This window comes from Dictyobacter formicarum, assembly GCF_016587435.1.
Window position 1 is genome coordinate 57,672 of sequence record NZ_BNJJ01000008.1, and the last position, 57,671, is coordinate 115,342.

Consider the following 57,671-nt stretch of genomic DNA (forward strand, 5'->3'; position numbering starts at 1 on the left):
CAAAAATACATCGGCGTGGGTGGATACGCAGAACAAGGTACTGACCCAGGTGTGGGCGGGACAACTCAGTCTGGATACTGGTGCAAAAAAGCTGGCATCGCAAATGAACCAGGAACTCGCCAAAGAGTAGTAAGTTGATAGTGTATAGCTCTGCTCACTGGTACCGTTGCCAGTGAGCGAGCTTATCAATTTATGGAGGTAGCATTTGGAGATGACAAAAATTGGACTGGCAGAGGAGAGGCCAGCGGCCATTGTACCAGAGAAAAGGAAGAGGTTCTCACACAGGATGCAGTGGCGAGATGTGCTCTGGGCCTATGCGATGATCGCCCCGATGATGATCGGTTTGCTGATCTTTTATATCTGGCCAGTTTTTCAGACCATCTTTTTTAGCTTTACTCGATGGGGTGCCTTCGGTAAATATACCGTGACGGGCCTGTCCAATTACCAGGGTATGCTGAGTGATCCAGAGCTAGGTGGTGCATTGCGCAATACACTGATCTATACAGTGTTATCAGTGACCGGAGGCATCATTGTCTCGCTATTTTTTGCAACCCTGCTAAACCAGAAAATCCGTGGCGTCGGCGTCTACCGAACACTCTACTTCCTGCCCGTTGTGACAATTCCGGCCGCGATCGCTATCATCTGGCAATGGCTCTACAACGGCGACTATGGTCTGGTCAACTATCTATTGAGTTTTGCTCATATTCATGGCCTGAGCTGGCTGACAAATCCAGCCACCGCTCTGTACGCCATCATTATTGTAGCCATCTGGGGCGCGGTCGGTAACAATATGGTGCTCTTTCTCGCAGGACTGCAAGGTATTTCCAGTACCTATATAGAAGCCGCAGCTATAGATGGTGCTGGCCCCATCAAAAAGTTCTTCCATATTACCCTGCCACTGCTGTCTCCAACCATTTTCTTTGTGACCGTTACGTCATTGATCAATGCATTTCAGGTCTTTGACTTGATCTTTCTGATGCTGGGACCCAATAGCCCCGCTCTACAGTCTGGTGAGACGGTTGTGTACCTCTATTACCAGCATGCTTTTATCGACAATGACAAGGGGTATGCATCAGCGATCGCGGTATTCTTGTTCGTCATCATTCTGGTGGTGACCCTGATACAGTTCAGATTGCAGAAACGCTGGGTGCATTACGGTTAGTTTCTTCTCCGGAAGGGAGCTCATACGAGGAGTAGTGCAATGATTGGACGTATAAAGCTAGAAAAGAGTGGCAGGAGAGGAAAACCTTTCTGGATTATTCACGTCATTCTGATTGCTGGTGTTTTATTTTTTGTGGTGCCATTTCTCTGGATGGCGTTGACCTCATTAAAGACGCTGGCAGAAGCAACGCACGTGCCATTGATCTTTTTTCCTGCGCAAGCACAATGGAGCAATTATTCTGATGTACTCTCCACGCTGCCCTTTGTGACATTTTACAAAAACACATTTCTGATGGCGCTTGGGCGTACGCTGGGTCAGTTACTCTTCTGTTCCCTGGCGGCCTATGCGTTTGCACGCATTAAGTTCCCCGGTCGCACAGTACTATTTGTATTCATGCTCTCAGTCCTGATGGTGCCCAGCTATGTCTTTCTGGTCCCACAATATCTGATCATGAAAGATTTACACTGGCTGAACTCATTGCAGGCACTGATCGTACCTGGTCTGTTCAGCTCTTTTGGCACATTCTTGTTGCGCCAATTTTTTATGAGCCTGCCCACAGAGCTTGATGAATCCGCCCGTTTAGATGGAGCTAATCATTTGCAGATTTACTGGCATATTATCCTTCCACTAGCGAAGTCGGCTCTCATCGCGCTGGCGATCCTGACCGTTTTATGGTCCTGGAACGACCTGATCTGGCCACTGGTCGTAAATGATTCAACGGATAAGATGACGTTGACCGTTGGTCTGGCCTCGCTGCAAGGAGAACATGGCACGAACTTCCCGGTGATGATGGCCGGAGCGGTGCTGGCATCCTGGCCTATGCTGGTCATGTTTATTATCTTCCAAAAGAGCTTTATTGAGGGAATCGCTATTACTGGTACAAAAGGATAAAATTATAGCATTGGGATATTGCTATTTATAGGAAAGGAAATCTTAATGAAACCGGTCACCTTGCTGATTATTGGCGCTGGTAGTAGAGGAAAGACGTACGCTGGCTATGCCAAAAAACATCCTGACCAGGCGCAGGTTGTGGGTGTGGCGGACCCACGCGATTATTTCCGCACGCACCTGGCCGCCGAGCATCATATCGCGGAGGAAAATGTGGTCGCCGACTGGCAGCAACTGGCTGAACGGCCTAAATTTGCTGACGCGGTCGTGATTGCTACACCGGATGTGCTGCATAAAGATCCTGCCGTTGCCTTCGCCAATAAGGGCTATGACATCCTGCTGGAGAAGCCGCTGGCACCGGACGCAGAGAGTTGTCGCCGCATCGTCGAGGCGGTACAGGTAAACAAGAATATCTTTGCCGTCGGTCACGTGATGCGCTACACAGCCTACACGCAACGTCTGAAAGCCCTGCTATCGTCGGATTTGATTGGCGATATCGTAAGCGTGCAGCACCTGGAACCGGTTGGCTACTGGCACCATGCGCATTCATTTGTGCGTGGTAACTGGGGCAATGAGGCCAGGTCTTCATTCATGCTGCTAGCGAAATCCTGCCACGACATCGATTGGCTGCGCTATATCATCGGCCAGCGCTGTGTGCATGTTTCCTCGTTTGGCTCATTGCTGCACTTTAGGAAAGAGCAGAAGCCAGCCGCCGCAGGCGACGCGAAACGCTGCCTCGACTGCGCCTACGAGAATCAGTGTTCCTATTCCGCGAAGCGCTTTTATCTCAAGCGGTTGCACAAAGGAAGTACGGGCTGGCCATTGGATGTGATCACAACCGATTTTTCTGAAGAGGGTGTGCTAGAAGTGCTACGCAACGGTCCTTATGGGCGCTGCGTCTACGAGTGCGATAACGATGTGGTCGATCACCAGGTGGTCAATTTAGAGTATGAGAATGGCGCGACCGCATCATTTACCATGATTGCCACCAGTGAGACCCGCGATCGTGAGACGATCATCTTCGGCACGCGGGGTGAAATACGCGGTAATGGGCACAAGATCGTGCACTATGATTTCTTGACAGAAGAGACCCGTGAATACGACATCGAACGTGTAGAGGAGGCGAGCGGGCATGGTGGTGGAGACTACATGCTGATGCAGAGCTTTGTGGCGGCCGTTGCCCAGCGTGATCCCAGCAAGATCCTTTCTGGATCAGAAGAATCGTTAGAGACGCACCTGACCGTTTTCGCCGCCGAACAGGCGCGCCGCGCAAAGCGTGGCATCGAGGTCTAGTCGTATCGAGGAAGATATATGCAGCAAGTACAATCTGGCAATGAGCCGCGCGATCCTGAAACAGTGATCGTTGGCGTTGATGTGGGGGGAACCAAGATCGCGGCTGGCATCGTTGATGCGCATGGCCAGGTCGCGGGACGTATCCAGATGCCGACCGATATCCGTGATCCCGAGCATACCTTGCAATCAATTGCCAGCGCGATCAAGACCAGCATCGAGGCGTCCGGGATTACGCCATCGCGCGTCAAAGCTGTCGGCCTGGGCATTCCGGGTATGGTTGATCCAGAGCAGGGGATATGCCTGCTCGCGGTCAACCTGAACTGGCAAAACGTGGCGGTGCAGCGCTGGCTCGAACAGGAGCTTGGCCTGCCGTGTGCGATCGATAACGATGTGAGCGCCGCAACATTGGGAGAGAGCATTTATGGTGCCGGGCAAGGCATGCAGGACATGGTGTATCTCAGTCTGGGCACAGGCGTTGCCGCCAGAGCAATCATTCATGGTCAGCTCTATCGTGGCGCGCACGGTATGGCTGGCGAGATTGGACATCTTGTCGTTATGCCAGATGGTCCGCTGTGCCGTTGCGGTGCTCGTGGTTGCCTGGAAGCGCTAGCCGCCGGACCCGCCCTGGCGCTGGCCGCTCAAACCGCGATCGCGGCAGGGAAAGAGACACAGTTACAAGTCTATCAGCAGCGACATGGGACCATTCGCTCCGAGCATATCTTCGCGGCCGCCGCCGATAATGATGCGTTGGCACTACACATTTTGCGCCAGGCAGGCGAGCACATCGCGTATGGCATCTACCTGCTTACGATGACCTTTGATCCACAACTTGTCGTCATTGGTGGTGGATTAGCCAGTGACCAGAGCCCATTGCTGATCGCAATACGTACCAGGGCTGCGCACCTGCTCGCGCAATCTTCAGCCAGTCGGGCAATGCTCAGTACCGAGGCGATTCAAGTTACCAGCATGCAGCGTGACGCCGCCATTATCGGTGCAGCAGCGCTGGTCGCACGCGCAAATTCGCAACACAAAAGGGAGAAACAATGAGCCTACTTGCACTTATCAATGGTCGCATCGTCTCTGGCGAGCGCCTGATTGATGAGCACATGATGCTAATAGAGAACGACCGGATTGTCGAAATTCGATCCGACCAGACGCCACCCACGGGGGCAACCGTTCTGGACGTACAGGGCCATATCATCGCTCCTGGCTTTATTGATATTCATGTCCATGGCGGTGGAGGCTATGACACGATGGACGCAACGCCAGAGGCATTGCAGGGCATCGCTACCTTTGTCGCCAGTCATGGAGTTACCAGCTTTCTACCGACCACGATAGCCTCCAGTCAGCAGCAGGTGCAAGCTGCCGTAGAGAATGTTGCCAGCTATCAGCAGCGACATCGCGATGTTGATGGCGCGCATATTCTTGGGATGCATCTGGAAGGGCCATATCTCAATACCGCCTATCCAGGTGCGCAGCCGCCCCACCATATTCGTCCTGCTGATCCAGGCGAATATGAAAGACTCTTTGTGCAGGGAAATATTTCCCTGATTAGCCTGGCGCCCGAAATATCCGTCAACCTGGAACTGGTCAAGTATGCCGTCGCGCATGGCGCCCGTGTCGCGGTTGGCCACTCGGCTGCGCAATATGAAGAGGTCATGGAGGCAGTGGCATGTGGCGTGACGCAGGCCTGTCATATCTTCAACGGCATGCGTGGCTTACACCACCGCGAGCCAGGAACAGTCGGTGCCGTCCTCAGTTGCGATGAGATCTATGCGCAAGTCATCGCAGATCTCATTCATGTGCATCCGGCGGTACTCAAGATCCTGATTCGCGCCAAAGGCGTTGCGCGAACCATTTTGATCACCGATGCCATGCGGGCCGCAGGCCTTCCCGACGGTCATTATGACTTAGGGGGCCAGGAGGTTACAGTGTGTGATGGAGCGGTACACCTGGTGCATGGCGATAGCCTGGCCGGAAGCGTCCTGACGATGGACCAGGCGGTGCTTAATGTCATGCAAACAACGCAACTATCCCTGCCACAGGCAGTGTCGATGGCAACCAGCGTGCCAGCGGAATCGCTAGGCTTAGGTCACGAGATCGGCACACTGGCTCCCGGCTATCTTGCGGACCTGGTGGTATTTGATGCGCAGGTCCATGTACTCGCCACGATCGTACACGGTACGCTCACGTACCGCAGTCAAGATTTCCGTGCTTGATATTTATCTTTTTCAAGGAGCTTATTATGAGCAATGAAACGCAATTAACAAATAGTATTTCTGCCGAATATGAATCACATACCCTGCGCGAAATTTTGACACAATCTACTGCATGGAGTGCGGCATTAGAGGTCGTGGCAGCAAAAAAAGAGGCCATACGGGCGCTCTGGAAGGCAAAGCCGTTCTCTGAAGTTCTGGTGACTGGCTGTGGCTCAACCTACTATCTCTCGCAAGCTGTTGCGCCCCTCTTGCAACAACAGCTGGGCGTGCGCGCCCGCGCAGTGCCAGCCTCTGAATTATTATTTTTTCCTGCCACTGTGGTTGCACCTGACAGCAAGCCGTTGTTGTTAGCTATCTCTCGTTCAGGGCATACTACCGAGACGATTCGCGCTACTCAGGCCTTCAAAAAACACCACAACGGGCCGGTGGTCACGATTGGCTGCTATCCCGAGGCAGAGCTGGTGGGATTGAGCGACCTGGCGCTAATTATAGATGACGGACAGGAACAGAGTGTCGTGCAGACGCGCTCTTTCAGCGCCATGCTGGTTGCCGCTCAGGCCGCCACCGCCCTGGCTCACGAGCCACAATTCGAGCGTATGCAAACGCTGCCGACACTGGGTGAGCAACTGATGACGGCACATCACGATCTGGCGCAACGCCTGGGTGAAGACAAGCACATCGAGCGCTTCTATTTCCTGGGGTCTGGCTTGCAATATGGACTGGCCTCTGAAGCGAACTTGAAGATGAAGGAGATGTCGCTCTCAGTTTCTGAAGCCTTTCACTTTATGGAGTTCCGCCACGGCCCAATGTCGATGGTTAACGAGCACACGTTAGTTGTAGGTCTTTTATCAGACCATGCCCGGGACTACGAGCTCACCGTCCTGCGCGAGATGCGGGCCCTGGGCGGTCAGACTCTGGCTCTCGCCGAGCAAGCTGTTCTCACGACCGACGTTGATTTCTCCGTTAGCTTCAATTCTGGCCTATCAGAAGCGAATCGCGGTGTCCTGTATTTGCCGTTCCTACAACTGCTGGGATACTACCGGGCACGAGCAAACGGACAGACACCAGACTCTCCGCATAACCTGACCGCCGTCGTTGTGCTGGACGGGGAGAAATAAACCATGATCGTCACTGTCGTTCCCAATCCAGCTCTGGACAAGACCATGGTGTTGCCGAATTTTACGCTTGGGAAAATACACCGACCAAAAGAAGTGATGACACTGGCTGGAGGAAAAGGCTTTAATTTTGCCAGGGCGCTACGCACACTTGGCGTGCAAACGACAGTCGTTGGTCCCATTGGCGGTCATGCGGGAAAGCAATTGCTGGCACTGGCAGCGCAAGAAGGTCTGAGCGTTGACGCGCAGGAAGTGGAGGCAGAGCTGCGTACCTGCCTGACCATCGTTGATCCCGCAGCTGACAATCGCCTGACAGAGATCTATGAGCAAGGAGCGGCGGTAACTCCCGATGAATGGTATGCGCTTGTGCATCGCGTTGGCTGCCTACTCGCAGAGGCGCAGTTCCTGGTAATTAACGGGAGCTTCCCGCCAGGAACGCCAGCGGACGGTTTGAGCGCGCTACTTCAGCAAGCAAAGATACACGAGGTTCCTGTCTTGTTGGATACGCACGGAGCCCAGCTGCCTGCCGCGCTAACCCTGGAACCAGCCCTGTTAAAGATTAACCAGTTTGAAGCTGCAGAAGCGGCCGGTATTCGTATCGATACTCCGACAGATGCCTTAGAGGCCGCCGTTGTTTTACAGAAACGTGGAGCGCAAGCCGTTGTCATCACGCTCGGGAAAGCTGGTGTGATTGGTCGCTCACAGGCCAATCAGAGTTTTGGTTGGTCCTGCCCCAGCGTCCCCGCTATCTGTAGCACCGGTAGCGGCGATAGCCTGCTGGCAGGCATTGTCGCGGAGCTCGTTCGTGGACAGAGTCTGGAGGAAGCTGCTCGTCTTGGCACCGCGGCGGGAGCCGCCAACACCTTGCAGCTCGGAGCCGGTCGTTTTACACGGCAGCAAATCGTAGACATCCTGCCTGATATTCATAGTCTCACTCTATAAAAAAAGCATTTGGAGTGTTGTAAAAAACATAGCGAAAGAAATTGTCTGGCTTGAAAAAAGAAAGAACGAAAAAGTGGTGCAGATCAGTCGTGGTAAATTTGAGAATATCAAAGCCTGTGCCAATGATAAAGGCATTATTGCCGCCGTGGCCATGGATCAGCGCGGCTCGCTCAAGAAGAGCATCAATACATTAAAAGAAGGATATGGGACAGCGGATACCATCTCGACGTTTAAGCGAAAGGTGGTGCAGGTCCTGACGCGTTACGCGAGCGCGGTTCTGCTTGATCCCGAATACGGTTTATCGGCCCTGCGTGAGCGGGCGCCAGGCTGTGGAGCCCTGCTCTCCTATGAAGTGACAGGCTATGATGAGAAGGCCGTTGGACGCCTCCCACGCCTGCTTCCTCAATGGAGCGCACGGCGTCTGATAGAAGCTGGCACAAATGTCGTCAAGATTTTGCTCTACTATAATCCCTCTGATGAAGCATGGATCAATGATAGCAAGCAAGCATTCGTCGAGCGCGTGGGCGATGAATGCAGAGCCCTGGATATTCCCTTTTTTCTTGAGCCCCTTGCTTATGACAACGTGCATCAGGAGAAGAGCCTCGAGTTTGCACGGCTGAAGCCAGGTTATGTACGCTCCATTATCGAGGAGTTTTCGCGACCCTGTTACGGCATTGATATGCTCAAGGTTGAAGTTCCCATTAACTGTACCTACCTGGCCGGGAGCCTGGCGCACAAAGGTGGGGAAGTAGCTTACGAGCGCGCTGCCGCCATTGAACATTTCCAGGCCGCCGCCGCTGCTGCCAAAATCCCATTTATTTATTTAAGCGGTGGCGTCGATGACGCCGTGTTCCGCGAGACGCTGGAACTGGCCGCGGAAGCCAATGTACCATTTAGTGGCGTCCTGTGTGGCCGGGCCACTTGGAAAGGCGGCATCCCTGTCTTTGTGCAGGATGGCGAGTCCGCGCTGGAGGAGTGGCTGCTTGATCAGGGCGTGCGCAACATCCAGGCTCTGGACGATGTGCTGGCCGTGTGCGCGCAACCTTGGTACACCATCTATGGAGGCATAGATGCTATCGAAGTGATAGATAAATAAATTTAGAATAAAGCAAACCATCAAACGCAGCAAGTAACATGACTCGTAGATGCGTCCCTTGCGGGCGCTTGCTTGTTTTTCCGCTCGCAATCGCACTGAAAAGCGATTGCGAGCGATTTGATTCGATGTATAATATTACCGACCTTTATGGTGGCAGAAAGATACTTTCAGTATAATATTGGACGGTATAAGGGGCACGAATCATGATGAAGAAACACCCTACAACAACCGCACCCATGAGTTCAATTGCGCCAGTGAATGTAGTCGATGCAAAGTTCAAAGCGAATCCATTTCCATTTTATGCACAACTACGCGCCGAGGCGCCTGTCTTTCCGGTGACGCTCCCTACGAAGCAGCGTGCCTGGCTGATTACACGCTATGACGATGTGTTGAATGTATTAAAAGACGAACGTTTTGCCAAAGATCGCCGCAATGCGATGTCGCCTGAGCAACTGAAAAAGATGCCCTGGATCCCACCGATGTTCAAGCCTCTAGAGAGGAATATGCTCGACCTGGATAGTCCAGATCACACACGGCTGCGAGCCCTGGTTCACAAAGCATTTACGCCGCGCCTGGTTGAGCGGATGCGTGACCAGATCCAGACATTAACGGATGAGTTGTTGGATGCGGCCGAGCGTAAGGGCGGCATGGACCTGGTCGCTGACTTCGCACTCCCCCTGCCACTCACCATGATTGGACGCATTTTAGGGGTTCCAGCGGGAGACAATCATAAGTTCCATCGCTGGACAAAGACCTTTCTGGCGGCGGGAGCAAGCATGAATTATATCGTGCTCATTCCTACTGTCATGAGATTTCTGGGATACCTGAAGAAACTCATCAAGGAGCGGCGCATCCATCCCAAAGACGATCTGATCACAGCCCTGGTCCAGGCCAGAGATGGTAGCGATCAACTGAGTGAAGATGAAGTGCTGGGAATGATCTTTCTGCTGCTGGTCGCCGGCCACGAAACAACCGTGAACCTGATAGGTAGCGGCTCACTGGCATTATTAGAACGTCCCGATCAGCTGACAAAACTGCGCAATGAGCCAGCGCTGATCAAACCCGCGATAGAAGAGCTTCTGCGCTTTGTCTGTCCGGTTGAAATGGCCACCGAGCGCTATGCGCGTGAAGAGATCACGATTGCAGGGACAACGATTCCACGCGGCGAGCTGGTGCTGGCAGTAATTGGATCTGCAAATCGTGACGCCAACTACTTTGACAATCCTGATGAACTGGACATTACGCGCAAGAATAACAGGCATCTGGCGTTCGGCCACGGTGTACATTACTGCCTTGGCGCTCCGCTGAGTCGGCTTGAAGGACAAATCGCCATTAATACGCTGGTCCAGTGCATGCCGAACTTACGTCTCAACACGACACCGGATCAAGTACGCTGGCGCAGCAGTTTTATTCTGCGTGGCCTGGAGGCATTGCCAGTGTCATTCTAGAAAATGAGGTGACCCAGCCTCTCCAGGTGATCCTTGCGAAATTTAGGTAGGGAATGTGGGATGACAGGTGCTCTCACACCGAATTGATCAGGTAGCGAGCTTCGTCTGCGAGATCAAGCAAGTAGTAGATCAGGGCGGCTTGATTCTGGAGGCACTCGTCGAGCGAATGTCCTGTTCTGCGTTCCCAGCTTGCATGCCGATCCTCATTAACGATCTGATAGAGCCAGTGGAGGAAGCAACCATATTTGAGGGCCGCAAAGATGGCGAAGGCGTAGCGCACCATACTGCGGTCCCCGCACCATCCGACAGCCTGGAGACCTTCAAGATAGTTCTCAAAAATCACCGTATCAAGTGTGCGCGGATCGCATGGTTCGACCCCAAACAGACCGAAGCTGGGCGCAAAAAGGTCGCCGATATCCGTGGCGATGGTTCCCAGGCCTGGATAGGCCCAGTCAATGGCAATCAACTGATGTTGCCCATCCCCTTGCGGTGCCGCGAAGAGGTTTCCTCGCCAGGCATCCAGGTGGCAGAAGGTTTGCGGGAGCCGTTCAAATACCTCGAGCAATATATTGCGCTCCTCCCATAGTTCCAGGAGGCGGGAAGCAATGGGGAGGGGGAAGGCCGCGCGCAGTAGTGGGTGTTGCCAGGTGGAGGGATCACGAACGATTTTCCACATCCAGCCAGAGTGCTCCAGGAGACCACGCGGAGAGCCAGTTCTCACCAGCCATGGATACGAGGGTAATGATCGACCAGCAAGATAGGCCCCATTCATCTGGCCAAGGCTGCGGGCTGCTCGCGCATACTGCTCCAATGGCCAGCGTGGCCCATAGTGCTCCTTCACATCTTCTAGCCAGAGCCATATCGACTCGTCAGAGTGTTCCAGGCAGTCATAGCAGCGGGGTCCCCTCAATCCTCCAGGCAAATTATCGAGCAGATGTGACTGATAAACGAGGGCTTCGCGCTTCCAATAGAGGACATGTTCCTGCTCACTACCAGCAGGAGCTTTCCCGGCAGGTGTGCGAGAGAGCACTTTCAGGATGAGCGACCACTCCACCTCCCGATCTTGATTCAGCCCGGTTCCGGCCAAACGATATACGCCATTCGTGGCTGATCCGGTCCAGCCAGAAAGCTCGTGGACCTGCCACTTCAGGAGCTTGATCCCTTGACGACCGAGAACCTGGCCCATCAGCACAGTGACTGTCTGCTGGTCGAGAACGGGGAGTCGGAGCTCCTTGCTAGCTTGCTCTCTCATGTTGTCCTCCTGATATAGTTCTTTTTGTCAGGAGAAGCATACCTGGGCAGAGCCAAAAAACACATCGGTCATTTGGACGATGTGCTCCTATGATATAATAGAAGAGGTAGAAATATTATGAGGATGCCGTATCTATCTCATTCTATTTGTTAATGATGAGATAGATACGGCAAGTTTGTCAGTTGACGGTTATTGTGGTGCCCACAATTTCTCGCTGGCAATACTCAACGATTGAACCTGTCAGGGTAACGGTCTCGGCAACGCGTATATCTGCGGCCGAAGCGCCCAGGCTGAAGGTAAAGTCTCCTGGCTCGGTCACAAAACGCATCGATGGATCATAGAAGGCGAGCCGGGACGGATGGACCTTGAAGGTGAGCTGGCGTGTTTGTCCGGGCTCAAGCGAGATACGAGCAAAGCCGAGCAAGAGGTGGTCAGGACGAGCAACGGAGGCCACTCTGTCACAGCAATAGAGCTGAACGACCTCATCGCCTGCGACTTCTCCGGCATTGCCTACTTTTAACGTGATCTCAATGGATGCAGTGGTATCCTTCGACTGGATCTGCAGGTCACTGTAGGCAAACGTGGTGTAGCTCAGGCCATGTCCAAAGGAGAAGAGCGGCGTTGTCGGCGAATCGATGTAATCATCAAAAAACATCGCTCGATTGCCTCCCGCGCGGTACCCAACATGAACCGGAATCTGACCGACTGAGCGTGGCATGCTTACAGGCAGGCGTCCACTGGGATTAACTTTCCCCGTCAGCACATCTGCCAGGCCGTTACCACCTTCTTCACCAGCTGGAAATAGCTGGAGCAAGGCGCTCGCTTGATTGACTACTGAAGCCAGCGTATGAATGCGCCCGCTGAGCACAACTACAACCAGGGGTGTCTTACAGGCCGCCAGGGCAGCAATCAGTTCCTGTTGCACACCAGGCAAGTCGAGATTAGTGGCATCATTGGCTTCACCAGACGTCACTGGCCGCAAGAGTCCACTGCGTCCAGCGACCACGACTACGGCCACATCTGCAGCGCTGACTATCTGGACGGCAGCCTCGAAACCAGATCGATCATCACCCAGCACCTCGCAGCCTTTAGCATAGTCAATCTCAACATCTTTATCCAGGGCCGCACGCAAACCCGCCAGCGGTGTGACATGAGGAGTATAAAATGGGCCCGGCGCATAGTCTCCACTGGCCTGGGGCACAGTGAGACCGGTCGCCTCCGTATTCTGGGGAGCGGCATAGATCAATTCCAAATGAGCCGGATAATGGTAATCGCCCTGCAGGAGCCGCTGATCGTCAGCACCGGGACCGATCACTGCCACCCGTTTAATGGTAGGAGCAAGAGGCAGCACACTATTGTTCTTGAGCAGAATGGTTGATTGCGCGACCGCCTGCCGGGCCAGCGCACGCTGATCAGGAGTTTGAAAGACCGCAGGCGCAGCCCCTGCATCCACATACGGCTGCTCAAAGAGACCCAGCTGGAACTTGAGACGCAATACACGACATACCGCCGTATCAACAACCTCTGGCGCTAAACGGCCCGCCTCAACCTCCGCTTTGAGTGGATCACCATAGCAATTGGTCGTGGGCAGCTCCATATCCAGGCCAGCCAGCAAGGCCAGGCGAGCCGCTTCACCGGGCGTAGCCGCCACCCGATGGTAGTTCATCAACATCTCAACAGAGGCATAGTCCGCAACCACAGGGCCATCGAAGCCCAACTCGGTACGCAATAAATCGGTCAGAATGGCGGGGCTACCAGCACACGGTAGGCCATCTACGGACGCATACGAATTCATGATCGTGGCAATGCCTGTATTTCTCAGCACCGCAGCAAACGGCTCAGCATAGACCTCGCGTAGTTCTCGTGGTCCCAATTGAACTGGACCCCAGTTCCGGCCTCCTTCCGACAGGGCATAGCCAAGGAAATGCTTACCTGTAGCGGCCACCCCATGCGCGAGATCATCGCCCTGCAGACCCTGTACATACGCCGTCCCGATCGTCCCGATCAAAACGGGGTCCTCGCCATACGTCTCTTCTACTCGTCCCCAGCGTGGATCGCGCGCTACATCCAGCACCGGTGCCAGCGCATGCCTGGCACCCACCGCCAGCATCTGAGAACGGATCACCTCCGCCACCTGCTTCACAAGGTCCGGATTCCAGGTCGCAGCCAGGCCAAGTCCCTGTGGAAAAACGGTGGCATCGCGATGACAGAAGCCCCCCGTTGACTCCTCATGAACAATGATCGGAATACCCAGCCGTGTACGCTCAAGCACGACCTTTTGCAGCGCATTCATAAAGGCCGCGCTTTCCTGCGGATGCAGACCAGTAGCGGCGCCAATGCGTGTAATTTGTCCAATGCCATATGGCATCTTCTCCACCGCCACCTCTGGATTAAAGGTACCCGTGCTGATAAACGCCGTACTCCAATAACAGCCCAACTGCGCCAGTTTCTCATCCAGCGTCATCTGAGCCAGCAAATCCTCGACCCGCTGCTCAATAGGAGCCCGCGGGTCGCGATACAAAGGTATTTGCCCCATACTTTGTCATCCTTCTAATCGTACTGAGCGCGAGCATGCGCGCAACGTATCCCATTCCTACTTACTAAAGCCCGCAACCAGACCGCCAAGCAACTGACGACGCCCAAAGATATAAAGGAGGATAATCGGCGTAGCCGAAAGGAAGACAGCGGCCAGAATCGCTGGCACATTCGTCGTGTATTGTCCCTGGAAGCTCCATAATGCCAGAGGCAGGACGCGCACGCTCGCACTCTGGGTTAACACCAGGGGGAAGAGAAAACCATTCCAGACCTGGATGGTTTCGTAAATGACCACCGTGATCAAAGCGGGTCGCGACAATGGCATCACCAGGCTGCGCAAGATGCGGAAATGGCCGGCCCCATCCAGCAACATTGATTCATGCAACTCTTTGGGAATATCGCGGATATAGGTAACGAGCACCAGGACGGACAGCGGAATGCCAAAGGCCACGCTCGGCAAGATCAACGCGAACAAGGTGTCATACAAATGCAGATTGGTAATCATCGCATATATCGGAATAATGGTCGCCTGCAACGGAATCGCCAGTCCGACCAGGAACAGGCTAAACACTCCTTGCGTAAAACCATTGCGAATGCGAGAGATAGCATAGGAAGCAAAGAGCGAGACAATCACAATCAAGAGCACACTGATTACGGTCACAAATGCAGTATTCGCAAAATAGAGACCAAAATCGTTAGAAAGGATATCCCCATAATTGCTTAGGGTTGGATGTGTGGGAGGCAGCCAGGGAGTATCTGTAAAGAAGTCTGCCAGTGGTCGCAGACTGGTCATAAACATATAGAGAACTGGATAGAATGAGATAATGAGCCAGATGACACCAAAAAGGATGGGAACAATCTCCCACATCTGGCCCAAGGAGCGCGAACGCCTCTGCTGTGGTTGCCGCTCAGTCGCAGCTTTCTCAGGAAGTATGCCTACACCCATAGAAGTACCTTACTTTCCAATGTAACAATGTGCTGGTTTACAATCCTTCCAACTGGCTTGACATCTTGGTAAAACCGGTAAAACGCAGCAGTATAAACGAAAGGACGATGCCAAAAAGAGCCAGGAGCACTGCCAGCACGCTTCCATAGCCAACCGACTCATTGGGGAAGGCCGTAATATACATCTGTAGCGGCAAGACACGAGTAGCGTAGCCAGGTCCGCCTCCGGTTGTCACCCAGAAGAGATCGAAATAGGTGAGAGAACCAGTGAAAATCAGCGTGGTAGAAGTAATGATCGTATACTTCAACTGGGGCAGCGTAATCGAGAAGAAATTTTGTATCCGGCCAGCGCCATCGATATTAGCCGCCTCATACAATTCCTTTGGAATCTGACGCGCGCCACCCAGGTAGAGTAAGGCATGAAAAGGAATAAACTGCCAGCAGATAATCGCCATCACGACAAAAAACGCCAGATCCGGGTCGCCCAACCAGCCTCTCGCCAGACCTGGCAGGCCAATCGTCTTTAAAAAAGTATCCAATAAGCCGAAGTTAGGGTCCAGAATCGACACCCAGGTCAGACCAATCGCAACCGCCGAGAAGAGGAGCGGAATAAAATAGACAACGCTAAGAACCGCACGGTACCGCTGTTGTCCCGCCATAAAAACGCCCAGGATCAGGCTCAGCGGTGTCTGGACAATCCAGCTCACAATCATAACCTCGACGGTTAATATCAGCGCATGGCCAGTAACCGAATCCGACAGGAGCGCGATCCAGTTTTTCAGTCCGACCCAGGTAGCCGGCGAAAGGCCATTCCAGTTGGTGAAGCTTAAATAGACCGCGATAAACATCGGCACAATGGCAAAGAGAAGGTAGAACGCCAGCGCTGGCAGAGTCCACAGTACCGCGATCCAACCCGAGCGTCGAGAAACCTTAGAGCTGTTGGATGATGTTTTTGAAACCTTGATTGATGCGCTCATACGCGCCCTCCGATCTACTGAATTTGCATTTCTACCTCTTTTACAGGAGAGGTAGAAATGCAAACAAGGGTGGGGATAGCAACCTGTAAGAGCATACATGCTCGCCGGTCACCCGCCTATGAAGCACTCAAGGTTTTATTCATATTGTCCGAGAACTGCTGAGGAGTAATCTGCTTCAAGAACAACTGATCAAGGTTCGTCAGCAGCACCTGCGCTGGTTGTGGCAGTAATGCCTGGTCCCAGGACAACTGAAAGTGCGGTGAGGTCTGCACCATCTTATAGTTATACTGCAGCCACTCGCCGTTAGGGGCGCTGGCCAGCTGCGACTCAATACCTTGAACCGGAGGCACATCGCCGACGGCAATAAATTGTTTGACCTCTTCATCGCCCAGAACAGCGTCCTTCAGATACGTGATACAGCTCTGCGGCGACTTAGCGGTTTTCGAGATTGAATAGAAGTTGCAGGGATTACCATAAATGTTGGCGGCATTGCCTTTACCACCCTCAACACTTGGGAAGGGGAACCAGCCGAGCTTATCAGATTTGATGAAATCGGGGCTATTCGTCTGGATCACAGGGAAATTCCAGCTTCCTTGCAGCATCATGGCTGCTTTTCCAGTGTAGAGCAACGCCGTATCCTGGTTGGTATCGGCAATGGTTGAAGCATAGGAGGATCCAAATGCCCCCATAGTTACCAACTGCTGAATAGCAGTATTAGCCTTAATGAATGCATCTTGCGACCAGGCATTGGCTTTACCCGCCAGCACCGCATTAAAAGCGTCTGGCCCACCGATGCGATCGGTAAGATACTCCGAATACATCAAGTACGGCCATTTGCTACCTCCGGCCAGCGCTATCGGAATCACATTATTCTTTTTCAATGTGTCGACGGCGTTGAGCAGCTCATTCCAGGTTTGCGGGGCATTCAATTTATATTGCTTGAAAATGTCCTTATTATAAAAGAACAGAACTGGCTGCACGCCGCTGGTTGGGACACCATAGAGCTTGCCGTTGAAGGTCGCTCCAGCCAGAACTGAAGGGATAATACGGTTCTTCCAGCTGGCATCGGAATTGAAGTCGTTGGTCATGTCATACACATCATTGGCATCGATATAGCTTTTCAGGATGCCACCACCCCAACCAAAGAAAATATCGGGTGGATTATGTGCGCCCATGGCGACCTGGAGTTTTTGCTTGTAGGGATCATTCTGGAAGAAATTGAGGGTTGCGCGAATATTGGAGTGCTTGGTATTAAAATCATTGGTAATCGTCTGAACAACTTTTTGCTCACTACCGGTACGGATATCCCAAATTGTAACGCCGTTCGTGCTACCGCTGCCGCCTCCTGTTGTGGTCGTTGATTGGCTGCTCCCAACACCGAAGCATCCTGCCAGCGATGTTGCCAGCGCTGCGCCACCTGTAACCTCTAGAAAAGTGCGACGTGATATCTTTGTTTGCATTGCTCTGCTTCTCCGGCACCTATGCCTACCAGGTTTGTATGTCATGCCTGGTATTTATAATCAAATAATACCAAATCAAAAATTATCAATGATTGTCGGGCACCATTCCAACGAAAAGCATTCACCACTCTTCGATAGGAAATTGGGAAAAACGCTGCTACCTCTCCTTTCTACGCCAGAAAGACCGATCGATAAAAACGTATGGAGGCTTACCTCTTTGCATCATCTAGAGGTCTGCATGAATCGCGCACGACCAGATGGGTTGTTAGCTCAACACGCATGCTATCTAGCGGCTCTCCATTAATCAAATGCAACAGCATTGTTGTAGCAACCCGCCCCATCTCTCGCAGTGGTTGGCGTATCGTTGTCAGATTAGGAGTGATGATAGACGCTGTTGGAACATCATCGAAGCCAATCACGCTCATGTCGTCGGGAATATTCAAGCCACGGGCACGTAGCGCGCTATAGACGCCGGTTGCCTGCTCATCACAGCCAGCAAAAATAGCTGTAGGAGGCTCTGGCAAATCCAACAATGCGTTGGTCTGCTCATACCCGCTGTCAGGAGAGAAATCCCCCAGACAGATAAAAGCCGGATTTATCTGCAGCCCTGCGGTTTCCAGGGCTGAACGATAGCCCGCGACGCGATCTTGACTACATGGGAGCGTAGTTGGACCGGTAATGACAGCGACCCGGCGATGGCCGAGCGAAATAAGATACTCCGTAGCCGTACGACCACCAAGCCAGTTGGTGGCCCCGACCGACGGCGTATCGGGCCCCAGTTCCCCTCCGTGATCGACAACGACAAAAGGAATATTGTGACGATGCAATGGATCGAAATGTCGCGGTTCACCGTGTGCAAGCACCAGAATAGCTCCATCGGATGGACTCTTCTGGATTTTGCTCATCCAGCGCTGCTCAAGCTCTGTAGAATGATGCGTAGATGAGATCGCCAGGCGAAGGTCTGTGCGAGCGATTACTTCCTCTACGCCGCGCGCGATTTCGAACGAATACATGCTATCAAATCCGGGAAACAGCATGTCGACAATACCGCTGTGCTCCTTCCGTAAAAGCTTCTTCGCGCGGCCCTGGATAAGTCCATGTTCCTCCAGCAATTGTTCCACACGCTTACGAGTTTCGGGTGCTACATCGGGTCGATGATGTAATACACGGGAAACGGTGGGAATAGAAACTCCTGCTTTCGCAGCAATTTCTGCCATAGTGCTACGCTTAGATAAAGATTGCTTCATTATCGGAAAACACCTGTTTCTTTTATCGGAATAATAATAAGTATTCCCGTAAAATTCATGTTTGTCAAGGGGATGAGCTAACAAAGAAATATCGAACATGCATCGTGCTATCTTTTCATTCAAGCATTATGTAACTACAATCATGAGGAATAAACGAAAGGAGTATAGAGATAATCCCTTTCAATTTTACCGATAAACTTATCGGTAAAATTGAAAGGGATTATATTTTTCAGGGTGACCACAGGTGACGGAACTGAGGGATGAACTACCACTCAGTTACTTGCGGGCGGTGAGAGAAAACATCTGTGGCATGTTAGGCTGATCGGGAGGCAGAGACCAATGACCCTCAGAATCGACCATGCCTGCAAAGGGGGGAGCATCATTGATGTAGAGATACTCACGCAAGCTCGTCAAGGTCAGATTACTGTCTAGCACGGCCGTAACGATGTCACCCAGACCCCAGCTAAATTCGTGGTGACGGTTAGGATTGACGAAATCTTGTATGCCTGATACATACTCTCCACCAGGGAGCCCTTGCCCGCCCGCGGCGACATAATCGCCCACCCCATCCTCAAAGCTCAGCGCCTCTCCCCGCGTGGTATAGGGAGACGTTCGCCTTCCGTCCCAGTCAAACATCCGTGAAACGGGATGGCGATCAATCACGATCAGCGATCCTCCTGGACGCAGAATAGCAGCCACCCCTTTAGCCCAGGTTTTGATATCGGAGAGCCAGCAGATTGCTCCATAGGAACAAAATGCCCGGTCGAACCGCTGCTGACTCGCGGCTGTCTCTTGGAACCATTCATAGAGATCGCTACGGACAAACGTGGCAGCGATGCCGGTCTGCTGGGAGAGGGTGCGCGCGAAGTCGATGGCGGTATCGCTGATATCGACGCCCGTTACGATGGCACCCAGGCGAACCAACGAGAGCGTATCTTGTCCGGCATTGCACTGCAAATGGACGACCGAACGTCCACGGATGTCCCCTAGCAGTTCTAGTTCTTCAGGATGTAATGTGGTCCCTCCGTTGCGGAAAAAGGCCACCTGATCGCCCCGGTGACTATTGTGAGCCCGGGTAGCCTCATTCCAGGAACGGCGATTCTCTTCGTGCAGATCTTTCTTTGCGCATGAGGAAACTCCTTTTTAAATACAGGAAAAGCATATCGTATTCTGATGAGAAAAACAAGGCTGTAAAGCATGTGATATTTTTCATGCCTTATTTACCTCTGCGACCCATATGCTATAATGTATCGTGTGGCGATGTGGATGAGGGCTTTTGGAATGTAAACGTAGAGGAGGAGGTTAATCATGAGCTCTAAGTCTCTGGTCGTTCATCTGAAGCGTGCTTATGAGGAGAAGGGGGCGGATGATGGGACGCGTGTATTGGTCGAGCGGCTCTGGCCGCGTGGCATCTCCAAGGAAAAAGCGCAGATAGACCTCTGGTTGAAAGAGGTGGCTCCAAGCAATGATCTGCGCCGCTGGTTTGGGCATGTGCCCGAGCGGTTTGCCGAGTTTCGTCGCCGTTATGAAAAGGAATTAGACTCGGCTGAAGCAAAGGCAGCCCTGGAAAAACTGTATGAACTGGCGCAACAGGGGCCAGTGACGCTCATTTTTGCGGCACACGACGTGCAACATTCGGGCGCCCTGGTTTTGCGCGATGTGCTCCTCCGTCGCAAGCATAGCTAAAACATCTTTCCCTCTAACAAGAAAAAGTCTTCTACCAGTCTTATATATAATTTTGCAAGACATTGTTCGACGATTTTTATACAAATTTTATACCCTTTGGATAGACAAAGCATGTTTTATATGCTAAGCTGAGAAAGATTTCTACTTCCGTATGTCTGATACCGTCTTTCCAGCAACCGCGTTAGCACAATCAATCCAGGAGCCAGTGTCACGCCAGGCCATTGTCGCTAAGAAAGGACAGCTGAATCTGCACGCAGTGCTGGCGCAACTGGTGAATACAATTACCCTGCCCCTGCGTTTACCTGAAATGCTGCAACTACTGACGGAACTGGTCACCCAGGCCTTGGATATAGATCTGTGCATGCGCATACAAAAACTTTGCCCGCTTGATCTAGAGCATATGCCTGATCTCCTTCCTTTGCTCATGGCGCTCAAAAGTTATCGCCTGCGCGCGCACCAATGGCGTTGCGACGAAAGTCTGGATGACTAACTTGCTGATATGCGCAGTTTAGATTTCAGGATGTTTATGCCTGGGCATCTGCATCAATATATAACCAGTCTCCAGGATTGACGAAATTTCAATTCCAAAGGAGCGCGTCTTCAAGCGTGTGCGTGACAGCACATTGCGCACCGGTCGCATCTCTTGATCCCAGACGCCTGCCTCCTGCGCTTCCAGCAAACGCTTGCGACTGCGCGCGATTGCCACATCCGTCACGCGTCCACTATTGAAGCTCGCCAGGAGCACCTCATAGGGACAATAATAAGGATAGGCTTCAAGTAAGGGCAGCAGAACGCAGCTCTCACTGGTTGTAAACTGTTGTTCCATCAACATATACGGACGCTCATCTTTACAAACCAGATGAGAAAGAGTTCCGAGGGTTGTGTTGAGGGCAAGGGTATGGCCTGCTGGTAGTAAGCCTTGCAATGAAAAATGTAAGACCTCTTCACTGTTTTCCTGCAAGTAACTGACGGGTGTCTTCACCTTACGCAGGGAAACTTTTTGCATGGTGGCGCTCCTTGTCTGGCTAACGCAATAGGTTGAGAGGGTAAAAATACGCGCTATTGGTCAGGCTACTATAACAACATGGGCTAACATGCTCTTTCACCACAGATTTTTGTGTTATTCCTCCACTAGTTTTGTAATGGCACCCTGATATTTTTGGATGTCCATCGGACACAATAAAAGTGTCAATAAAAGGAGCCCTGAAGCTCCGTATTCAAAACGATGAGCATTGGAAAAGTCACAAGAACTGCTGAAATATACTTGTAGTATATTGAACGTAACCTGATAAGGATTTTCTCCCAAAAAATGCTGGCACCTAGAAAGCAATAAAATACTGTATATAATAAACATACACGGAATGTATATAAAAAGCAATGGCCTGATGCATAAGTTATCTTTTGTGCGTTTGCAATCTTTGGGTAGGAGGTGTATACTGAGTCAGAACACGACCCCTCCCCTGGGGGTATTGCGAGAAGGGAGAAAAGCATGCAGGCTGACAAGACAGATGTGCTGAAGAGGCTCAACTATATCGATGGACATTTGAATGGTATTCGCAAAATGATTGAAGAGGACAAATATTGTGTTGATATATTGCGACAAACCTATGCAGTGCGTAAAGCCATCGAAAAACTGGAAGCTCTGATTCTCGAGAAACACCTGCAGCATTGTGTGCCGGAGGGCATCAAGAGTGGTAGCGAGCAGGGCGTTATTGATGAGCTTATTCAGTTATACAACCTGGCTGGTAATCGTTAACGCCCTGTTATGCAGATGTTTGTCCTTTTCAATTTTCAATATTGATGTGTCGCGGCTACTTGGTTGTTTCGACACGTTGCCAGATGTCCTGATAGGATCGATGCTTAAGATGTAACTCAGCCCAGACACAGAGCCAGAGGTGTATACGCGCCAGGAAGAGGCACCAGGTCCACCATAGCTCATAGTTGGTTTGTGGATAAGCGAGCGACGAGCGAAAGCCAGCCAACGCCTCGCGTTTTAGTGAGCGCATATGCTCAGGTGGACGTACATACTTTTTGTTATCGGCACGCAGCGGCTGGGGAGTTTGTGCCGCACCCGCACTGCTGCGTACTTTCTGTAGCAACCAATCCCGATAGGTGGTAGGATAGCGCACCGCTACCCGAGCCTTAGGCGCGTAATCGATACTATAGCCTTGCTGCCAGATCAACTGGGAGATAAAAGCATCGTCAGCCAGTGTTTCTAGCGGAAGGGATGAGAGTAATTCACTGCGGGCCGCGTACAGATAGCCTGAACAATCCAGATACTGTTGTTGCTGCGCGCGACGGGTACGTATATAATGTGCACCCGCATCGGTTAGCAGGTGTGACCAATAATCAAGCATGGAGGAACGAGAATTAGCAGAAACTGGTCGACCCGTCACAGCGCCACACTGTGAATTATCGAAAGGAGCCAGCAGAGCTGAAATCGCCCCCTCCCGTATCACGACATCTCCATCTGTGAACACACAGATACGTCCCTGGATTTGAGAGAGCGCCAGATTAAGGGCCGCCGGCTTGCCCTGACCTTGATCAACCAGGCGTTTTACCTGTGGATAGCACTCAGTAAATATCTGCACAACCCTGGCCGTTTCCTCATCCGGACACACCACCAGAATCTCATAAGCCTCTGGCCAATCTTGCTCTAGTAATGCCTTAATGGCGACTCCAACAGTCCTTGGCTCTTTATATGCAGTAAGAATGCCACTGATCATGATTTCCCCCAGACTATGCGGCGAACCTGGAACAGAGTTTACGCTCAGATAGTGCTAAAAAGTTAGCTGATAAATCAACACGCGCTTTACTCTACTTGAGTCTTTTAACCTGGTCAAGCCAATAGGACCTCCTTCCAGGACCTTGAAGCAACCAATAAAAAATACACATAAAGTAAAAATCCCATAGCTTTATTGTTAAGTATTTCACAGTTTTGAACGAAAAACTTCGCTATAGTAACGAGTAACATAAGAATTTAAAAAATCCTCGCCTAGCCCGACTAACAGGAAAAATTATACTAATGATCAATTACATAGGCATATTTGTAACACTGCCTTTATGTTTTTTTACTATATTTTTTTACCAGGGGGAGTAAGAACAGTGAATATTGGAGTTCTGGATGATAATCCGGCCATCCTGGCTTTTTTATCTACGACCCTAAAAATGGATGGGCATATAGTTACTGCTCATAGCACTGGCGTATCTATGCTGGAAGCGATTTTCCCTCCCACTTCTTCGCCATACCCACAAGAAGTGCCATACGATCTGGTTATATTGGATCTCTTTTTGCCAGGCACAATGACTGGCGCGGATGTATTCTTTGCCATTCGTAAGGAATTTGAATCCTGGCAATTGCCAGTCATTATCGTTACGGCGGTGAGCGGGCCTACCCTGGAACAATTCCGGTATATTCTACCTGATGACGTACCCTTGTTACGCAAACCTTTTGTACCACGCACGCTGCGGCAGTTAATCAGCCAGATCACCAACCAGTAATCCTGATTATTGACTGAATGAAGTACATCACGTCATCTTATACGTCGCGGCAGATCCAGGCTCTGAGCTAAAGAGCCTATCCCTAGACAACGGATAGGCTCGATTGTGCATGAAAGCTGTTGCGGGGGATGTGTGTGATTAAAGGTAGTGCTTAAACCAGTCGAGGGTGCGCTGCATATAGTCTAGTACATGTTTTCGTTCGGTCAGCCCATGGCCTTCACGTGGATAGGTTACCAGTTCGGTTGGCACCGTTTGCTCCTGGAGGGCACGATAAAAAGCATACGCCTGATTGACCGGGACGCAGGCATCTTTATCACCATGGACAATTAACGTTGGGGTCTGGACATGGTTGGCATAGGTGATAGGTGAACGTTCGCGATACGTGCTGGCGTTAGTAAGTGGGTTGGCTGGTTTGCCGATCTGACCCAGAAAGCGCATATCCCAATCCTGGATATTGGTTTGTGCATGGAAGCTATGAAAATCACTGATACCCGCACCCATAATGGCGGCCTTGAACAGCCTGGTTTGCGTAACCGCCCATGCCGTCATAAAGCCACCGTAACTCCAGCCCATGATGCCGATACGCTGACCATCGACAAGCTGCCGATTGACGAGGTACTCGACTCCTTTGAGCACATCCTGTAGGTCTTTTCCGCCCATATCGCCAATGACCGCATCGGCGAACGCGACACCCCTACCCATACTGCCACGAATATTGGGCCGGAGCACCACATAGCCAGCGGCAGCCAGAACCTGGGAACGATATGAATCCCAATCACTCTGCCAGACGCCCGAGGGACCACCATGAACATGGACCACAAGCGGCGGTAGAGTTGTGTCACTAGTCTTTTTAGGCCAGGTTACCAGTGCTTCAATCGACCAACCATCAACGCTTTCATAGTGAATTTTCTCCGTGGTGGCCAGTGCCAGCGTTTCTTCCGCGATAGGATTTAACTGTGAGCGGCGATGCCAGGTAATCGTAGGTGTGTGCTGGCTGTCAAGCGGCAGGTCGCCCAGCCAGACGTCATTTGGATGGTCCTCTGAATGAGTAGCCGCCACCTTGCGCAGATCGGGGGTGGCAGAAAGATGGGGCCACCCACGCTCGCCCAACAAAAAGTTATCCGAGACCGTAGTGAATGTGCCGCTGGCCTCTTCGAGCAACGCCACCCGTGCAGTCAGGCCATCCCAGCCAGCGCAAAGTATCCGCTGACCGTCCGGATGCCACTTCAGCCATGTTGGACTCCAATCGACGCCGGGTGTGAGATTGCGGACCTGATTATCGGTCAGAGAATGAACAAAAATGTCGCCCCCGCCACGATCAGGATCGCTCCATTCGCCGGAAACATAAGCCAGGCGTGTCCCATCCGGGGACCATGTAAGCGCAAAGGCCTGGCGCGTCAACTGGCTAACCTGGTGAATCGCGCCACCATGGGCAGCTACCAGACCAATCTGACCACGATACCAATCTGTTTCATTTGGACCCGTCGCATAATACAGGGCAAAATGCTGACTATCGGGCGACCAGGCATAGTGCCAGACTGTCAAGCCATTGGGGGTCACTGGCTCAGCAATGTCATAATCTGGGCGCACCGTCCACAGACGTGTATGGCGTCCTTGATCGGTATACTGGACCAATGGATCCTGTGGTTGAGGATCGCCTTCCACCGAGCAAAATGCAATGTATTTCCCATCTGGCGACCAGGAAACATTACTAATACCATTGGGCAGAGAACAGACCTGGCGCTCATCACCCGTCTGTACATCTTTTAAATAGAGCTGAGCATGATTATTGCCTTTCTCGCTCTCAACCTTTGAAGCAAAGGCAATTGTGCGACCATCCGGAGACCAGGCGGGAGCACTATCTTTGCGCACACCTTTTGTTAATGGTTGAGGATCCCCATTCTCTGCATCCGTTATCCACAGCCGATTCTGGTATTTATCCTGTCCTGGTAACCATTCGCCCAGCAGAAAGGCAATTTTTGTACCATCGGGTGAAATTACTGCATTGGAAGCTGCGCGAACGCTAAAAACAGTTTTAGGCGTAATAGTTTGTTTTTGAACCGATGTTTTCGAAGCTGATTGATGACTACTGTGAGTGATACTCATACGACTCATTTCTCTTTTTTTCATATCCATCTAAGCTGCAGAGATGCTAGCTAGAACCGGCCACAAAAAATAAGGTAGGTGCAGGAGAGCAAGCCTCTCCTTTAAATCCTGGTATACTTAAGTATATCTTCTTCTTTACCATTTGTGTATGCTGATAAAATCTGAAACTCGAGCTGAAAGTTTATGCAGATAAAGAAGACACTTTATAAAAATTTGAACTTTTCATCACATATTCTATACAACTTAGTTCTATACTGATGATGATGCTGCAGAGGAACTTGATAGTACCAGTGAGCATAAATGCCAGTTTTTGTGGACATCTGTATGATACTCTGATCTCTGCGGGAGTATGGCATCCGTACAGCATGGATCGCGCTAACGCTGCATCCTTACTGGTACTTGATATTCTCTTGTTCTGTAAACCTAACTCTCTGCCACCTCTGCAGTATTTTCCCTCTCTACCAAATTCCTTCATTACTGATATTGCATTGAACGTGATCTTGCTGCTATTATTCAGTTTTGAATAGTTAAATGTAAATGATTGGGAATAAACGATGGCGATCCAGCAAACAACGGATGTAATCATTATTGGCGGTGGGGTAATCGGCTGCTCAATTGCTTATTTTTTACGTAAAGCCAATAGAGAGGTTATGCTCTTTGAGCGTGGAGAGATCGGCCAGCAAGCCTCTGGTGCTGCTGCAGGACTACTCGCGCCCCTGGGTCCTATTCCCGGACAAGGAGCCTTTGCCGATCTGCTGCTTGCCAGTTTTCAGCAATTTCCAGCCCTGGTTCCAGAACTAGAAGGCATGAGCGGATTGCAGTTGGGCTATACACAGACCGGCTCCATCCGTGTTGCTCGTAATGCCAGGAGATTGGCGCGTCTCAAGCAACGTTTTGAGACCTGGCAAGCGTTTGATCTCAAGCTCGCCTGGTTAAATGGAGACGAGGCACGACAGCGCGAGCCATGGCTTGCCCCCAATGTATGTGGTGCGATCTATGTGCCGGCAGAAGCGCAAATTAATGCCGCACAACTGGTACAGGCGTACGCGATCGCCGCCGGTAAGCTGGGAGCGCAGCTGCATACACAAACACCTGTTGTCAGATTGCTGCACAATGGGAAAAAAGTTGTGGGTGTAGAAACTTCACAGGGAGGCATCATAACGTGTAAGCACCTGGTGCTAACGGCGGGCGCCTGGTCGGACCAGTTAAGTTCATCGATCGGCATTAACCTTCCTGTCCATCCCCTTAAAGGGCAGATGATCGCTCTACCCATGCTGAAACCGAGCTTGCAGCACATAATCTTTGGCGAATCTATCTACGTTATTCCTAGAAACAACGAAATTCTGGTGGGTGCCACCAAAGAGGAGAAGGGTTTTTCTATTGCCGTAACCCATGCAGAGACTGATCAACTATATAAAAAGGCACTACGACTCATCCCAACCTTATCTACTCAGGATATAGAACGTAGCTGGGCCGGTATCCGTCCCGCAACACCAGATAGCCATCCCATTTTTGGACCGGTGAATGGCTGGGAAAACCTGGTGCTGGCGTGTGGACATAATGGTATTGGTATTCTGCTGAGCCCTTTAACTGGTCGTAGTATTGCCGAATATATTGTCACGGGACGGCTACCAGCCCTCCTGCAGCCATTTCAAGCCACACGTTTTCATAAAGATGATGCCCATAGTTTGACAGAGAAATAAGATCGAATATGACTTTTGGGGTATTACAAAAAGAGATGGCCGAATTGCTTGACAGAATAATACCACTATGGCATAATCAGCGAGCTGTCGAAACGAGACAATCACACTACTCTAAACCTATCGGGATGTGTGCTCCTGTCCCTTCGCATCCGCCACGGTAATGTGGCTCCTCTTCGAGATGGTAATCCCTCTCTCCCGAGTTTCCTTGTATACAGCCAACCCATGGTTTTTATTGCCTTTCTTGGGTTGTTATATTGATCAGGAAAGCGCGGGGCAGCGAGAAAACGAGATTTCGGAGCCAGCCAAAAAGTGGTTGGAAAACCGCTTGACAAAGCACAATGGATATGCGATACTACAGCACACGAGACAAGCGAACGAAAAAAGAACAAACGCTTGTCCACTGGTGAAACAACGGTTTTATCAGCCGGGTACCTTGACAACTGAAGAGTGGAAAGCAGAACAGCAACTGGAACAACAATACAAGTAACCAGTTCCTGTCAATTCGGTCCCAACGCAGTTCCCCTGCGATGGTGACCATAGAATCTGCGAAACAAGCCAATGTTATGTAACTTGGCCATGATCGCAACTTACCATGCTGTTTCACATATCTTGCAGAGATATGTGTCTATAAAAAAACAATTGGATGGCGAGTTTGATCCTGGCTCAGGATAAACGCTGGCGGCGTGCCTAACACATGCAAGTCGAACGCCCTTAGCAATAAGGGAGTGGCGGACGGGTGAGCAACACGTGGGTTATCTGCCTCCGGGTGAGGAATACCGGCGAGAAATCGCCGACAATACCGCATACGCTCGGCAACGAGCAAAGCTCGCAAGAGCGCCCGGAGATGAGCCTGCGCTCGATTAGTTGGTTGGTGGGGTAATGGCCTACCAAGGCGACGATCGATAGCTGGTCTGAGAGGACGATCAGCCACACTGGGATTGAGAACGGCCCAGACTCCTACGGGGGGCAGCAGTGAGGAATTTTCGTCAATGGGGGCAACCCTGAACGAGCAACGCCGCGTGCAGGATGACGGCCTTCGGGTTGTAAACTGCTTTTCTCTGGGACGAGAACGGACGGTACCAGAGGAATCAGCCTCGGCTAACTACGTGCCAGCAGCCGCGGTAATACGTAGGAGGCGAGCGTTGTCCGGAGTTACTGGGCGTAAAGCGCACGCAGGCGGTCAGATTAGTCTGTGGTGACAGTCGTCGGCTCAACTGACGAAGTACGATGGAAACTGTTTGACTTGAGGGCTTCAGAGGGACACGGAATTCCGGGTGGAGTGGTGAAATGCGTAGATATCCGGAGGAACACCAATGGCGAAGGCAGTGTCCTGGGAAGTACCTGACGCTCAGGTGCGAAAGCTAGGGGAGCGAACAGGATTAGATACCCTGGTAGTCCTAGCCGTAAACGATGACCACTAGACGTTGGGGGTATCGACCCCTTCAGTGTCGCAGTTAACACAGTAAGTGGTCCGCCTGGGGAGTACGGTCGCAAGATTAAAACTCAAAGGAATTGACGGGGACCCGCACAAGCAGCGGAGCGTGTGGTTTAATTCGATGCAACGCGAAGAACCTTACCAAGGCTTGACATGAACTTGCACCAGCCGTAACGGGCTGTCTCTTCGGAGCGGGTTCACAGGTGCTGCATGGCTGTCGTCAGCTCGTGTCGTGAGATGTTGGGTTAAGTCCCGCAACGAGCGCAACCCCTGTCGTTAGTTGAACTTCTCTAACGAAACTGCCATTTCAAAATGGAGGAAGGCGGGGATGACGTCAAGTCAGCACGGCCCTTACGCCTTGGGCGACACACACGCTACAATGGTCAGGACAAAGAGTGGCCAACCCGCAAGGGGGAGCTAATCTCGTCAAACCTGGCCTCAGTTCAGATTGGAGGCTGCAACCCGCCTCCATGAAGTTGGAGTTGCTAGTAACCGTAGGTCAGCACACTACGGTGAATACGTTCCCGGGTCTTGTACACACCGCCCGTCACACCACGAAAGTTGGCAACACCTGAAGCCGCTGGGCTAACCCTTCGGGGGGGCAAGCGTCGAGGGTGGGGTCAGTGATTGGGGTGAAGTCGTAACAAGGTAGCCGTACCGGAAGGTGCGGCTGGATCACCTCCTTTCTAGGGAGCTTGGACAAGGGTTGGAAGATACTTCCAACGTACATGATTGTCCCACTTCCAGGTCGAACAGGACACGGTCGCTGTGTTGCCAGAAGCGAAGCTGGTTTCCACTCTTGAGCTGTTGGGGTACAGCGTCTGCTCTCAGGGGAGCATGATGGCCAACAGTGCACCTGAACAACTGAATACGATCTATCTTCAATTTTGCTGAGCCAAGAAGGTCAGCGAGAGTTGAAGCAGAGGGTCGTCTGGTTGGAGTCATCCAACCAACGACACGAACAAGCATTCACATACATGATGAAGAAACGAAGAGAACAAGCTACACAGAGTACGAGGTGGATGCCTTGGCGCTAAAGACCGAAGAAGGACGCGGAGACCGGCGAAACGTTCGGGGGAGCTGCATACAAGCGATGAACCCCGAGAATCCGAATGAGGCAACTCCTCCAGAGTGATGTCTGGAGACCGCCTGCTGAACACATAGGCAGTGACGGGGGGCAGTGGGTGAACTGAAACATCTCAGTAACTCGACGAACAGAAATCAACCGAGATTCCCGTAGTAGTGGCGAGCGAACCGGGAAGAGCCCAAACCAGTGGTTCTTCGGAACCAGTGGGGTTGTAGGACCGACAACAAAGGACCCTGGCTTACTTGAACACGTTGGAAAGCGTGACCAGAGCGAGTGAGAGTCTCGTAGAGGACGAGCGAGGGGACTGGGTCGGGATCCTGAGTACCACGAGACACGTGCAATCTTGTGGGAAGCTGGGGGGACCACCCTCCAAGGCTACACATCTTTAGCGACCGATAGCGAACAAGTACCGTGAGGGAAAGGTGAAAAGCACCCCGAGAGGGGGATGAAAGAGACCCTGAAACCACGTACTCACCAGCAGTCAGAGGCCACTGTTCCGTTGCGGGACCAAGGGCTGATGGCGTGCCTTTTGTAGAATGATCCGGCGAGTGCATCGTCGTAGCCTGGTTAACCAGCGCTAAAGCTGGGGAGCCCCAGGGCAACCGAGTCTGAAGAGGGCGGATGTTGCGGCGATGCGACCCGAAACCGTGTGAGCTATCCATGAGCAGAGTGAAGCGGATGTGACAGTCCGTCGAGGCTCGCACCCACCAGTGTTGCAAAACTGGGGGATGACTTGTGGATAGGGGAGAAATTCCAATCGAACACGGAGATAGCTGGTTCTCCCCGAAATGTATTGAGGTACAGCTGTATGTTGTACTATCCTGGAGGTAGAGCTCTGGATGGGCTAGGGGCCTCGTGCAGGTTACCAAACCCAAGCAAACTGCGAATGCCAGGACAGCATGCATGCAAGTGAGACGGCGGGGGCTAAGCTTCGTCGTCAAAAGGGAAACAGCCCAGACCATCGGCTAAGGTCTCCAAATCCATGCTTAGTGTCAAAGGGGGTCACAACGCCCAAACAGCCAGGATGTTGGCTTAGAAGCAGCCACCATTTAAAGAGTGCGTAATAGCTCACTGGTCGAGTGTCGTGGCACCGACAACGTATCGAGGCTCAAGTATGGTACCGAAGCCATGGAATCCATCGCAAGGTGGATTGGTAGGGGAGCGTTCTGTTGGGCAGAGAAGCCAGACCGCGAGGACTGGTGGAGCGAACAGAAGTGAGAATGCCGGAATGAGTAGCGTCATGTCTGTGATAACCAGACACACCGAATGCCTGAGGGTTCCTGGGCACCGTCAATCGTCCCAGGGTGAGTCGGGTCCTAAGCCGAGGACGTCACAGTCGTAGGCGATGGAAAGCAGGTCAGAGATTCCTGCACCGGAGATGCTCGTTAGGAGCAATGGGGGGACGCGGTAAGGAAGGTGAGCCCATCGATTGGACAGGATGGGTCTGTGCGTTGAAGTGCGAAACCGAGGCAAATCCCGGTTTCCTGTGCATGACACGTGCAGCGAGCGGACGACAAGTCCGCGGAAGTCATCGGCCCCTAGGCCGCCAAGAAAAGCCTCTCGCCAGAGTCGTCTCCGCCCGTACCGCACACCGACACAGGTAGGCAGGGGGAACACTCCCCAGGTGATCGAGCGACCCTCTGTTAAGGAACTCGGCAAATTGACCCCGTACCTTCGGAAGAAGGGGTGCCCTAGTAGCTTTCAGGTTTGCCTGGGGGTGAGGGGGTTGCAAGAAATTGGCTCAACCGACTGTTTACCAAAAACACAGGTCTCTGCGAACGCGCAAGCGGAAGTATAGGGGCTGACTCCTGCCCAGTGCCGGAAGGTTACGAGGAGCGGTGTGCGTAGCTGCGAATCTAAGCCCCGGTGAACGGCGGCCGTAACTATAACGGTCCTAAGGTAGCGAAATTCCTTGTCGGGTAAGTTCCGACCCGCACGAAAGGAGTAACGAGTTGAGCACTGTCTCGACAGAGGACTCGGCGAAATTGAAGTACCCGTGAAGATACGGGTTACCCACGACAGGACAAAAAGACCCCGTGGAGCTTTACTACACCTTGACCCGGAAACGAGGCAGAGCGTGCGTAGCATAGGTGGGAGTCGGAGAACCTACCCTTGTGGGGGTAGGGGAGACAGCAGTGAAATACCACTCTCGGTGTGTTTTGTTTCTCACACGTCACCGTGAGCCGGGACGTGGACAGGATCAGGCGGGTAGTTTGACTGGGGCGGTCGCCTCCCAAAGAGTAACGGAGGCGCCCAAAGGTTCCCTCAGGGTGGATGGACATCACCCATAAGAGTGTAAAGGCACAAGGGAGCTTGACTGCAAGACGGACAGGTCGAGCAGGGACGAAAGTCGGGCTTAGTGATCCCACATTCCCGAGTGGAAGGAGTGTGGCTCAACGGATAAAAGCTACCCCGGGGATAACAGGCTTATCTTGCCCAAGAGTTCACATCGACGGCAAGGTTTGGCACCTCGATGTCGGCTCGTCGCATCCTGGGGCTGGAGTAGGTCCCAAGGGTTGGGCTGTTCGCCCATGAAAGCGGCACGCGAGCTGGGTTCAGAACGTCGCGAGACAGTTCGGTCTCTATCCGTCGTGGGCGAAGGAGAATTGAGGGGCGTCATCTCCAGTACGAGAGGACCGAGATGGCTCGACCGCTGGTGTGCCAGTTGGCCTGCCCGGGCCAGAGCTGGATAGCTATGTCGAGAAGGGATAAGCGCTGAAAGCATCTAAGCGCGAAGCCGCACCCAAGACGAGTTCTCCCATTCTCTGCGGAGAATCAAGATCCCAGGAAGACGACCTGGTAAATAGACGACACGTGGACACCTGGTAACAGGCGGAGCGAAGTCGCCCTAATGATCGTACGGCTTGTTTCACCCATTGTATCTTCATCATGGAGCGCGTGAGTGCCCTCGGCTTCAGCTCGGCTGACTGCTGGCTCGGCAAAATTGAGGATAGATCGTATGCAGTTGTGCAGAACCAGAGAGATCTTACTTGGCAGAAGTAAGGTCTTTTTTGTTTTCCTAATATTCAGAAGCGGCTCAATTTGAGCCACTTCTGGTAATGCCATTATTGTAACGTTCACGGAGCGCCCTTGATTTGATCTGGCCTCTTGGAATACAGGTAGGGCAGTTACAGAAAGATCGGCCATGGGCATGGGGCATATAACGCCAGCCGTGCAACTGTGAGATCGGGCGCACCTTGCTAATCTCTTTCTTCTCAATTTTTCGCGGCACAATAATCTCATATCCCTGCGGATCTTTGACTTGCATGATCATCGCAATCGCCTGACTAAGCGGCACCTGCTGATGAGGATGGTTATAGCGGCCAACGGAAACAATCTCCTTGTTGGTCAGGCGGAAATAGACTGCAATATAGGTGCGTTGCCCATTGCGTTTGAGTTCGCGCAGCCACTGATATGAGATATAGTGATTCTGGAGCATCGGCATACAATATACTCCCCATCTCCCTTTAATCCCAGCCTGTAAGATATACCTGACATTTTTCTCTGATGTTAGATGGACCATCATTGGCATGCAGGTTCCTTCCTTACTATAGCGCTAAATAGCCCTTTACTTAAAAGGTATGGGTGTGATTGTGTTGATGGTTATGGCTTGGCTCATCCTCATGACTATGGTTATGGGGCTGCCCCACATAGGGCACATGAGCATCAATGATGCTGCGCCGCTGGTGCGGAGGGACACGAAATTGTTGCTCAAGCCAGGCAATAATAGTGTCAAGCCCAATTTCTTCCTTGAGATTAGTGAACACAAACGGCCGCTCACCACGTTTGAGGCGAGCATCCCGATCCATAACTTCGAGCGAGGCGCCCACATAGGGAGCCAGGTCGATTTTATTGATAACCAGCAGGTCCGAACGCATAATGCCGGGACCACCTTTACGCGGTATTTTGTCTCCTCCCGATACGTCGATGACATAGATCGCGACATCAACCAGCTCGGGACTAAAAGCGGCCGCCAGGTTATCGCCGCCACTTTCGACAAAGATCAATTCGAGTCCAGGTAGGCTTTCTTCCAGATCGGCAATGGCTTCAAGATTCATCGAGGCATCTTCCCGAATAGCCGCGTGAGGGCAGCCCCCTGTCTCTACGCCGCGCACACGCTCCTGAGGCAGCGTACCCTGGCGCAAAAGAAATTCAGCATCTTCCCGCGTATAGATGTCATTGGTGACAACCGCCAGACTATATCGTGGCCAGAGCCGCCGACTCAAACGATCTACCAGCGCAGTCTTGCCACTGCCAACCGGACCAGCAATACCCACACGAAAGGCCCGCGTAAAATTAGTATCAGTCATGTAGTCCTCTTCTCTTTATCCTGTCAAAAAGTCAGGGAGCGCATCGATTTGACCATCCAGTTTAAAACAAGAAGTAGCGCTGCGCCAGCGGCAGAACCTCGGCCGGTTCGCAGGTCAGTAGTTCGCCATCCGCTCGCACCTCATAGGTTTCTGGATCAACCTCAATATCGGGTGTAGCAGCATTATGAATCATGTTTGCTTTACCGATATGGCGACAATTGTCCACCGCCACCGCCTGCTTTTGTAGTCCAATTTTGCCCGGTAAGCCAGCCTCCAGAGCTGCTTTGGAGACAAAGGTCAGACTGGTCGCAGCCGTTGCCTGACCGAAGGAACCAAACATAGGACGATAGAGTACCGGTTGCGGTGTGGGTATAGACGCGTTGGCATCTCCCATCGCACTCCATGAAATGAAGCCGCCTTTGACAATCATTTCTGGCTTTACCCCAAACATAGCTGGCCTCCAGAGCACAATATCGGCCAGTTTACCCGGCTCAATTGAGCCGATATATCGCGACACTCCGTGTGTGATGGCCGGATTGATTGTATATTTGGCCACATAGCGCTTAACGCGAAAATTATCATTGCGGCTACTATCAGGTGCCAGCGGACCACGTTGTACCTTCATTTTATGTGCAGTTTGCCATGTGCGCGTAATGACTTCTCCAATTCGCCCCATAGCCTGCGAGTCACTGGAGAGCATGCTGAAGACCCCTAGATCGTGCAAAATATCCTCAGCGGCAATGGTTTCGGGTCGGATGCGACTCTCAGCAAAAGCAACATCTTCAGGCACCTGTGGATTAAGGTGGTGGCAGACCATTAACATGTCTAAGTGTTCGGCTAATGTATTTATAGTAAAAGGCATCGTAGGATTGGTCGAGGATGGCAGAATATTCTGATATGAAGCTATGCGGATAATGTCGGGCGCGTGGCCCCCCCGGCCCCTTCGGTATGATAGGTGTGGATCGTCCTCTGGCCGATGGCCTCAATCGTATCCTCTACAAATCCGGCCTCATTAATCGTATCAGTATGAATAGCTACCTGGATATCATATTGGTCCGCGATTTTAAGACAGGCATCAATCGCGGCCGGTGTGGTGCCCCAGTCTTCGTGTAATTTGAGCCCACAGGCTCCTGCAAGCACCTGCTCTTCCAATGGCTCACTTGTTGAGGTATTCCCTTTGCCAAGAAAGCCGAAATTGACAGGCCAATGTTCTGCTGCTTGCAGCATGCGTGCCAGATTCCAGGCTCCTGGCGTACAGGTGGTCGCATTGGTGCCCGTTGCGGGACCCGTACCACCGCCAATCATGGTCGTGATGCCGTTGGACATCGCCTCATAGACCTGTTGTGGAGAAATAAAGTGGATGTGCGAGTCGATTCCACCAGCCGTCACGATCATATTCTCACCAGCAATCACCTCGGTTCCGGAGCCGACCACGAGTTCAGGATCAACGCCGTCCATCGTATCGGGATTGCCGGCTTTTCCGACCTTGACGATGCGTCCATCCCGAATGCCGATATCCCCTTTGACGATGCCCCAGTGGTCGATAATGATCGCGTTGGTGATTACGAGATCCAGGGTGCCAGGAGTTCCCTCGCGGGTGGCGCGACTGCTCTGGCCCATGCCATCGCGGATCACCTTGCCGCCACCGAAGGTGATTTCGTCGCCGTAAACGGTATAATCCTTTTCAATCTCAATCAGTAACTCGGTATCAGCCAGCCGTACGCGATCGCCGGTCGTGGGACCATAGAGATCAGCATACATCTGGCGAGGGATGCGTAAGCTCATACGTGTTGCCCTCTCGTTAATATTTATAATAGCTGAGTGTCTTGCTCATGATTATCCTGCGATCCACAAATATTCCTGTGACGAAGGACGTTTGTGATGTTGCTGGTCACCTTTGTTCGATGAGAGTCTTTCTCTAGTATACCGTGAAAACGAAAGATTGGTATTTGATAGGGAGCATCATGTGGTTGTTTTGTACATACTAAAGGATTCCCATGGTTATGGGTAGTGGCAATATGTTGAATCCTGTCAGGTGTGGCAAGTTTAGCAAGGGCGATATCGATTTTGCTAGCATTGACTTTGGCTGATCAAGGCCAGGTGTTTGCAGATTTGGCAGACATGGGTATCTACCGATATCTCTAGTTGAGGTAAGCCCAGGATACGTGTAAAATGCTATCACTAGGATCTCGCTTCTGATAGAGTTTTACATATATCCTGAGCCTACCTCTAATAGGCCATGACGACAACGAACACGAGAAGCGTTGCGAAAGCTCGTCCAACTGCCAGCATGGTCACAGGAATAAACTCTTCCTCCTCTAGCTGGTGCGGCGGGATCGGCCCAGAGCCAGCCCACCGATGGGCAGGGCGATCAGCCCCAGCACCAACGCCGCGGCACCACCAGCTACTCCGTTGCCAGTGCCGAGACCACCGGTGGCCAGGGCCAAAACCAGCCCGCCATTGACTGCGACGATGAGCCCTAGCACCAGGGCCACGATGGCTCCGCGTCGCCTGGAGGCGGTGCCGAAACGACTGGCGGGACGCCTCAGGGCCCGCCAACCGATGACCAGGGCGATCAGCCCCAGTGTAGCGGCCGTGGTGGCCCAGAGTCGCTGGGGGGTCGGGCCGTAAACCGTGGTGGCGGCTGGATCGGAAAGGTGCGTGGCCATCAGCACGGCCTCCCCGAGCACCCCGAACAGGACGATTGCAGCCAGGAAGGCGAGAATAAAAGTGAAGATTCGTTTCACAGGTTGAGTGTTTTGCATATGATTGATTACCTCTTAATTATTCTTCTAGCGCTTTTCGACTTTCACTGCTTTATCCACAGCATCAAGGCGCTGTTCCCAAAGCTGCATCATGCTCTTTGCCCATTGTTCAACTTCCATGATTGCCTTGGGTGTACATCCCAGCCATGAAACTGGTGCGCGTAGTACCATTCTCCTGGTGGAATGCCTCGCTTGCTTTGTGTTCTCCTCGCGCGCTGCTGTCGAGGCGCGCGAGCTATCGTCCTCCCGGAGACCAGCTTCTCTCTCGACCAGGATCATGATCCTGCTCCCACCAGTTTTATGGCTGGGATGGACACGTATCGCCCGTGAGGCCGAGCGGAAGGTTCCAGCTTCCAGAGCGATACCCCAACCAGGCCCTTGCGCGGGTGCGCCATGAATCTCATGGCGCGTCCTGTGGGTGAGCAAGGTTCCCGGATCTTTCAGAGTCACGAGACGCGTTAAGGGCGAGGTGGGAGGCCCGCTGGCTCAAAGAGTTCAATGAGATTGCCTGAGGAATCTTCAATCCTGATTTGCTGGCCTCCTGGCCCCCTGACGATTTTATCGCGACGGAAGGGGACTCCGGCCTCTTTGAGTGTCTCCATCACGGCTGGCAGATGCTCCACCTCAATGACCAGGCGATTCCAACCGCCAGGGGAGGGACGCTGCCCGTCAGGCAGAGGACGCGCTCCAGAGCTTTGCGGGCCACTGAGCAGCAGATGGAGATCTCCTCGCGTCACGAAGGCCATCGCCGGACTGGCGCTGTGTTCCAATGTAAATCCCAAATGGCGCGTGTAGAAGTCAATGGCTTGATCGACATCCTTAATCATATAGCGAATGCGTGCCATAGCTTGTTCCTTTCCTTCAAAAACAAACCCCTTCGATGGGTCCGATGCTGAAACCTTTCCCCAGTTTGACGAGGCGCGCGGTCCTGCTTGTCCTGCTCTCATATGCTCTTCTCGTTTCCAGCCCGCAGCTGGGTTGAAGGGTGCTTAGCTTGCGGTCTGCTGTCCCGAAACCGTCTCCTGGTGCTCTTGCGAACGCTCGGCGAGCAGCAACCGAATACGCACGTCCAACTGGAGAGCCAACTGATCGAAGACCTGTTGTCGCTCCGCTTCCGATCCTTCTGCCGTGCTAGGATCAGGCAAACTCCAATGAGTCGGCGACGAGTCTCCCCAGGTGGGAAAGCGCTCGCGAACCCGATCACAGAGCGTGATCACGCGATCAAACGACTGACCCACAAACAGCTCCAAGGATTTGGGCACGGACAGGCTCATCTGGATGCCCCGCCGGGCAAGCGTGCGGATCGCCAACGGATGGACCGCCTGGGCAGGATGACTCCCAGCACTCACCGCCTGGACCTGTCCCTGGCCCAGGTGATGCACAAGCGCCTCAGCCATTTGAGAGCGTGCGCTGTTGCTCGTACAGAGAAACAGGAGGCGCGGCGCGGGGAGAGCTATGGACCAATGTGCGCGGCTTCCTGGTGTAATCTCCTCGCCTAGGCTCGGATGCAGGCTCGACGCCGCTTCCAGATAAAACGTATGCATGCGTTCCAGGTTCAGGCTGTAGTAAAACGAGCGCTCATCAGCGGTACTGCGCCGCTCACGAACGAGACCAGCCCGACGTAACTAGTAAGTAGCGCGAATGTTCGACGATTTTTAAGGCGAAACATAGGAAATTGGCGTGAAACATAGGAATCGACCATTGAGAACCTGGAGAAACCACTCCAGAGGCGGATTATCTCGCACCGTTTTTGTAAATTCGGGAGACTAGCGTGCTGCGCATCTCGCGCATTACCAGCACCAGCACCTACAAGGAAGATTCGACATCGAGCATGTCATTCAATCTTTGGCCTCCCTTCGACCAGAAAAAGCGGAAATTTCCCAATCATCAAGCCCGTGAATTTACAAATGACGAGTGCTGTGAGCCGCTTCTGGAGCCATATGTCCAGGCAACCAATGCTCGATTCCCAACATTCGCGCCGAATTCCCACATTTCGGCTCAAAAATTGTCGAACATTCGCGCCATTTACCAGTGTAACAGGCGTAAGTGGTAGGAGACCAGGTTGAGTGGTTGCTCCACCTGTTCAACGAGTTCTGCCACCCGGTAATCACTGCGCACAAGCTGTTGGAGGAGAGTCCAGCGCAGGTCATGTGTCAGCAATTTGAGCACCGCTGGGGCTTGCCGTTCTATTGGTTGCATATCCTTTTTCTCTTAATCTCATTTGAAGCAAACTGGTTTAAGAAAACTATACCCAAGTGAGGGTGAAAAGTCAAGAGGAAGGGCTGTGGCTCGGGTATTTCCCTTCTTGCTTAGCGGGGGTTTTGCCGGGGAAACATGTCGGGACCCGATAAGTAGTAAATTGGGTAACCGTTAACAACCCTCATTGATCTGCGTCGTATCGAAGAAGTTGCGCTTTCGCATCCCCTTTTACGGGGCCTCTTACGCGACTTACCGCCCGCGCATAGTGTCTGGTCGGAAAAACAACGGCAGAACTGGCTTGAGTTGGCGGCAAGCATTTTCGCAGTGCTTTACACAGAAGACTTTGTTGGCGAATAAAAGAAATACTCACGTGAGATAAAATAGAGGAAAAAACAGAACAGAGGAGACTGTCGATGTCAATGTACGCACACGAATTGGGCTCGATCCCTGAAGAAACGGCCCGTGTGGCCCACGCTGCCTGCCGGAAAGGCACGCTGGCGATGCGTTTGCGCGATACACTCAGCGACCTCTATCAGGATAGGCACTTTGCCGCTCTCTATCCAGCCACCGGGCAGCCTGCCTATGAACCGTGGAGAGTAGCTCTCGTCACCGTGCTGCAGTATGCCGAGGGTCTTACCGACCGCCAAGCCGCCAACGCGGTGCGCGAGCGCATCGATTGGAAATATGCCTTAGGCTTAGCGCTTACCGATGCAGGCTTTGATTTCTCCCTCTTATCTGAGTTTCGCACACGTTTGATTGAAAGCCAGCAAGAAACCCTCCTGCTCGATCGGCTCCTGCAGGTCTGTCAAGAACGTGGGTGGCTCAAAGCGGGAGGCAAGCAACGCACCGACTCCACCCATGTGCTCGCGCGTATTCGCTCCCTCTCCAATCTCGAATGTGTGGGAGAAACGCTGCGGGCGACCCTGGAGGAACTGGCTTCACGGGCTCCCGATTGGTTGGTCGAGCACATCACACCGCAGTGGTTTGAACGCTACAGACATCGGGTCGAGAACTATCGCTTACCCAAAGCGGAACAGCAGCGCAAAGCCCTGGCCCAGCAGATTGGGGCCGATGGGGTGCATCTGCTGCAGGCCCTTGAGCAGCCCGACGCTCCTGAGAGGCTCAACGAGCTGGCGTGTGTCCAGATTCTGCGGCAGGTGTGGCAGCAGTAGTATGATCTGGCTGGTGGCAAGGTGACATGGCGTGCAGGACCACAAGAGGGATCGACGAAGGGGATCATTCGTTCTCCCTATGATCAAGAGGCGCGCACCGGCAAAAAGCGGGAAACCACGTGGTTGGGATACAAAGTGCATCTCACCGAAACGTGCGGGTTGCCTGATGATGGGGCCCATCCTCACTTGATTGTCCAGGTGCAGACGACGGTAGCTCCCATTCAGGACATCGACATGACCACGAGCATTCAAGCCGGACTGGCCAAAGCGCATCTCATCCCAGACGAGCAGATTGTGGATACGGGCTATGTCAATGCAGACCTGCTGGTGAGCAGCCAAGCACACGGCATGAAACTGTTGGGTCCCACGATGCCCGATACCAGTTGGCAAGCCAAAGCAGGCAAGGGCTTTGACGTGGGAAGCTTTTCCATTGATTGGGTGCGTGGACAGGCGACGTGCCCTCAAGGACACACCAGTGCTCGCCTGAGCCAGGCAGGTGAACGCATGGAAATGGTCTTCGCGACGGCGACCTGTGCCGACTGTCCGGTGCGCCGGGATTGTACGCGCTCCGTGACGACGGGTCGGGTGCTGCATCTGCGTCCCCAAGGAGCGCATGAAGCTTTGCAAGCGCGACGACAAGAACAAGAGACCTCAGCGTTTCGGCAAGCGTATCAGGCGCGAGCTGGCATTGAGGGAACGATCTCACAAGCGGTGCGAGCCCAGGGGTTACGCCGCTCGCGCTATGATGGCTTGCAAAAGACACAGATCCAACACGTGGCGACTGCTGTTGCCATCAATCTCGTGCGGATCGACGCGATGTTGACGTCGACGCCTCGAGGCAAGACACGTCAATCCCATTTTATGCGTCTTGCCTTACACCCTATTTGGTACACACAAGGAGTGGCCTAACATCGTGTCGATTGGTGGTGCTATTCGCCAACAAAGTCCTGTAAGGCGTGGCCCCCCGGCCCCTTCGGTATGATAGGTGTGGATCGTCCTCTGGCCGATGGCCTCAATCGTATCCTCTACAAATCCGGCCTCATTAATCGTATCAGTATGAATAGCTACCTGGATATCATATTGGTCTGCGATTTTAAGACAGGCATCAATCGCGGCCGGTGTGGTGCCCCAGTCTTCGTGTAATTTGAGCCCACAGGCTCCTGCAAGCACCTGCTCTTCCAATGGCTCACTTGTTGAGGTGTTCCCTTTGCCAAGAAAGCCGAAATTGACAGGCCAATGTTCTGCTGCTTGCAGCATGCGTGCCAGATTCCAGGCTCCTGGCGTACAGGTGGTCGCATTGGTGCCCGTTGCGGGACCCGTACCACCGCCAATCATGGTCGTGATGCCGTTGGACATCGCCTCATAGACCTGTTGTGGAGAAATAAAGTGGATGTGCGAGTCGATTCCACCAGCTGTCACGATCATATTCTCGCCAGCAATCACCTCGGTTCCCGAGCCAACCACGAGTTCAGGGTCAACGCCGTCCATCGTATCAGGATTACCGGCTTTTCCGACCTTGACGATGCGTCCATCCCGAATGCCGATATCCCCTTTGACGATGCCCCAGTGGTCGATAATGATCGCGTTGGTAATTACCAGGTCTAGAGTTCCCTGAGATCTTTCACGGGTAGCGCGACTGCTCTGGCCCATGCCGTCGCGAATAACCTTCCCGCAGCCGAAGGTAATCTCATCGCCGTAAACGGTGTAATCATTTTCAATCTCAATCAGTAACTCGGTATCAGCCAACCGCACGCGATCACCTATTGTAGGGCCATAGAGATCAGCGTACATCCGGCGAGGGATGCGTAAGCTCATACGTGTTTTGACCTCTCGTCAATATCTGTAATAGTAACAGTGCCTTGACTTACCTATGATTGTCTGCGATCACAAACATCCTGTCGTGTTTTGCTTTAGCGCTTTTGCAGGTCAAGTTGTCTATTTACCTTGCCGTTATGCCCATAGACCATGCGTGCGCCTCCAAATGCCACCAGGCTCACTTCCTTTTCTTCTCCCGGCTCAAAGCGTACCGCGGTACCCGAGGCGATATTTAAACGCATGCCATAAGCCTGTTGACGTTCAAATTCCAGGGCCTTGTTTACCTCATAGAAATGATAATGGCTCCCAACCTGTACCGGTCGATCGCCCCGATTTTTCACCAGCAGTGTAGTAGTTTCCCTGCCAGCATTGATTTCTATATCTCCACCTGTTTCATCAAGTAGATACTCACCTGGTTGCATCGCTATCCTCCTCCACAGGGGTAACTATTTGATTGGATCGTGAATCGTTACCAATTTGGTACCATCTGGAAAGGTCGCCTCAACCTGAACTTCATAGATCAGTTCAGGAACACCATCCATCACATCGTCACGCGAAAGAATAGCGCTACCAAAGCTCATGATTTCAGCCACCGTTTTGCCATCGCGCGCTGCTTCCATGATTTCAGCCGTAATGATGGCGATAGCTTCTGGATAATTGAGTTTAAGCCCTCTGGCCTGACGTTTACGTGCCAGTTCGGCCGCTACAAAGATGAGCAGTTTTTCTTGCTCGCGTTGTGTAAGTAACACTGTTATCAACCCTCCTTTTTAATTTTATTGCCTATTTTGTTTCTCATAGGCGAGCACATGAAGCATTAGTTGATCTTGCGGGGTGGAAGCGCATCCCTTCCATAAAGCATTTGTGTAGCTATGCGCCAGAAGCTTAACAAGCCAGCTGGCAGAGCGGTGTTTTGCTTACTGAGCGCGCGTATCACCAGTCCATGGGCGGTCAGGGTGCTGACGCCCCAGCTTATTTCGTCGGGCCGTGTTAGCTGCCCGGCTATATTGCTGAGATCATCTTCAAGCTGCAGCCAGCGTGCCGGGTCCAGGCCAACCTTGCAGATGTAGAAGTTACAGAAATAATTATAGGGACCCAGCCTGGCCAGTGATGAAAGGTTGTGCCGTCGTGGTTCCAGTTTGATATGCTCGATGGCAATTGGCTTATCTTCAACCATGATTTCACATTTCAGCTGGAGTAAATCGTACTCAAAGAGTTCACCGCGAGCTGTGCGACCCGGAGCGATAGTTTCCCAATAGAACAGACCAGCTCCAGGTGCCAGCTGGATGCGCGTCTGCTGTTGATAGCGAGCGCAAGCAAAAGGAATCAATGGATCCGGAACGTATTCTAGTAGTCCGTTTTGGGCCACCTGTATTTGCGTTAGCTGCCTGGCGGGTGGGGACTCTGGAAGACTGCGATAGAGTCGAGTCGCACTGGTTGACGTTAACTGTGCATAGGCAGCGGGACCAATATTGACGTTGATGTTCAACTGGTCACCTGCCAGGACGCCACCTGAAATATTATGCAGATGAACGAGTGCCCCTCCCGTTGGTAGAGGGAAGGCGCGAATGACTTTGAGCGGCGGACTCTGTTCACTATGCTGAAGTCGTGTGCGCTGCGTGGCTTCATCATAGGTAAAGTCAAGGCGCAAATTCCCTTGAACAGCTCTCTTTTGTATTAATGATGTTTGAATGATGGTCCACTCGACTTTCTAGCTCTGGCTCAGATCGTTCTGTGGAGACTGTTGACGCGGCAGTGCGTGTACAGGCTGGTGAAATGAATATATAGTGTGTGCGATGATAGGCCAGCTATAGTTGCCTGGACTCAAACGTTGAGTCTATAAGTACATACTACGCTTAGCTGATAAAGAGCCGCGTTTGAAGCTGTGGATGTCGCATACTGCTGATATCCAACAATGGCGTAAACACATTAAGCTCTGTGGGCTGCTTCGCTTGATCAATGCTGCGCTCCGCGATTTCCAGTAGCGTGGCCTTCAGGCGCCATTGCATTCCGCTAGCTTGATTTTGTCCCAGTGGAAGCAGACGCTGCCCGGCAGAGATTAGATTGGCCAACGACTGCTGAAGGTAGGCCAGTACCGTGGTTGTTTCATCGATTCCCAACGTGGCTCCGACCAGGCCAAAAGCGATGCTGTAGTGAATATCGCTCTGTTGCTGGCGAGCGATCGTTAATGCCTGACGCAGACACGGAGCATCTTCCAGGGTTATAACCAGTTGCAGAAAACGCCGTCCCAGGGTTGTGCTCGCCACGCGGCTCTCGCGGGCAGTTTTGAGCGCGCTCAAGCGATGGTTGAGCGTTAACCATGCATCGGTGACCAGCTCAGCATCTATCCCTGGCAACAAGCGATGACCGAGACGACAGTATGCGCTCTCCAATCCCCCGGTTTCTGCCAGGTAGTGCTGAAAGAAAACTTCCAGCTGTTCTACATTCAGATTATCCTCGATCGTAAGGGTTTCCAGTCCAAAGGAATGGGCAGCTGAACCAATAGGTAAAGCGCTATCAGCTAGTTGCAACAACTTTAAGAATGGCAGGTTATCAATGCGCATAGCACTCCATTGGCTTCTCGAAAAACAATTTTCTCTGGTGAGACGTGGGTAGAAATATGAAACTGCTAGTAGTTTACCTCAGAGGAGCAGAAATTACAATTTTCTAATATGAAGCCTAAGATTGGAATATTATCAGGTTTAGTGCCATAAAGAAAGTATAATGAAAACGGACGTTGTATGGGTTAGAACGTGTTTCCGTTAGAATTTACTTGTTTCCTTCACGAAGCTGAATATTTACGTGGTTAATAGCGTCCGTTTTCACTGCAAGCAATATACTCTATCGTTCCAAAGATGTAAATAATTAAAAATAGTGATTTTTATTATTATGTATTCGCAAGCTTCCATTTTTTGATGCCGTTATATTATCAGTTATGCATGTTCTTGGCATTAGACAAGTTTCTGATCTTGCTTTATACTTGTGCCAGAAATTTTAGCAAAGGATAAAATTGTAGGATGCAAGATCGAGCACGAAGTAGAGCACGACAAATGGCCCAGGAGTTTTCGCAACGCGGCGATAAAACTGGCTGGTTTGAGCCATTTTATGTTGAAGCCAACGGTAATGAGCAGGCTATTCATTGGGCTGACATGATCAGTAATCCTGGCCTGGTTGAGTGGTTGGATCGGCAGCAGATTGATGGTCATGGACATAAAGCATTAGTGGTTGGTTGTGGACTTGGTGATGACGCCGAAGAATTGGCGCGCAGGGGTTTTGACGTTGTGGCGTTTGATATTTCGCCAACCGCCATCTCCTGGTGCCAGCAGCGGTTTCCTGATTCTCCTGTCCACTATGTAGCTATGGATGCCCTGAATGTCCCTTCTTCCTGGCAACATAGTTTTGATTTTATTTTTGAAGCATATACAGTGCAGGTTTTACCCGCCGATCTGCATCCCCGGTTAGCCAGTTCTCTTGCGAACTGCCTGGCGGATGGAGGGAGGCTACTGGTGGTTTGCCGTGGACGTTCCTCCGACGATCATGTAGCAGGCATTACATGGTCGTTGACCAGAGAAAATCTGGATGTATTTACCGCTGCAGGTTTGCGGCAGATACAATTTGAAGATTATTTGGATCATGAAGTGCCACCATCCAGAAGGTTCCGTGTACAATATCAGCGCGAACTCCCTACTAACTAAAGTTCCTGGCGGGCCCATCTTAATTTAGGGCGCGTCTGATTCCCAATATGTTGGGAGTCAGAGCGTCCCTGGACCTGGGGAACGCAGGCGTCCCCAATCTCTTTTTTTATGTTGGTGCAAAACATGCGCACAGCGCATGTTTTGCACCAACATAAAAACCTCTTTTGAGCTCCGCAGGAGCGTAGCGTGAGGCAAAGAGACCACGATGGGCGTGGGAATCAGACACGCTGTTATAAAGAGTTGCCAGCGCGCTGGCAACTCTTTATAAAAAATGTTTGAGCGCCGTAGGCGCGAAAAGTATGGTTTTTCTAAATATAGGCGCCATCAGGCATGGCAATACCATATCAGTATCTGCACGCCTGGTAGTGCCTATATTTTTTTGAGCCTGGCGGGGTAAATTTTTTAACTATTCATTTATATTCTCGTTAGAGCAATTACTTTTTTGCTCAATATATATAATATGTGTATGAAAACAGTTTTTGTGCCTTAGTAATGATATACGTTGATGTTGTCAAAAGTGCAAAAATTGTGTCCTCAAATGTGGAGACGTGGAGGAGGGACGTTAATGAATAATCGGAATAGTAGTGGTAGGGATGATGATGGTTTGTTTTTCAGGCCACAATTAACGGAGAATAGTCCTTTGAAGGTACGTCAACAGAACGGTTGGCGCCAGCGTGTACTACTCTTTGTGGTTGTCATAATTGCGGCTCTGGGCGGTCTCTTGTTTGGTTATGATACGGCAGTCATTTCTGGGGCTATGTTGTTTTTACGGGTGAGTTTTGCTTTAAATGCCTGGATGCAAGAAATTACGGTTAGTATCGCTCTATTAGGCGCGGCCATTGGATCGCTGGGTGGTGGCAAGCTTAGCGATATGCTGGGACGGCGCACGACTCTGCGACTGACTGCTGGTGTGTTTACGCTGGGAACTATATGTACAGCCCTTTCTGTTAACTGGACAATGTTTCTGGTCTTGCGTTTAATCGTAGGCCTGAGTATTGGCGCAACGGCCAGTATTGTCCCTGTCTACATTTCGGAAATTGCGCCTTTTCGCCTGCGTGGCGTGCTGGTGACGTTTAATCAACTGGCATTGACGATTGGGATTGCCCTGGCTTACTGGGTCGACCTGGCGTTTGCAAACGCGCATATGGGATGGCCTCCGATGTACGCGGTTACGGCGATTCCAGGATTGGCGCTACTGATTGGAATGCTCTTTACCCTCGAATCACCGCGCTGGCTGGCTAGTAAGGGTCGTTGGTCCGAATCTGCGTTAGTATTGGAGCGGCTCTGTACTTTTGAGGAAGCGACACAGGAGTGGCAGACGATCCGCTCGTCTTTTGCTGGTAGACCTAATCGTGGCTCGTTTCGTGAACTGCTACGCCCTGGCTTGCGCGTGGCTTTGCTGACCGGCATCGGCCTGGCCATTTTTCAACAGATAGTGGGTATTAATACTGTTATCTATTATGCGCCAACTATCTTTGAATATGCTGGTTTCACCTCTGCCACCAGTGCTATTCTTGCCACCAGTATTATTGGGGTCGTAAATGTGTTGATGACAATTGTTGCTGGCATCCTGATTGATCGCGTGGGAAGACGAGCGCTACTCATTGGCGGTACCATTAGCATGGCCATCACTTTAGTGGTATTAGGAGTAATCTTTGCGATCGGGCCCCAGGAGTCGGGCTACCTCATCTTAATGGCATTATTGGGTTATGTGATTGCGTTTGCCGTCAGTCTGGGCCCGGTGTTCTGGCTGATGTGTGCAGAAATTTTCCCCACTCATCTACGGGCCAGTGGAGCCAGTATCGCTACGTTTGCTAACTGGAGTGCCAATTTGTTGGTTAGTCTAACATTCTTATCACTGATCAACCTGATTGGCAAAAGCTTTACCTTCTGGGTCTATGCTTGTATGAGTATCCTGGCGCTGATTTTCTGCATTCTTTTTGTTCCCGAAACCAGGAATAAGAGTCTGGAACAAATTGAAGCCTACTGGCTCAATGGGCGTAAGTGGGAGAAGAAAGAAGTTGTGGCGGCTGAATCTATCACTAACATGAAGTCGCGCAAATACCTTTGAAGGACATAACATTGGGTGTTGATGTATGCAGTCAATTGTAAGATGGGTATAAAAAGTGATATCCTTTGCATCCCGGCTGACATTCTTGTTTCCGAGAGAGGCCTTGCAAAAGATATCACTATATGTATTACCCTATTTTTTGTTAATCCTCAACTTTTCATTGAGATTACAAATAGAGTTTAAGCTCCCTGGAAAAAATCGGCATTGATTTTGATCCATTGCTTCCACTCAGCAGGTACCGCGGATTCCTCGAAAATGGCGGTGACTGGACAAGCAGGCTCACATGCGCCGCAGTCGATGCATTCGTCCGGGTGGATGTAGAGCTGCTCATTATCATCATAGCCGTCTTCGCCGGGTCCAGGATGGATGCAATCAACTGGACAGACATCCACGCAGGAGGCATCTTTGGTGCCGATACAAGGCTGGGTGATTACGTAGGCCATAGTGAATAATCCTTTCAAGATTAACAATTAGGGAAGAATGAACCCTTCTTCTTATTATTGTACAATTCATGGCTGCTGTAAATGTTATTAGGAAGGTTTTTTTTGGATTCTATTCCTCTCAATTATTTTGATGATCCGTCATCGGCAAAACGTTTGCAGACCGTGCTTCGTGGTATCAACTATAGTTGGTTTCCTTTCATAGAGATATATGTAATAGAGATACATAAAGGGAACCTTTTATATGCATAGATGCTATCTTGTAATAGTGTGACCACTATGGATGCTGCAATTATTTGGGATGAGCGGCTAGCGCTACGACGATGCGGTTGGATGTTTGGCTGCCCTGATGTGTGGCGAGGGAGTGAACAGCGTGGCAACCAGTGTGAGTACCAGCCAGCCCACCACAATAGTTGGTCGGGGCCCATATTTTTCGAGCAGCCAGCCCATTAAGAATTGGCCCAGTGGATTGCTGATGGCCGTAAACATGCGGCAAGCGCTGATGACCCTTCCTCGCAGCTCGTCAGGAATAACCGCCAGGCGATAGCTAAAATATATAACCACTAATGTCGTCAATGCAGTATTTTATGATACACTACATAAATTACCGTTGACTTTTTTCTAGCCAATCGATAGTCCTTGTTATTCCTGAGCATCAATTTTGCCTGCACTTCAGGGATTTCCCCGAAGCATTCCTGATATTTTTCGATTATACTGCTCTCAAATACAGGCAATATTGAGGGGGGGATACCCGAATAATCATAAAACAATTATAATAGGGGCAGTTATAACGGAAGGTTTAGTGTTATGCATTCTACACCATCCTTTAGTGGCAAGGTAGCCACTGATGAGCCAGCGCCTAAACTTACACAGAGTCTTTCCATCGTATTGCCCGCTCATAATGAAGAGCAGGTAATTGCAACGACTGTGACATATATTCTGGAGACTTTGAGTCCCTGGGTAAATGATTTTGAAATAGTGGTGGTCAATGATGGCAGCAAGGACCGCACAGGCGAGATACTTCAAGCTTTGTCGGAGCAAGATCAGCGTGTGCGCGTCATTACCCATCCTGTGAACCAGGGTTATGGTGCGGCCCTTGTCAGCGGATTTAATGCGGCCAATAAAGATTTGACATTCTTTATGGATTCCGATGGGCAATTTGATATTCGCGAAATCAGCTTGTTTTTTCCTTTCATCGACCAGTATGATGCAGTGCTGGGCTATCGCATTGATCGCCAGGATACCTGGATGCGTAAACTGAATGCCTGGGGATGGAAGCAGCTGATTCGTTTGGTCCTGGGTGTTCATGTGCGTGACGTCGATTGCGCCTTTAAAGTTTATCGTACAGCTTTTATTCATCAGAGCAATTTCGAGACGCGGGGCGCGATGATCAATGCCGAGATGCTCTATAAGTTGAAGCGCGCTGGCTACTCTTTTAAAGAAATTGGGGTCCACCATTTGCCCAGGCGTACCGGACAGGCCACAGGAGCCCATCCCAGGGTCATTTTGCGTGCCTTCAGAGAGCTTTTCTATTATGCTCGCAAATGGCGTCTGCAAGAAAAAGAGCGCCGAAGGCGCGTTTAAGAACTATGCTTTTCGTGCCTTCGGCCCCTGACGATACGCGCCTTCGGCGCTCAAAACAATTTTATGTAGTGTTGCAGCCAGTGCGCCCCAGGCGCACTGGCTGCAACACTACATAAAATGGATGGGGGCGTTAGCGCCCCAGGGTGACGAGCCGTTGGCTATACTTCTTTAGGGGTGGGCTCATAATTTTATTTTTACCGTTAATGACGTCCATAATTTATGGATGACTTTTTTTTATGCTCGGCGATATTGCTATGTTAAAATATGCGCGTTATAAGCAATAATGATATCTGGTGAGGAGCTATAAATGGGACTCATTGTAGATAATATTAGTAAATCTTTTGGCCAGTTTCAGGCTGTAAAAAATCTATCTATGGAAGTTAAAGAGGGCGCGTTGTTTGGCTTGCTGGGCTCGAATGGGGCCGGTAAGACGACAACGATGCGCATGGTACTGGATATCTTTCGTCCAGATAGTGGACAGATTACCTGGAATGGCAAGGATGTGCGCGAAATTCCACGCCGCGAATTGGGATATTTACCTGAAGAGCGCGGCCTGTATTCAAAAATGAGCGTTGAAGAGCAATTACTTTTCCTCGCTCAGTTGAATGGTCTGTCTAAAAAAGATGCAAAGAGTGCATTGGATGAGTGGCTGGATCGTTTCCAGATTAATGCTAATCGTAAAAAGAAGATAGAAGATCTCTCTAAAGGTAATCAACAGAAGATTCAATTTCTGGCTACGATCCTTCATAATCCCTCTATTCTGATTATGGATGAACCGTTCAGTGGACTTGATCCGGTGAATGCTATTGTGTTGAAGAATGCCTTTTTAGAGATGCATCGGCGCGGCAAGACGATCATTTTTTCGACCCACCAGTTGGATCAGGTTGAAGAGATGTGTGAGGATATTGTGATCATTAATAAAGGGGAAACGGTGGTAAAAGGGAGCGTGCAGGAGGTGCGGCGTCAACATGGACGCAATATTGTGCGCTTAAAACTAGAAAATGATCCTCAAGCACTCTGGCTGGATAATATGGATGGTGTCCAGGTGACCAAGCGGCGCCAGGATTATATTGAGATGCAGATTCGCTCAGATCTCAATCCGAATGTGATTCTCGAAGCGGCCCTGCGGCATTCTGGTCAGATTAATCGCTTTGAATTAGCCGAACCTTCACTTACCGATATCTTTATTGAGCGCGTCGGTAATATCGCCTTGCCTGATGCTCCTGCCACCGTTGCATAGCTATAAGTTGCATATAAATAGAAGAGGATATATGTCAAATAAAACTGTTATGCCCCCTGTTGACGAGGTTGTGCCAACGGCTCACAAAGCTGAGGTGGTGAGATCCAGCCGTGATTCCCACAGTAATACATGGCGCAATATTGCTCTGATTGCTCGTCGCGAATATAAAAATCGTGTCACCCAGCGTAGTTATATTATTACTACGGCGTTGTTTGTCTTATTCGCCCTGGTTGGCTCCTGTGTTCCTACCGTGATCCAGTTTTTCGCGGCCCGCTCAAATTCTCAGTCCCATGTCACAATTGTCAATAACGCTGGCATCACTGCTGGCCTGAGTGGCGATAGCTTGTTGCAATACTTTAATCGCAGCCTCAACGGGTCTGCCCAAAATGGAATTCAGGGCACGAACCAGGCGTCTGGTCAGCAAAAGGGAACGCCACATTTTGCTTTAAATAGCGGTACTTCTTCTGCATTAGATCAATTGCAAAAGGATGTGAAGGATGGCAAGTTGAATGTCTTGTTGGTGCTGGATCGGGCCGCGAATAAAGATGTGCGCTTCACCTATTATACCGCCACCGCCAGCCTCAGCGATACTGATCTGACCCAGGTGCAAGCTGTTGCCGGGCAATTGAGTGTGCAGGATAAATCGTCCCGCCTGGGTCTGACGCCCGAGCAAACCCAGCATTTGCTGACCCCACCCGATTTCAATGTAGTCTATACCCAGAAAGGCAATGGCAATGACTCGCTGATGACGCTGGCGGGCGGCTATTTTCTGGGTGTGATCGGGACCGTATTGATCTTTATGGCGGTCTACCTCTATGGCATGTGGGTGGCCAATGGCGTGGCCGATGAAAAAGGTAGCCGGATCATGGAGATTCTGGTGAATGCCGCTACGCCTTTTCAGCTCTTGTGGGGCAAAATTCTTGGCATCGGTGCTGCCGGTCTGACCCAGATGGTTTGCCTGGTTGCTACCGGTCTCATTGGCCTGTTGTTGCAAGGACCCCTGAGTACGGCGTTGCAAACCAACGGTTTGCCTGTTAACCTGAGCTTTATCCACGCTTCAACGACACTCTTGTTACTGCTGCTGCTCTACTTTGTGCTGGGGTTCTTGTTGTATTCTACCCTGTTTGCGGCCCTGGGCGCCCTGGTTAAGCGTCAGGATGAGGTACAGAATACAGTTGGACCATTAACAACTATCTTTATGGTTGGTTACATGGCCAGTTTTATTGGAGGCTCCATCGGGTCAGGGGCTACTTGGTTTAAAGTCATGTCATTCGTTCCCTTCTGGACTCCAACTATGATGATGATGCGTATTGCCACCAATGCTGTCAGCGGCTGGGAAATTGTCCTGAGTATCGGCATTCTGTTGGTGTCTATTGTGATCTGCGCCTGGGCTTCTTCGCGCATTTATCGCATCGGCATTTTGATGTATGGACAAAAACCTGGTTTACGCCAGCTCGCCAGAATGCTACGCTGATTACGAGTTTAGTTCGAATTCTACATCAAGATAAGTATCAAGCAGCAGGAAATGGACCCCTAAGCTAAAGAGTGGGATTTCCTGCTGATTCTTAAATGCGTCGTAGATCCATTTGATCTGCCTGGCTAAGTGGTTGTGTGCGATACTGTTAAAAGGAATTTTTTGTGGCGTATAATGATATTTTATACTTTGCGATAGAACGTAGCGTGTTAATAAGGAGAGCTTTATGACAGATTCTCAGCCAGGCCCTATCCTGCCTGTTCGTACGTTGGGAAAAACAGGTTTAGAGGTACCAGGATTGTGTGTAGGGTGTGCCCCCCTGGGTGATATGCCCGCTACATTTACGTATTCGGTGCCTGAAGAGCGTGCTCTAGAGACGATTCGCGCCATTTTTAAGAGCCCGATTACTTTTATGGATACGGCGGCGTCCTATGGTGATGGTGAGAGCGAGCGTCGTATCGGGATTGTACTGAAAGAGTTGGGTGGTGTGCCGGTTGGATATACATTGGCCACCAAGGCTGATCGTGACCTCCAGACGGGCGATTTTAGTGGCGATCAGATGCGTAGAAGTGTTGAGCGTAGCTTACGATTGCTGGGCTTAGATTGTTTGCCGCTGCTCTACCTGCACGATCCAGAGTACACGACATTCGAAGCTGCTATGGCTCCCAATGGACCCGTTGAGGTATTGCAGCGCTGTAAAGAAGAGGGCTTAATTGAGCATTTAGGTGTAGCTGGTGGCCCGATTGATTTAATGACGCGGTTCGTTGAGACCGATATTTTTGAGGCGGCTATCTCTCATAATCGCTATACTTTGCTCAATACAGAGGCTGATCCGTTCTGGGATGTGTGCCAGCGGCATGGCGTTGGAGCGGTGAACGCGGCTCCTTATGGTAGTGGCATACTGGCCAAGGGACCGCGTGCATATGCACGCTATGAGTACGATGAGGCATCCCGAGAATATGTAGAGAAGGCGATGAAATTTGACGATGCCTGTCAGCGTTATCATGTTCCTCTGGCTGTGGTGGCACTGCAATTCTCCCTGCGTGATTCGCGCATTCACTCGACTGTGATTGGCATGTCACGCCCAGAGCGATTAGATGAGACCGTGAAGCTGGCGCAAACTCCTATTCCAGATGAGTTGTGGCGTGAGATTGAGTCTATCCGTTTGTCTTAGTACCAGGTCTGCATCTTCCTTTTTGAGACTTCGTCTGGCTTGTTATGCATGCTCTCTAGAAAGAAATTAGTATGGTAGATACATCTAGCTATCCAACCCTGATCGGGCATATGGATACGTTGTTACGTTTTTATAACATAGAGCCGCTCCAGCAGCCGACAGTGGCTATGCCGGCCAGTGAGCTTCCATTCGTGCAAGATTTTTTTTCGCGTGGCCAGAATGGCGATATTGATTATCCGCGAGCACTGGAGGGAGGGATGTGTGGGGCCTTCTTTGCCGTTTACGTTCCCACTCCTAAAGCTACCGCCGATTGTTGTTCGACATCCGCGACTCCGGATGTGCCACCGGAGCGTTGGTATGAGCGCTATATCAGGCCCGCCATTGGCTATGAATACGCGCAGCAGGCAACCTGGCAGATCATCTCCTCTCTTTACCGCTTAGAGGCTGGCTCGCAAGGTCGCTTAAAGATTGTGCGCAATACCGCTGAACTTGAAACATGTCTGCAACAAGGGATAATGGCAGCCATCCTGCATATCGAAGGCGCGGAGATGATTGACCCACAACTGGCCACACTGGATGTGCTGTATCAAGCTGGGCTGCGCTCACTTGGTCCTGTCTGGAGTCGCCCAAATATCTTTGGCTATGGTGTACCGCTGGTGGTTGGCCATTCTCCCGATACGGGTCCGGGTCTGACCGATGCCGGTAAAGCTCTGGTGCGAGCCTGTAATCAGTTAGGCGTCATGCTGGACCTCTCTCATCTCAATGAGAAAGGCTTCTGGGATGTTGCTCGTCTCTCGCATACACCACTGGTAGCCACGCATTCCAATGCTTATGCTATCTGTCCATCGGCGCGCAATCTAACCGATAAACAGCTGGATGCTATTAAAGCTTCCGATGGCCTGGTCGGTATTAACTTCAATGTCTATGATGTGCGCTCAGATGGGAAAGGCAACATAGATACCCCGCTGGAGGATCTTATCCGCCATGTTGACTACCTGGTGGAGCATTTAGGGATTGAGCGGGTCGCCATTGGCACCGATTATGATGGCGCAACCATGCCTCGGGATCTTCATGATATTACTGGTTTGCCCAGGCTCTATGCCGCGCTGGCCGCGCATGGCTATGATGAGCGGTCACTGCGCTTGATTGCTTCGGAGAACTGGCTACGTATTTTCCGGCATACCTGGCATTGATGCCTGGCCTGCATGCGTAGTATTGATATTCATAGAATACATCAAATATCAATCGTTTGGTGTGATGAGTTCGCGTAATTGTCTTTCAATGTTGCTTTTGGCTACCGGCGAGAGCAGAGGATCATTGAGCGTTTTTTCGAGTCGCTCTTTTTGCTCTGCTCTAAAACGTAGATTGGCATCGCGCTTCTTTTTTATTTTCATCAGGTTGGCCAAAACCTGATTGTCTAATTCATCAAAATTTTCCATAAAACTACCTCCCCTAAAGTATAGCATGTATGCTTCCTTTCGTGAAAGGAAGCATACATATTGCGGGAAGAAGTATGTGTGCGTGGAGGCGTTACGTTCAGTGTAAAAGGCTGAGCGGTTCTTCGATTAGATCGGCCAGGGTTGCGAGAAATTGTGCGCCACGGGCGCCGTCGATGACTCTGTGATCACAGGAGAGGCTGCAGGTCATCATTGGTTGGACCATGGGTTGCCCATTCACAGCTATCACGCGGTCACTGATGCGGCTTACTGCCAGGATGGCGGCCTGTGGTGGATTGATGATGGCTGTGAAGCCGTCGATGCCATACATGCCCAGGTTGCTGATGGTGAAGGTACCGTGTTGCATATCCTGCGGTCGTAGTTTGCCCGCTTGCGCCTGTGCTACCAATGCTGTGCGTTGCTGCGCAATCTCTTCTACCGATAGCTGATCGGTATGCTGGATGACAGGCACAACCAGTCCGTCGTTGATCGCTACGGCTATGCCGATGTTGATGTCTGCGTTGTAATGGATGCTCTTGTCGCGCCAGCTGGCGTTGATGCGTGGATGTTCCTTTAACGCGGCCGCGACCAGCTTGACCAGCAAATCAGTATAGGTGCATTTTTCCTGTGTACGCTTGAGCAGCTGCTCGCGCCAGGCAATGATGCGGCTCGCATTGATTTCTCGCATGAGAAAAAAATGCGGTACGCTGGTCCAGCTTTGCGTTGTGCGCTCAGCCATGATGCGCCAGATTGTGCTTAACGTGCTCGCGGCGTTATCAGACTGACCATTGTGTTGATTGCTGGCTGTTGGGGTCATTGTAGACGTTGCCGCGGCAGGTACCGATTGCTGTATAGCCATGTGGGTGGCGATATCGGCTGCCAGCACCGCCTGGTCGGGTCCACTGCCAGTCAGGGTCGCGAGGCTGATGCCCTGTTCCCGCGCTAAGCGGCGCGCTTTTGGCGAGGCGGCGAGCAGCCTGGGAGACTCTTGCTGTGGTTGTGTTTTTGAGGCTGTTGCTTGCTGGAGGTATGCCAGCACATCCGTCTTCTCGATGCGTCTGCCGCCGGGCTGGATAAGCCTGAGATCCAGATGGTGCTCGGCCGCCATCCGGGCAGCTAGCGGGCTGATGGCGTGTGTGAATGTAGCAACCTGACTACTGTCAGCCAGGTTGGGAGCAGGTGTGGCTGGTGTAGCGCTGTGGTGATCTGTATTGTCTACGACCGCGTTTGCAGCGCCGGATTTGACCACAGAACCACCGACCTCTTGTTGTGAAGCCTCATCTATAGTCATGATTTGCGCGATAACGTGTCCGACAGGGATATCCTCGTCGGACACGGTAATGCGTTGGACCAGGATACCTGCCGCCGGAGCTTCAAGCTCTACGGTCGCCTTGTCTGTTTCTATCTCTACGACGGAATCACCCATCTGGACCCATTCACCAGATGGTTTGAGCCAGCGCACCACTTTGCCTGTACTCTGAGCCATTCCCAGGGCGGGTAAGATCATATCCTTTGCCATACTTGCTTCTCTATTCTGCACACTAGCGAGCGGTGATCGCTCCAGCATCTGCTACCGGCGTATTCAAATGTGATTGCGTCTCGCGCGTGGTAGCTAGAGGTCCCGTGGCGGTATAGTAGCGTACGCCAGCCACCATTAATTCTTCAGCCGGGAAGCGTGTAATAACCTCGCAACCATCTTTGGTGACTACCAGTTGCTCCTCGATGCGCGCCGCTGACCAGCCGTCGCGAGCGGGCCAGAATGTTTCCAGTGCGAAAACCATGCCCTCTTTGATCTCTTCCGGATGATCCAGCGAGACCAGGCGGCTAAAGATCGGTTTTTCCCAGATTGAGAGGCCGACGCCGTGACCATATTGCAGGGCAAAGGCTGCTTCTTCGTTGGGGAAGCCAAACTCTTGAGCTTTCGGCCATAGTTTCACAATGTCAGCTGTGGTGACGCCTGGCTTGATGGCGTGGATCGCTTGATCTAAAATAGCGCGGCACTTTTTATAGGCATCGACCTGTGCCTGCGATGCACTACCGATGGCAAAGGTACGATAGTAGCAGGTGCGATATCCATTGTAGCTATGCAGAATGTCAAAATAGGCTGGATCACCAGGGCGGAGGGCGCGATCTGTATATACGTGGGGATGAGGACTACATCGCTCACCGGAGATGGCGTTGACGCCCTCGACATGTTCTGAA

Annotated in this window: 48 protein-coding genes, 2 rRNA genes and 3 pseudogenes (2 of these 53 cut by a window edge); 25 read left to right on the plus strand and 28 right to left on the minus strand. The window is 51.6% G+C overall.

Translation table 11 applies throughout. From position 1 onward, the window contains the following. The 10 genes from JMI88_RS15065 to JMI88_RS15110 all read left to right on the plus strand — a co-directional run. A protein-coding gene (locus JMI88_RS15065; RefSeq protein WP_201362697.1) for an ABC transporter substrate-binding protein crosses the window boundary here: on the plus strand, positions 1-130 show its 3' end. It extends 1,136 nt beyond the left edge of the window; 130 of the gene's 1,266 nt are visible here — the last part of the coding sequence; its start codon lies beyond the left edge, outside the window; the stop codon is at positions 128-130. Between the two features lie 156 nt (positions 131-286). Continuing rightward, positions 287-1,162, plus strand: a complete 876-nt coding sequence (locus tag JMI88_RS15070; RefSeq protein WP_373323863.1) for a carbohydrate ABC transporter permease — start codon at positions 287-289, stop codon at positions 1,160-1,162. 39 nt (positions 1,163-1,201) lie between these two features. Continuing rightward, on the plus strand, positions 1,202-2,053 hold the full coding sequence (locus tag JMI88_RS15075) for a carbohydrate ABC transporter permease (protein ID WP_201362701.1): 852 nt from the start codon (positions 1,202-1,204) through the stop codon (positions 2,051-2,053). A gap of 45 nt (positions 2,054-2,098) precedes the next feature. Further along, complete coding sequence (locus JMI88_RS15080) at positions 2,099-3,343, plus strand: Gfo/Idh/MocA family protein (protein ID WP_201362703.1); 1,245 nt, start codon at positions 2,099-2,101, stop codon at positions 3,341-3,343. An 18-nt stretch (positions 3,344-3,361) separates the two neighbouring features. Continuing rightward, a complete protein-coding gene (locus tag JMI88_RS15085) occupies positions 3,362-4,390 on the plus strand; it encodes an ROK family protein (protein ID WP_201362704.1) in 1,029 nt (342 codons plus the stop codon). Continuing rightward, positions 4,387-5,562, plus strand: coding sequence for an N-acetylglucosamine-6-phosphate deacetylase (gene nagA, locus JMI88_RS15090; protein ID WP_201362705.1), 1,176 nt, complete (start codon positions 4,387-4,389; stop codon positions 5,560-5,562). The genes JMI88_RS15085 and nagA overlap by 4 nt, the downstream gene beginning before the upstream one ends. Positions 5,563-5,588: 26 nt before the next feature. Next, positions 5,589-6,680 carry an SIS domain-containing protein gene (locus tag JMI88_RS15095; RefSeq protein ID WP_201362706.1) on the plus strand — a complete coding sequence of 364 codons (1,092 nt, stop codon included), beginning with the start codon at positions 5,589-5,591 and terminating at the stop codon, positions 6,678-6,680. A 3-nt stretch (positions 6,681-6,683) separates the two neighbouring features. After that, positions 6,684-7,619 carry a 1-phosphofructokinase family hexose kinase gene (locus tag JMI88_RS15100; protein ID WP_201362707.1) on the plus strand — a complete coding sequence of 312 codons (936 nt, stop codon included), beginning with the start codon at positions 6,684-6,686 and terminating at the stop codon, positions 7,617-7,619. Between the two features lie 82 nt (positions 7,620-7,701). Then, positions 7,702-8,715 (plus strand): tagatose 1,6-diphosphate aldolase, encoded by a 1,014-nt coding sequence (locus JMI88_RS15105; RefSeq protein WP_373323865.1) that lies wholly within the window; start codon positions 7,702-7,704, stop codon positions 8,713-8,715. Positions 8,716-8,918: 203 nt separating this feature from the next. After that, the gene (locus JMI88_RS15110) at positions 8,919-10,163 is read left to right on the plus strand and encodes a cytochrome P450 family protein (protein WP_201362709.1); all 1,245 of its coding nucleotides are present in this window, start codon (positions 8,919-8,921) and stop codon (positions 10,161-10,163) included. 73 nt (positions 10,164-10,236) lie between these two features. Here JMI88_RS15110 and JMI88_RS15115 read toward each other — a convergent pair whose 3' ends face one another. The 7 genes from JMI88_RS15115 to JMI88_RS15145 form a co-directional block, all read right to left on the minus strand. Then, positions 10,237-11,415 carry a phosphotransferase gene (locus tag JMI88_RS15115; RefSeq protein WP_201362711.1) on the minus strand — a complete coding sequence of 393 codons (1,179 nt, stop codon included), beginning with the start codon at positions 11,413-11,415 and terminating at the stop codon, positions 10,237-10,239. Positions 11,416-11,593: 178 nt separating this feature from the next. Then, a complete protein-coding gene (locus tag JMI88_RS15120) occupies positions 11,594-13,951 on the minus strand; it encodes a glycoside hydrolase family 3 N-terminal domain-containing protein (protein WP_201362713.1) in 2,358 nt (785 codons plus the stop codon). Positions 13,952-14,008: 57 nt separating this feature from the next. Continuing rightward, positions 14,009-14,896: a carbohydrate ABC transporter permease gene (locus JMI88_RS15125; RefSeq protein WP_201362715.1), complete on the minus strand. Its 888-nt coding sequence runs from the start codon at positions 14,894-14,896 to the stop codon at positions 14,009-14,011. A 37-nt stretch (positions 14,897-14,933) separates the two neighbouring features. Further along, on the minus strand, positions 14,934-15,872 hold the full coding sequence (locus JMI88_RS15130; protein ID WP_201362716.1) for a carbohydrate ABC transporter permease: 939 nt from the start codon (positions 15,870-15,872) through the stop codon (positions 14,934-14,936). Between the two features lie 116 nt (positions 15,873-15,988). After that, positions 15,989-17,332, minus strand: a complete 1,344-nt coding sequence (locus JMI88_RS15135; RefSeq protein WP_201363033.1) for a substrate-binding domain-containing protein — start codon at positions 17,330-17,332, stop codon at positions 15,989-15,991. A gap of 209 nt (positions 17,333-17,541) precedes the next feature. Beyond that, positions 17,542-18,579 (minus strand): LacI family DNA-binding transcriptional regulator, encoded by a 1,038-nt coding sequence (locus JMI88_RS15140; protein ID WP_201362718.1) that lies wholly within the window; start codon positions 18,577-18,579, stop codon positions 17,542-17,544. 276 nt (positions 18,580-18,855) lie between these two features. After that, positions 18,856-19,692, minus strand: a complete 837-nt coding sequence (locus JMI88_RS15145; protein ID WP_373323866.1) for a class I SAM-dependent methyltransferase — start codon at positions 19,690-19,692, stop codon at positions 18,856-18,858. Positions 19,693-19,887: 195 nt separating this feature from the next. On the opposite strand from JMI88_RS15145, the gene JMI88_RS15150 reads away from it, so the two are divergent. Together JMI88_RS15150 and JMI88_RS15155 are read left to right on the plus strand one after the other, a co-directional pair. Next, the gene (locus JMI88_RS15150) at positions 19,888-20,265 is read left to right on the plus strand and encodes a DUF488 domain-containing protein (RefSeq protein ID WP_201362722.1); all 378 of its coding nucleotides are present in this window, start codon (positions 19,888-19,890) and stop codon (positions 20,263-20,265) included. A 151-nt stretch (positions 20,266-20,416) separates the two neighbouring features. Continuing rightward, the gene (locus tag JMI88_RS15155) at positions 20,417-20,755 is read left to right on the plus strand and encodes a hypothetical protein (RefSeq protein ID WP_201362724.1); all 339 of its coding nucleotides are present in this window, start codon (positions 20,417-20,419) and stop codon (positions 20,753-20,755) included. 18 nt (positions 20,756-20,773) lie between these two features. Here JMI88_RS15155 and JMI88_RS15160 read toward each other — a convergent pair whose 3' ends face one another. Then, positions 20,774-21,271, minus strand: coding sequence for a hypothetical protein (locus JMI88_RS15160; RefSeq protein WP_201362726.1), 498 nt, complete (start codon positions 21,269-21,271; stop codon positions 20,774-20,776). Between the two features lie 483 nt (positions 21,272-21,754). On the opposite strand from JMI88_RS15160, the gene JMI88_RS15165 reads away from it, so the two are divergent. Continuing rightward, positions 21,755-22,021 carry a metal-sensitive transcriptional regulator gene (locus JMI88_RS15165; protein WP_201362728.1) on the plus strand — a complete coding sequence of 89 codons (267 nt, stop codon included), beginning with the start codon at positions 21,755-21,757 and terminating at the stop codon, positions 22,019-22,021. A 55-nt stretch (positions 22,022-22,076) separates the two neighbouring features. Here JMI88_RS15165 and JMI88_RS15170 read toward each other — a convergent pair whose 3' ends face one another. After that, positions 22,077-22,991 carry a glycosyltransferase gene (locus JMI88_RS15170; protein WP_201362729.1) on the minus strand — a complete coding sequence of 305 codons (915 nt, stop codon included), beginning with the start codon at positions 22,989-22,991 and terminating at the stop codon, positions 22,077-22,079. 379 nt (positions 22,992-23,370) lie between these two features. On the opposite strand from JMI88_RS15170, the gene JMI88_RS15175 reads away from it, so the two are divergent. After that, a complete protein-coding gene (locus tag JMI88_RS15175) occupies positions 23,371-23,766 on the plus strand; it encodes a response regulator (protein ID WP_201362730.1) in 396 nt (131 codons plus the stop codon). A gap of 138 nt (positions 23,767-23,904) precedes the next feature. On the opposite strand, the gene JMI88_RS15180 is transcribed toward JMI88_RS15175, so the two are convergent. Then, a complete protein-coding gene (locus tag JMI88_RS15180; RefSeq protein WP_201362731.1) occupies positions 23,905-25,872 on the minus strand; it encodes a S9 family peptidase in 1,968 nt (655 codons plus the stop codon). A 554-nt stretch (positions 25,873-26,426) separates the two neighbouring features. Here JMI88_RS15180 and thiO point away from each other — a divergent pair. From thiO to JMI88_RS15195, 3 genes are all read left to right on the plus strand, one after another. Beyond that, positions 26,427-27,575: a glycine oxidase ThiO gene (thiO, locus tag JMI88_RS15185; RefSeq protein WP_201362732.1), complete on the plus strand. Its 1,149-nt coding sequence runs from the start codon at positions 26,427-26,429 to the stop codon at positions 27,573-27,575. Positions 27,576-28,215: 640 nt separating this feature from the next. Then, positions 28,216-29,696 (plus strand): 16S ribosomal RNA (locus tag JMI88_RS15190). A gap of 309 nt (positions 29,697-30,005) precedes the next feature. Beyond that, positions 30,006-32,969 (plus strand): 23S ribosomal RNA (locus JMI88_RS15195). Together the 16S and 23S rRNA genes form the textbook arrangement of a ribosomal RNA operon. Positions 32,970-33,134: 165 nt before the next feature. Here the strand turns inward: JMI88_RS15195 and JMI88_RS15200 are convergent. The 8 genes and pseudogenes from JMI88_RS15200 to JMI88_RS15235 all read right to left on the minus strand — a co-directional run bounded on the left by JMI88_RS15200 (position 33,135) and on the right by JMI88_RS15235 (position 39,371). After that, a complete protein-coding gene (locus JMI88_RS15200) occupies positions 33,135-33,542 on the minus strand; it encodes a hypothetical protein (protein ID WP_201362733.1) in 408 nt (135 codons plus the stop codon). Between the two features lie 127 nt (positions 33,543-33,669). Then, complete coding sequence (gene ureG / locus JMI88_RS15205) at positions 33,670-34,407, minus strand: urease accessory protein UreG (RefSeq protein WP_201362734.1); 738 nt, start codon at positions 34,405-34,407, stop codon at positions 33,670-33,672. Between the two features lie 61 nt (positions 34,408-34,468). Then, positions 34,469-36,192: pseudogene (ureC, locus tag JMI88_RS40675) on the minus strand (urease subunit alpha). Positions 36,193-36,725: 533 nt separating this feature from the next. Further along, positions 36,726-37,172, minus strand: coding sequence for a DUF6223 family protein (locus JMI88_RS40680; RefSeq protein WP_373323850.1), 447 nt, complete (start codon positions 37,170-37,172; stop codon positions 36,726-36,728). Between the two features lie 27 nt (positions 37,173-37,199). Then, positions 37,200-37,622: a hypothetical protein gene (locus JMI88_RS15220; RefSeq protein ID WP_201362737.1), complete on the minus strand. Its 423-nt coding sequence runs from the start codon at positions 37,620-37,622 to the stop codon at positions 37,200-37,202. A gap of 8 nt (positions 37,623-37,630) precedes the next feature. Next, complete coding sequence (locus JMI88_RS15225) at positions 37,631-38,017, minus strand: VOC family protein (protein ID WP_201362739.1); 387 nt, start codon at positions 38,015-38,017, stop codon at positions 37,631-37,633. Positions 38,018-38,161: 144 nt separating this feature from the next. Continuing rightward, a complete protein-coding gene (locus tag JMI88_RS15230; protein WP_236022927.1) occupies positions 38,162-38,716 on the minus strand; it encodes an arsenate reductase ArsC in 555 nt (184 codons plus the stop codon). Positions 38,717-39,197: 481 nt separating this feature from the next. Beyond that, on the minus strand, positions 39,198-39,371 hold the full coding sequence (locus JMI88_RS15235; RefSeq protein WP_201362741.1) for a hypothetical protein: 174 nt from the start codon (positions 39,369-39,371) through the stop codon (positions 39,198-39,200). Between the two features lie 413 nt (positions 39,372-39,784). On the opposite strand from JMI88_RS15235, the pseudogene JMI88_RS41140 reads away from it, so the two are divergent. Further along, a pseudogene (locus tag JMI88_RS41140) lies at positions 39,785-41,452 on the plus strand (IS1182 family transposase). 51 nt (positions 41,453-41,503) lie between these two features. Here JMI88_RS41140 and JMI88_RS15250 read toward each other — a convergent pair. The 5 genes and pseudogenes from JMI88_RS15250 to JMI88_RS15270 form a co-directional block, all read right to left on the minus strand. Continuing rightward, positions 41,504-42,358, minus strand: a pseudogene (locus tag JMI88_RS15250) (urease subunit alpha); the annotation flags it as partial. Between the two features lie 95 nt (positions 42,359-42,453). Next, entirely contained in the window at positions 42,454-42,780 is a 327-nt protein-coding gene (locus JMI88_RS15255; protein ID WP_201362746.1) for an urease subunit beta, read from the minus strand. 24 nt (positions 42,781-42,804) lie between these two features. Then, a complete protein-coding gene (locus JMI88_RS15260) occupies positions 42,805-43,107 on the minus strand; it encodes an urease subunit gamma (protein ID WP_201362748.1) in 303 nt (100 codons plus the stop codon). A 65-nt stretch (positions 43,108-43,172) separates the two neighbouring features. Continuing rightward, positions 43,173-44,006, minus strand: coding sequence for an urease accessory protein UreD (locus JMI88_RS15265; protein ID WP_201362749.1), 834 nt, complete (start codon positions 44,004-44,006; stop codon positions 43,173-43,175). A gap of 205 nt (positions 44,007-44,211) precedes the next feature. After that, positions 44,212-44,919 carry an urease accessory protein UreF gene (locus JMI88_RS15270; RefSeq protein ID WP_201362751.1) on the minus strand — a complete coding sequence of 236 codons (708 nt, stop codon included), beginning with the start codon at positions 44,917-44,919 and terminating at the stop codon, positions 44,212-44,214. A 453-nt stretch (positions 44,920-45,372) separates the two neighbouring features. Here JMI88_RS15270 and JMI88_RS15275 point away from each other — a divergent pair, with 453 nt between their 5' ends. After that, complete coding sequence (locus JMI88_RS15275; RefSeq protein ID WP_201362753.1) at positions 45,373-46,050, plus strand: class I SAM-dependent methyltransferase; 678 nt, start codon at positions 45,373-45,375, stop codon at positions 46,048-46,050. A gap of 565 nt (positions 46,051-46,615) precedes the next feature. After that, entirely contained in the window at positions 46,616-48,121 is a 1,506-nt protein-coding gene (locus JMI88_RS15280; protein ID WP_201362756.1) for a sugar porter family MFS transporter, read from the plus strand. A gap of 179 nt (positions 48,122-48,300) precedes the next feature. Here JMI88_RS15280 and JMI88_RS15285 read toward each other — a convergent pair whose 3' ends face one another. Together JMI88_RS15285 and JMI88_RS15290 are read right to left on the minus strand one after the other, a co-directional pair. Next, positions 48,301-48,564 carry a 4Fe-4S dicluster domain-containing protein gene (locus JMI88_RS15285; RefSeq protein WP_201362758.1) on the minus strand — a complete coding sequence of 88 codons (264 nt, stop codon included), beginning with the start codon at positions 48,562-48,564 and terminating at the stop codon, positions 48,301-48,303. 312 nt (positions 48,565-48,876) lie between these two features. After that, on the minus strand, positions 48,877-49,137 hold the full coding sequence (locus JMI88_RS15290) for a hypothetical protein (RefSeq protein ID WP_201362760.1): 261 nt from the start codon (positions 49,135-49,137) through the stop codon (positions 48,877-48,879). Between the two features lie 231 nt (positions 49,138-49,368). Between JMI88_RS15290 and JMI88_RS15295 the strand changes: the two genes are divergently transcribed. From JMI88_RS15295 to JMI88_RS15315, 5 genes are all read left to right on the plus strand, one after another. Next, positions 49,369-50,145, plus strand: a complete 777-nt coding sequence (locus JMI88_RS15295) for a glycosyltransferase family 2 protein (protein ID WP_201362762.1) — start codon at positions 49,369-49,371, stop codon at positions 50,143-50,145. Positions 50,146-50,452: 307 nt separating this feature from the next. Beyond that, positions 50,453-51,385, plus strand: a complete 933-nt coding sequence (locus tag JMI88_RS15300; RefSeq protein WP_201362764.1) for an ABC transporter ATP-binding protein — start codon at positions 50,453-50,455, stop codon at positions 51,383-51,385. A gap of 31 nt (positions 51,386-51,416) precedes the next feature. After that, on the plus strand, positions 51,417-52,859 hold the full coding sequence (locus tag JMI88_RS15305; protein WP_201362766.1) for an ABC transporter permease: 1,443 nt from the start codon (positions 51,417-51,419) through the stop codon (positions 52,857-52,859). Between the two features lie 226 nt (positions 52,860-53,085). Further along, positions 53,086-54,033 carry an aldo/keto reductase gene (locus tag JMI88_RS15310; protein WP_201362768.1) on the plus strand — a complete coding sequence of 316 codons (948 nt, stop codon included), beginning with the start codon at positions 53,086-53,088 and terminating at the stop codon, positions 54,031-54,033. Positions 54,034-54,104: 71 nt separating this feature from the next. After that, the gene (locus JMI88_RS15315; protein WP_201362770.1) at positions 54,105-55,226 is read left to right on the plus strand and encodes a dipeptidase; all 1,122 of its coding nucleotides are present in this window, start codon (positions 54,105-54,107) and stop codon (positions 55,224-55,226) included. Positions 55,227-55,274: 48 nt separating this feature from the next. On the opposite strand, the gene JMI88_RS15320 is transcribed toward JMI88_RS15315, so the two are convergent. The 3 genes from JMI88_RS15320 to JMI88_RS15330 all read right to left on the minus strand — a co-directional run. After that, the gene (locus JMI88_RS15320; RefSeq protein ID WP_201362772.1) at positions 55,275-55,472 is read right to left on the minus strand and encodes a hypothetical protein; all 198 of its coding nucleotides are present in this window, start codon (positions 55,470-55,472) and stop codon (positions 55,275-55,277) included. A gap of 97 nt (positions 55,473-55,569) precedes the next feature. Next, positions 55,570-56,988: a dihydrolipoamide acetyltransferase family protein gene (locus JMI88_RS15325; protein WP_201362774.1), complete on the minus strand. Its 1,419-nt coding sequence runs from the start codon at positions 56,986-56,988 to the stop codon at positions 55,570-55,572. A gap of 22 nt (positions 56,989-57,010) precedes the next feature. Continuing rightward, a protein-coding gene (locus JMI88_RS15330; RefSeq protein ID WP_201362777.1) for a M24 family metallopeptidase crosses the window boundary here: on the minus strand, positions 57,011-57,671 show its 3' portion. Its footprint extends 662 nt past the window's final position; 661 of the gene's 1,323 nt are visible here — the last part of the coding sequence; the start codon falls outside the window, past its right edge; its stop codon occupies positions 57,011-57,013.

What these genes read in the sequence shown, in the direction of transcription:
- JMI88_RS15070 (WP_373323863.1), top strand. Translation starts at nt 287, where the DNA reads ATGCAGTGGCGAGATGTGCTCTGGGCCTATGCGATGATCGCCCCGATG.
- JMI88_RS15075 (WP_201362701.1), top strand. Translation starts at nt 1,202, where the DNA reads ATGATTGGACGTATAAAGCTAGAAAAGAGTGGCAGGAGAGGAAAACCT.
- JMI88_RS15080 (WP_201362703.1), top strand. Translation starts at nt 2,099, where the DNA reads ATGAAACCGGTCACCTTGCTGATTATTGGCGCTGGTAGTAGAGGAAAG.
- JMI88_RS15085 (WP_201362704.1), top strand. Translation starts at nt 3,362, where the DNA reads ATGCAGCAAGTACAATCTGGCAATGAGCCGCGCGATCCTGAAACAGTG.
- nagA (WP_201362705.1), top strand. Translation starts at nt 4,387, where the DNA reads ATGAGCCTACTTGCACTTATCAATGGTCGCATCGTCTCTGGCGAGCGC.
- JMI88_RS15095 (WP_201362706.1), top strand. Translation starts at nt 5,589, where the DNA reads ATGAGCAATGAAACGCAATTAACAAATAGTATTTCTGCCGAATATGAA.
- JMI88_RS15100 (WP_201362707.1), top strand. Translation starts at nt 6,684, where the DNA reads ATGATCGTCACTGTCGTTCCCAATCCAGCTCTGGACAAGACCATGGTG.
- JMI88_RS15110 (WP_201362709.1), top strand. Translation starts at nt 8,919, where the DNA reads ATGATGAAGAAACACCCTACAACAACCGCACCCATGAGTTCAATTGCG.
- JMI88_RS15115 (WP_201362711.1), bottom strand. Translation starts at nt 11,415, where the DNA reads ATGAGAGAGCAAGCTAGCAAGGAGCTCCGACTCCCCGTTCTCGACCAG.
- JMI88_RS15120 (WP_201362713.1), bottom strand. Translation starts at nt 13,951, where the DNA reads ATGGGGCAAATACCTTTGTATCGCGACCCGCGGGCTCCTATTGAGCAG.
- JMI88_RS15125 (WP_201362715.1), bottom strand. Translation starts at nt 14,896, where the DNA reads ATGGGTGTAGGCATACTTCCTGAGAAAGCTGCGACTGAGCGGCAACCA.
- JMI88_RS15130 (WP_201362716.1), bottom strand. Translation starts at nt 15,872, where the DNA reads ATGAGCGCATCAATCAAGGTTTCAAAAACATCATCCAACAGCTCTAAG.
- JMI88_RS15135 (WP_201363033.1), bottom strand. Translation starts at nt 17,332, where the DNA reads ATGCAAACAAAGATATCACGTCGCACTTTTCTAGAGGTTACAGGTGGC.
- JMI88_RS15140 (WP_201362718.1), bottom strand. Translation starts at nt 18,579, where the DNA reads ATGAAGCAATCTTTATCTAAGCGTAGCACTATGGCAGAAATTGCTGCG.
- JMI88_RS15150 (WP_201362722.1), top strand. Translation starts at nt 19,888, where the DNA reads ATGAGCTCTAAGTCTCTGGTCGTTCATCTGAAGCGTGCTTATGAGGAG.
- JMI88_RS15155 (WP_201362724.1), top strand. Translation starts at nt 20,417, where the DNA reads ATGTCTGATACCGTCTTTCCAGCAACCGCGTTAGCACAATCAATCCAG.
- JMI88_RS15160 (WP_201362726.1), bottom strand. Translation starts at nt 21,271, where the DNA reads ATGCAAAAAGTTTCCCTGCGTAAGGTGAAGACACCCGTCAGTTACTTG.
- JMI88_RS15165 (WP_201362728.1), top strand. Translation starts at nt 21,755, where the DNA reads ATGCAGGCTGACAAGACAGATGTGCTGAAGAGGCTCAACTATATCGAT.
- JMI88_RS15170 (WP_201362729.1), bottom strand. Translation starts at nt 22,991, where the DNA reads ATGATCAGTGGCATTCTTACTGCATATAAAGAGCCAAGGACTGTTGGA.
- JMI88_RS15180 (WP_201362731.1), bottom strand. Translation starts at nt 25,872, where the DNA reads ATGAGTATCACTCACAGTAGTCATCAATCAGCTTCGAAAACATCGGTT.
- thiO (WP_201362732.1), top strand. Translation starts at nt 26,427, where the DNA reads ATGGCGATCCAGCAAACAACGGATGTAATCATTATTGGCGGTGGGGTA.
- JMI88_RS15200 (WP_201362733.1), bottom strand. Translation starts at nt 33,542, where the DNA reads ATGCCGATGCTCCAGAATCACTATATCTCATATCAGTGGCTGCGCGAA.
- ureG (WP_201362734.1), bottom strand. Translation starts at nt 34,407, where the DNA reads ATGACTGATACTAATTTTACGCGGGCCTTTCGTGTGGGTATTGCTGGT.
- JMI88_RS40680 (WP_373323850.1), bottom strand. Translation starts at nt 37,172, where the DNA reads ATGCAAAACACTCAACCTGTGAAACGAATCTTCACTTTTATTCTCGCC.
- JMI88_RS15225 (WP_201362739.1), bottom strand. Translation starts at nt 38,017, where the DNA reads ATGGCACGCATTCGCTATATGATTAAGGATGTCGATCAAGCCATTGAC.
- JMI88_RS15230 (WP_236022927.1), bottom strand. Translation starts at nt 38,716, where the DNA reads ATGCATACGTTTTATCTGGAAGCGGCGTCGAGCCTGCATCCGAGCCTA.
- JMI88_RS15235 (WP_201362741.1), bottom strand. Translation starts at nt 39,371, where the DNA reads ATGCAACCAATAGAACGGCAAGCCCCAGCGGTGCTCAAATTGCTGACA.
- JMI88_RS15255 (WP_201362746.1), bottom strand. Translation starts at nt 42,780, where the DNA reads ATGCAACCAGGTGAGTATCTACTTGATGAAACAGGTGGAGATATAGAA.
- JMI88_RS15270 (WP_201362751.1), bottom strand. Translation starts at nt 44,919, where the DNA reads ATGCGCATTGATAACCTGCCATTCTTAAAGTTGTTGCAACTAGCTGAT.
- JMI88_RS15275 (WP_201362753.1), top strand. Translation starts at nt 45,373, where the DNA reads ATGCAAGATCGAGCACGAAGTAGAGCACGACAAATGGCCCAGGAGTTT.
- JMI88_RS15280 (WP_201362756.1), top strand. Translation starts at nt 46,616, where the DNA reads ATGAATAATCGGAATAGTAGTGGTAGGGATGATGATGGTTTGTTTTTC.
- JMI88_RS15285 (WP_201362758.1), bottom strand. Translation starts at nt 48,564, where the DNA reads ATGGCCTACGTAATCACCCAGCCTTGTATCGGCACCAAAGATGCCTCC.
- JMI88_RS15295 (WP_201362762.1), top strand. Translation starts at nt 49,369, where the DNA reads ATGCATTCTACACCATCCTTTAGTGGCAAGGTAGCCACTGATGAGCCA.
- JMI88_RS15300 (WP_201362764.1), top strand. Translation starts at nt 50,453, where the DNA reads ATGGGACTCATTGTAGATAATATTAGTAAATCTTTTGGCCAGTTTCAG.
- JMI88_RS15305 (WP_201362766.1), top strand. Translation starts at nt 51,417, where the DNA reads ATGTCAAATAAAACTGTTATGCCCCCTGTTGACGAGGTTGTGCCAACG.
- JMI88_RS15310 (WP_201362768.1), top strand. Translation starts at nt 53,086, where the DNA reads ATGACAGATTCTCAGCCAGGCCCTATCCTGCCTGTTCGTACGTTGGGA.
- JMI88_RS15315 (WP_201362770.1), top strand. Translation starts at nt 54,105, where the DNA reads ATGGTAGATACATCTAGCTATCCAACCCTGATCGGGCATATGGATACG.
- JMI88_RS15320 (WP_201362772.1), bottom strand. Translation starts at nt 55,472, where the DNA reads ATGGAAAATTTTGATGAATTAGACAATCAGGTTTTGGCCAACCTGATG.
- JMI88_RS15325 (WP_201362774.1), bottom strand. Translation starts at nt 56,988, where the DNA reads ATGGCAAAGGATATGATCTTACCCGCCCTGGGAATGGCTCAGAGTACA.